Origin of the sequence: Halomonas sp. DP3Y7-2, assembly GCF_019800795.1 — a bacterium.
GTDB classification, from domain to species: Bacteria; Pseudomonadota; Gammaproteobacteria; order Pseudomonadales; family Halomonadaceae; genus Halomonas; species Halomonas litopenaei_A.
The window spans coordinates 1-57,671 of the sequence record NZ_JAHVKJ010000010.1; the positions used below are offsets into that span (position 1 = coordinate 1).

Genomic DNA, 57,671 nt, shown 5'->3' on the forward strand with positions numbered 1-57,671 from the left:
CGATGCGGTCAATGGCAGCCAGCTCTATGCCACCAATCAGGAGGTGGATGGGCTGGACGGTCGTATGGATACGGCGGAAGGCAATATCACGACCAACGCCGGTAATATCTCGACGAACGCGGGCAACATTACGACCAACACTACTGCTATCACCGATTTGCAGGGTGATGCCAAGTACTACCAGGCCAACTCCTCCGGGACGGCGGCGTCGGCCACCGGCACCGATAGCTTGGCTATGGGCCCAGAGGCCAAGGCCAGCGCCACCAACAGCGTGGCTATCGGCAACGGGGCCAACGCCTCGGTGGCAGACAGCGTGGCCTTGGGTAACGGTGCCATCACGGCTGCCATCGTGGATACCGCCAAGGGCACCGTGGCGGGCACCGAGCACACCTTTGCCGGTGGCGATGCCAAGGGCACTGTCAGCGTGGGGGCAGTGGGTAGCGAGCGCACCATCACCAACGTGGCGGCGGGACAACTATCCGCGACCAGTACCGATGCGGTGAACGGCAGCCAGCTGTATGCCACCAATCAGGAGGTGGATGGGCTGGACGGCCGTATGGATACGGCGGAAGGCAATATCACGACCAACGCCGGTAATATCTCGACGAACGCTGGCAACATTACGACCAACACCACTGCCATCACCGACTTGCAGGGTGATGCCAAGTATTACCAGGCCAACTCTACCGGCACGGCGGCGTCTGCCACCGGCACCGACAGTCTGGCCATGGGGCCAGCTGCTGTGGCGGACAAGGCCAACAGTGTGGCTGTTGGCAATGGCGCCAAGGCCACGGTGGCCGACAGCGTTGCCCTGGGTAGTGGTGCTACCACGGCTGCCATTGTGGATACCGCAAAAGGCACCGTGGCCGGTACCGAGCACACCTTCGCCGGTGGCGATGCCAAGGGCACCGTCAGCGTGGGCGCCGTCGGTAGCGAGCGCACCATCACCAATGTGGCGGCGGGACGCCTGTCTGCTACCAGTACCGACGCGGTCAATGGCAGCCAGCTCTACGCCACCAATCAGGAAGTGGATGGGCTGGATGGCCGTATGGACACGGCGGAAGGCAATATCACCTCCAATAAGGCATTGGCCGATGCCAATAAGGTTTCCATTGAGGAGAACACCACCGCCATTGGTGGAAATACCACGGCTATTACCGACTTGCAGGGTGATGCCAAGTACTACCAGGCCAACTCCACCGGCACGGCGGCGTCGGCCACTGGCACCGATAGCTTGGCTATGGGCCCAGAGGCCAAGGCCAGCGCCACCAACAGCGTGGCTATCGGCAACGGGGCCAACGCCTCGGTGGCTGACAGCGTGGCCCTGGGTAACGGGGCTACCACGGCCGCCATCGTCGATACCGCCAAGGGTACCGTGGCCGGTACCGAGCACACCTTCGCCGGTGGCGATGCCAAGGGCACCGTCAGCGTGGGCACCGTCGGTAGTGAGCGGACCATTACCAACGTTGCGGCGGGGCGTCTTTCAGCGACCAGTACCGATGCGGTGAACGGCAGCCAGCTATATGCCACCAATCAGGAGGTGGATGGGCTGGATGGCCGTATGGACACGGCGGAAGGCAATATCACGACCAACGCCGGTAATATTTCGACGAACGCGGGTAACATTACGCAGAACACCACCGCCATCACCGACTTGCAGGGTGATGCCAAGTACTACCAGGCCAACTCCACCGGCACGGCGGCGTCGGCCACCGGCGCCGATAGCCTGGCCATGGGACCAGCTGCGGTGGCGGACAAGGCCAATAGTGTGGCTATTGGCAATGGCGCCAAGGCCACGGTGGCCGACAGCGTGGCCCTGGGTAACGGAGCGACCACGGCCGCCATCGTGGATACCGCCAAGGGCACGGTAGCGGGCACCGAGCACACCTTTGCCGGTGGCGATGCCAGGGGCACCGTCAGCGTGGGGGCAGCGGGTAGCGAGCGCACCATCACCAACGTTGCGGCGGGCCAGCTATCCGCGACCAGTACCGATGCGGTCAATGGCAGCCAGCTCTACGCCACCAATCAGGAGGTGGATGGGCTGGACGGCCGTATGGACACAGCGGAAGGCAATATCACCGCCAACAAGACGTTGGCCGATGCCAATAAGACGTCCATTGAGGGTAATACCACCGCCATTGGGGGAAATACCTCCGCCATCACCGACCTGCAGGGTGATGCTAAGTACTACCAGGCCAACTCCACCCTGAATGGCGCCGATGCCAGCGGTACCGATAGCCTGGCCATGGGCCCGGTGGCCAAGGCCAGCGCCACTAACAGTGTGGCCATCGGTAATGGGGCCAATGCCTCGGTGGCAGACAGCGTGGCCCTAGGTAATGGTGCTACCACGGCCGCTATCGTAGATACCGCAAAAGGCACCGTAGCCGGTACCGAGCACACCTTCGCCGGTGGCGATGCCAAGGGCACCGTCAGCGTGGGGGCAGCGGGTAGCGAGCGCACCATCACCAACGTTGCGGCGGGCCAGCTATCCGCGAGCAGTACCGATACGGTCAATGGCAGCCAGCTCTACGCCACCAATCAGGAGGTGGATGGGCTGGATGGCCGTATGGACACGGCGGAAGGCAATATCACCGCCAATAAGACGTTGGCCGATGCCAATAAGGCGTCCATTGAGGGTAATACCACCGCCATTGGGGGAAATACCTCCGCCATCACCGACCTGCAGGGTGATGCTAAGTACTACCAGGCCAACTCCACCCTGAATGGCGCCGATGCCAGCGGTACCGACAGCCTGGCCATGGGCCCAGTGGCCAAAGCCAGTGCCAGCAACAGTGTGGCCATCGGTAATGGGGCCAACGCCAGCATTGCCAATAGCGTGGCGCTGGGTAATGGGGCCACCACGGAAACCGCGGTGGGCACGGCGGATGTGACGCTGGCGGGGACGACGTACGACCTTGCTGGCAAGGCCCCGACGGGCACTGTCAGCGTGGGCACCAGTGGTGCCGAGCGTACGATCACCCACGTCGCGGCAGGACGCCTGACCGCGGACAGCACCGATGCGGTGAACGGCAGCCAGCTGTACGCCACCAACCAGGCGGTGGGGGGGCTGGATACCCGCCTGAGCACGGTGGAAACCGATATCGGCACCAATGCGGATGCGATCCAAGATAACGCGGATGCCATCACTCTCAACACCGGCAATATCTCCACCAATACGGATGCCATCGCCAAGCTGGGCGACGGCGCGGTGCAGTACGATCGCGATACTGATGGGAAGGTCACGCCTGGCACCATCACCCTGATCGGTACCACAAATGGCGATGGCGACAATATCGGCACCAAGATCACCAACCTGGCCAACGGTGACGTGGCCGAAGGCAGTCGCGATGCGGTCAGCGGTGATCAGCTGTGGACGGTACAGAACCAGCTCGAGGGTGTGGCCGGTGACAGCAAGTATTACCAGGCCAACTCCACCCTGAATGGCGCCGATGCCAGCGGTACCGACAGCCTGGCCATGGGCCCGGTGGCCAAGGCCAGCGCCACTAACAGTGTGGCCATCGGTAATGGGGCCAACGCCAGCATTGCCAACAGCGTAGCGCTGGGCAACGGGGCTACCACGGAAACCGCGGTGGGCACGGCGGAGGTGACGCTGGCGGGGACGACATACGACCTTGCTGGCAAGGCCCCGACAGGCACCGTCAGCGTGGGCACTAGCGGTGCCGAGCGCACTCTCACCCATGTGGCGGCGGGACGCCTGTCTGCCACCAGCACCGATGCGGTGAATGGCAGCCAGCTCTATGCCACCAACCAGGCGGTGGGGGGACTGGATACCCGCCTGAGCACGGCGGAGACCGATATCGGCACCAATGCGGATGCGATCCAAGATAATGCGGATGCCATCACCCTCAACACCGGCAATATCTCTACCAATACGGATGCCATCGCTGAACTGGGCGACGGCGCGGTGCAGTATGACCGGGATACCGACGGTAATGTGACGCCTGGCACCATCACCCTGGCGGGCGGTAAGGACAGTGACGACAACAACATCGGCACCAAGATCACCAACCTGGCCAACGGCACTGTGGCCGATGGTAGCCGCGATGCGGTGAGCGGTGGTCAGCTGTGGACGGTACAGAACCAGCTCGAGGGTGTGGCCGGTGACAGCAAGTATTACCAGGCCAACTCCACCCTGAATGGCGCCGATGCCAGCGGTACCGACAGCCTGGCCATGGGCCCAGTGGCCAAGGCCAGTGCCAGCAACAGTGTGGCCATCGGTAATGGGGCCAACGCCAGCATTGCCAATAGCGTGGCGCTGGGTAATGGGGCCACCACGGAAACCGCCGTGGGCACGGCGGAGGTGACGCTGGCGGGGACGACGTACGACCTTGCTGGCAAGGCCCCGACGGGCACGGTCAGCGTGGGCACCAGCGGTGCCGAGCGTACGATCACCCACGTCGCGGCAGGACGCCTGACCGCGGACAGCACCGATGCGGTGAACGGCAGCCAGCTGTACGCCACCAACCAGGCGGTGGGGGGGCTGGATACCCGCCTGAGCACGGTGGAAACCGATATCGGCACCAATGCGGATGCGATCCAAGATAACGCGGATGCCATCACTCTCAACACCGGCAATATCTCCACCAATACGGATGCCATCGCCAAGCTGGGCGACGGCGCGGTGCAGTACGATCGCGATACTGATGGGAAGGTCACGCCTGGCACCATCACCCTGATCGGTACCACAAATGGCGATGGCGACAATATCGGCACCAAGATCACCAACCTGGCCAACGGCACGGTGGCCGATGGTAGCCGCGATGCGGTGAGTGGTGATCAGCTGTGGGAGGTGCAAAATCAGCTCGAGGGTGTGGCCGGTGACAGCAAGTATTACCAGGCCAACTCCACCCTGAATGGCGCCGATGCCAGCGGTACCGATAGTCTGGCCATGGGCCCAGTGGCGAAGGCCAGCGCCACCAATAGCGTGGCCATCGGTAATGGGGCCAACGCCAGCATTGCCAACAGCGTAGCGCTGGGCAACGGGGCTACCACGGAAACCGCGGTGGGCACGGCGGAGGTGACGCTGGCGGGGACGACGTACGACCTTGCTGGCAAGGCCCCGACAGGCACCGTCAGCGTGGGCACCAGCGGCGCCGAGCGCACCATTACCCACGTGGCGGCGGGACGCCTGTCTGCCATCAGCACCGATGCGGTGAACGGCAGCCAGCTGTACGCCACCAACCAGGCGGTGGGGGGATTGGATACCCGCCTGAGCACGGCGGAAACCGATATCGGTACCAATACGGATGCGATCCAAGATAACGCGGATGCCATCACCCTCAACACCGGCAATATCTCTACCAATACGGGGGATATCACCAGCAACACCAATGCCATCAGCGATAACCACGATGACATTCAGGACAATATCGATGCCATCGGAGGCATAGAGGCTAACGCGCGCTACTACAAGGCCAACTCCACTGGTGACGCGTCTGTCGCCACAGGTGTGGATAGCCTGGCAATGGGGCCCTCTGCCAGCGCCATGGGTGACAACAGCCTCGCCATTGGTAAGGGAGCCTCTGTTAGCGTCGCGTCCAGCGTCGCACTGGGCAGCGGGGCAAAGGCTGATCGCGCCACTGCGCCTGTTTCTGGGCAGTTTGCAGCAGGCTCCGGTGAGGTCGCCTACAACACCGATGACGGTACCTTGTTGGGTGAAGTCTCCGTTGGCCAGACTGGCGAGTACCGACAGGTCACTCATGTTGCCGATGGTGTCGAGGACCATGACGCGGTGACCTTGCGTCAGCTCAAGGGGGCCATCGGCTCGCTATCAGATACCAATGCGCTGTTCTTCCATGCCAACGGCATCGTCGACGAGGACTCCGTTGCGTCAGGTGACAATGCCATGGCGGCGGGCCCCGGTGCTGTGGTCAATGCCGACGACGCCATCGGTGTCGGTTACCAAGCCAAGGTGGAAGCATCCGCGGCCGGGGCAATTGCCATCGGCGACCAGGCTCATAGCTCCCTGGCCGATGCGGTGACAATCGGCTCGTCGGCACAGGGTGGCGGGGAACAGTCCGTGGCTCTCGGTGCCGGGGCCAAGGCCACTCAGGCGGGTGCTGTTGCCCTGGGCGCGCAGTCCGTGACCGAGGATGCCGTGGCAACGAATGCGATTACCCTGCTTGGTCAGTCTCGAACAGTGGCAGGCGGTTCCCCCCTGGCGACGGTCAGTGTTGGCACAGTGGGCAAGGAGCGCACGCTGACCCACTTGGCGGCGGGACGTGTGGCGGCGGATTCCACCGATGCCATCAATGGAAGTCAGCTCTTTGCGACCCATCAGGCGATGAACGAGCTGGTGGCCTACGACCGCATGGGCGATGGCAGCGTCAACTGGGGACGAGTGACCTTCGGCGCCAAGACAAGAGCGGCGGCCGGCACGGTGCTGGATGGCGTGGCTGACGGCAAGATTGCCAGTGATAGCAAGGAAGCGGTCAACGGCAGCCAGCTCAAGGACACGAATGACCGCGTGGCCCGGGTGGAAGGCGATGTGGATGGCATCGAGGACGTCATCGATGACATGAATGGCGATGTCGCAGCGCTGGCGAATAGCGCGGTGCAATATGATGCAGACGGTGACAAGGGTCAGATCACGCTAGGGGGCACTGGCGGTACGCTTATCACCAACGTAGCGGATGGCAGCATCAGCCAAGGCAGTAGCGAGGCCGTCAATGGCGGTCAGATCTGGGACCTGATGGAAGACGTTGGCGATCTGCAAGTGTCGGCGCAGGACAGCCAGTACTTCCAGGCCAACTCCAGCGCTCCTGCCGCCCAGGCCAAGGGCGATGACAGCATCGCCATTGGCGGCAAGGCTGTCGCTGAGTCCAAGGGTGGCGTGGCTCTGGGTAGCGGGGCAATTGCCGATCGCGAAGGCATGAATGGCAAGCAGGAGGCTTTTTCTGACGTTGCGGTGGCATCGTCCCAGGGCGCGCTGTCGGTCGGGAGCGAAGGCAGTGAGCGCCAGATCACCCACGTGGCCGGTGGTACCGAAGACACCGATGCCGTCAATGTGCGTCAGCTCAAGTCCGTGCAGGAGGGCGCTGTCAACTATGACCGCAAGGATGACGGCAGCGTCGACTATGGATCTGTCAGCCTCGGGAAGGAGGGGGAGCCTGTTCAGATCCACAATGTAGCGTCAGGGACGTCGACCTACGATGCGGTCAACCTTGGCCAGCTGAATGCACTGGATAGCAAGTTCAGCCACGCCTATGACCATCTCAGCGACAAGATCAATGAAGTCGAGCGTGATGCCAGTGGTGGCATCGCCGCCCTGGCCGCTATGGCGGATGCCCCTTATGTCGCGGGGAAGTTCACCTACCACATCGGTACTGGCTACCACAACGGCGAATCGGCCCTGGGTGTGAGCCTCCGGCGCACGGCAGATGACGGTCGCTGGAGTGTGGGGCTAGGGATCGGCGCATCCCATGGGGGGCCGACGGTGGGGCTAGGTGTCTCCGGGGTGATCGACTGAGAATGCATTCCCGCGTTGCATGGTGTGGGGTGTCGCATGGACATATGTTGGAAGAGGGTGTGAAGCAATGAAGCGATGGATAAGCGTAGTAGCGGGCTTGCTGCTGACGCCAGCAATGGCCCTGGCAAGCGTGCAAAGCGGCATCGATGCCTATGTCAGTGGCAACTACCCCGCCGCGTATGAACAGTGGCTGCCTCTGGCGCAACAGGGTGACAAGGACGCACTGCATAACCTCGGCATCCTGTTTCTCGAGGGGCGAGGCGTCGAGCAGAACATCGGACAAGCCGTGTCGCTGCTGGAGCGAGCGGCAGAGCTCGGTAGCGTCTCGTCAGCGCTTGAACTCGCCGGGCTCTATGAAGCGGGACGACTGGTCCCCCAGGATGCCGCCAAGGCGGCCGAGTGGTATCGCCAAGCCGCTGAGGCGGGCTCGCCGCTGGCCCAGAACAACCTTGGGCTGTTGTACCTCAAGGGAGCGGGAGTAGAGCGTGATATTGGCCAGGCCTTGAGTCGTTTCTCACTGGCGTCTTCAGCCGGGGTCGCCGTGGCCGCGGAAAACCTCGACGCCGTCCTGGCGGGGCTCGCGGTCAAGCAGATCAAGGTACGCGGAGCCAATGTGCGTGAAGGGGGCTCGACCGCCTTCCCCGTGATTGAGTGGGCCGGCCAAGGTGAGCAGGTCCACGTGATCGGGGAGGTCGATGGCTGGAGCCACGTCTACGTCGATGATGATCGTGCGGTAGGCTGGGTGGCCAGCCGCCTGTTGCAGGCGGCGGATCCCAGCTGAGGGAGGCGCTAGCCGATGTCGTAGGATTTATTGGGTAGCGCAGCTCTTTAGGCAAGGCCGCAGTCACCTGAAAGCTCTACGTTACTTATCGTCTCATCTGTTCCGCTCCAGGGCGTCCACGCAGAAGCGCAGGGCGCCTTTTTCATGCTCATGCTCGACATGGAAGCGCACGTTGACGTCGCGCAGGCTGACGCCGTACTGGCGTTGGTCGTCATCACCTCGATAGGCCGGTCGAGGATCTTGGCTCAGGACCTGAACAATCAAGCGCCTAAGCGATGCCCCGTGTGGGTGATCATCCAGTGCAGCCTGCGCTTCGGAAGAAAAGGACACGGCATGCTGGATGGGGGCGGTGGGGGCGAACCCCGCCCTGGCATCGGGCCGGCTTTCGGTCCAGGGCAGATACGGCTTGATATCGACCACCGGGGTGCCATCCACCAGGTCAGCGCCGGCTAACAGCAAACTGACGCCCGCGGTGGTGTCGATGTCGAGGAGCTCGACCAAAGATAGCCCGAGACGGTTGGGACGATGCGTGCTGCGGCTGGCGAATACGCCCATTCGGGCATTTCCGCCCAGGCGAGGCGGCCGAACCATCGGTTTCCAGCGTTGCGGACTAAGGTGAAAGATGAAGGTCAGCCACAGGTGGCTGAACTCATCGAGGCCTCTGACCGCCAAGGGGTCGGCAAACTCGCCCTCGAGTGTGAGCCAGGCTCTGGCGTCCTTGACCAGGCCTGGCTGCCTGGGGACACCAAACTTGTCGGGAAAGTCGCTGTGAATGGTGCCGATGGGGGTAAGCGTGAAGCTGGAGTCGGACATGCTCAGGCAGTGGCTCCGGCAAGGGGAACATGGTCGAGTGGCGTCGCAGGGAGGGCCGACGTACCGGTGATCAGCGGATGCAGGCATCGTGTCATGGCAAAGCAGTGGGGCATTATCTTCTCTCGGCTGGTATCAAGATGGAGCTGGCTATTGGACAGAGCTCGGCTTGTGGGTAGGCTTGGCGAACCTCGCCAGGAGAGGTTGATGGCTGCCAGTCCCCCAGGAGTGTCTTTCATGTCTGCCCCTCATCCAGCATCGCCCGCACAGGAAGTCCGGCTTCCGCGTATCCGCTATCGCGAAGCCCTGGCGGATGACGCCTCGGACCAGGCGGAAGTGTTCTATCACGCGGTCATGACCGGTGCCAGCCGTCATTACAGCATCGAGCAACGTCATGCCTGGGCCTCTGCATTGCCCCGCGAGGGCGCTGCCTGGCGGGCTCGTCAGGCACTGTTTACGACCCTGGTGGCGGACTGTGACGGCCGCTGTGTCGGCTTTGTCGAGTACGACATCGCCCGTGCCAGAATCGAGACGCTTTACGTCTGGCCATCCCTGGCTGGACAGGGGATCGGCGGGCGTCTGCTCGAGCTGGCGGAGGAACGACTCAAGCAGGCGGGGGCCAGACGAATGATCATCGAGGCCAGCCTGCTGTTGGCCGAACCCTTGCTCAGGGCTGGCTGGGTATCCCATGGCGAAGAGTGGGTCGAGCGTAACGGGGAACGGCTGCCTCGCCTGTGTCTGAGCAAGGCTCTCAAATGACGCTGACATGGCTCTGACGTGGGCTCTGACGTGGGCTCTGACATTTCGCTGAGACGATGACCCGGCCGCACGCCTGCCAGCGTGCGGGGGTACGCTCTATAAGCCCTCTGTCAGCGATAGGCCCTCTATCCAGTAACGAGTCCGCCGTAAGCCTCTGTCAGCTAGCTGGGCCGTCTTCCACCATCCGCATGGACAGGTCAATCGCCTTGATGTCCTTGGTCAAGGCGCCGCTGGAAATGCAGTCGACGCCGGTGTCAGCGATCGCTTTCAGGGTGGTCTCATCGACATTGCCGGAGGCCTCCAGCGTGGCGCGACCGGCGACCTGGCGCACGGCTTCGCGCATATCGTCCAGCGAGAAGTTGTCCAGCATGATGACATCTGCACCGGCTGCCAGCGCCTGGTTGAGCTCATCAAAGGTCTCGACTTCGACCTCCACGGTGAGATCCTTGGCGATGCCGCGTGCTTCCTTCACTGCTCCGGCGATACCGCCGCAGGCCCAGATGTGATTTTCCTTGATCAGGAAGGCATCGTAGAGCCCAATCCGGTGATTGGTGCCGCCCCCGCAGGCCACCGCATATTTCTGCGCGACGCGCATGCCGGGTAGCGTCTTGCGGGTGTCCAGCAGCTTGACCCCGGTCCCTTCCAGCAGGTCCACATAGTGGCGCGTGCGAGTGGCCGTGGCAGATAGCGTCTGCAGCAGGTTCAGGGCGGCCCGCTCGCCGGTGAGCAGGCTCCTGGCAGGGCCTGTCAGCTCAAGAAATGGCACGTCGGGCGTCAGTCGATCACCGTCGGCTGCATGCCAGGTCAAGGTGACGCGCGGGTCAAGGCGGCGGAACAGCTCATCGACCCAAGCCACGCCGCACAGGATGGCCGGTTCGCGGCTGATGACTCGGGCGTGGCCCTGGTGTTTTTCGGGAATCAGCTGAGCCGTAATGTCCACCGGGCCGACATCCTCTGCCAGCAGGCGAGCGGCGCTGTTGCGGATCTCTTCGGCAAGGGCGTCCTGGAAATGCATGGATATCTCTGTATTGCGGCGCGTGGAGCCGACATTATAGGGGGGATAAGCCTCGGCGTCAGTGCCTGGGCGACAGACTCCGATACCGGCAAGGAGAGGCCAGTGACCTGTGTGAACGGATGGTTGAACGGTGCTCGCCAGGTGCCTTCACCGAACATCAATGAGCGGCCAGACCAGGAAGTGTCTGCGGTGGTGCTGCATTCGATCAGCCTGCCGCCGGGCGAGTTTGGCGGTGATCATATCGAAGCGCTGTTCTGTAACCGGCTGGTGCCAGAGGCCCATCCTTACTTTGCCAAGATAGCGGGGCTCAAGGTGTCCGCGCATCTGCTGATTCGTCGAGATGGCGAGTGCGTGCAGTTTGCCCCCTTCGAGGCTCGCGCCTGGCACGCTGGGCGCTCGCGCTGGTTCGATGGGCATCGCATGCGTGACGAGCTGAATGACTTTTCCATTGGCATCGAACTCGAAGGTGATCCATCGACGCCATATCGAGACGCACAATACCGACGTCTGGCACAGGTGCTGCACGATCTGTTTGACGCCTATCCACTCATCACCCCCGAAAGGCTGACCAGTCATGCTCGAATCGCCCCACTACGCAAGGACGACCCGGGTCCGTCTTTTGACTGGGCTTACCTGCGCCGCTGTTTGCAGTGCCGCGAGTCGATGCCCTAGGCCAGCGTTCTTGCATAGTTTGGTCGCGAGCCGGGTGTCAAACGGTAGTTTGTTTACAAGTGGCTGACTTTCGTCACATAACTGGCAGAGGAGCGTGGCTAAGCCATTGTGTTGCAGTGCAATATAGCTGAATTGAAAAACATTTCCATAGCTGGTTCAATTGGCAGTGCAGGGCGATTGAGGTATCTTCTTGCCCAATCGTGCCCGGTTGGCACGGATAATCTCGTAATATTACTACATGCCTGACGCTGCGAGGCGGCCGGGGATTACTCCTCAATCCCGCTCGCTCATTGGCCTCGATCGCGGGGCAGTGGACCCCCATCGTCATTCGGAGAGACGTTCTATGAGTCTTGGTTCAAGAGAAGATCTCGATCCGGTCGAAACCCAGGAATGGTTGGATTCCCTGGAGTCAGTCCTGGATCGCGAGGGCGAGGATCGTGCCCGGTACCTGATGACACGGCTCGCCGACCGTTATCGCCAGGACGGCATGCAGGTGCCCTTCTCGGTCACCACCCCGCATCGCAACACCATTCCGGTGCACTGTGAAGCGCCGATGCCGGGCGACCTGTTCATGGAGCGTCGTATCCGCTCGGTGATCCGCTATAACGCCATTGCCCAGGTCATTCGTAATAACCGTGCCAAGCCAGGGCTTGGTGGCCACATCGCCAGTTTCATGTCCTCCGCGACGCTGTATGACGTGGGCTTCAACCACTTCTTCCGCGCCCCGAACGGAGACTTCGAAGGCGACCTGATCTATATCCAGGGCCACGTGGCGCCGGGTATCTATGCCCGTGCCTACCTTGAAGGTCGTCTGACCGAAGAGCAGATGGACAGCTACCGCCAGGAAGTGGACGGCAATGGCCTGTCCTCTTACCCGCACCCCTGGCTGATGCCGGATTTCTGGCAGTTCCCCACGGTGTCCATGGGTCTGGGCCCGATCCAGGCGATCTACCAGGCCCACGTCATGAAGTACCTGCACTCCCGCGAACTGCATGATATGCAGGACCGCAAGATCTGGTGCTTCATGGGTGACGGCGAGTGTGACGAGCCGGAATCCCTCGGTGCCATTCACCTGGCCAGCCGCGAAAAACTCGACAACCTCATCTTTGTCATCAACTGCAACCTGCAGCGTCTCGACGGCCCGGTGCGCGGTAACTCCCGCATCATCGACGAGCTCGAAGGTGTCTTCCGCGGCGCCGGCTGGAACGTGCTGAAGGTCGTCTGGGGACGCCACTGGGATCCGCTGTTCGAGAAAGACAAGAAGGGCATGCTGCAGAAGCGCATGGACGAGGCGGTCGACGGCGACTACCAGAATTACAAGGCCAACGGCGGCGCGTACACCCGGGAGCACTTCTTCGGCAAGTACCCGGAAACCGCCGACTTGGTCAAGGACATGTCCGACGAGGACATCTGGAAGCTCAACCGTGGTGGTCATGACCCGTTCAAGGTCTACGCGGCGTATCACGAGGCGACCACCAATGCCAACGGCCGTCCCACCGTGATCCTGGCGCATACCGTCAAGGGCTACGGCATGGGTGGCGGCGATGGTGAGGCGGCCAACGAAGCCCACCAGGTCAAGACCATGGAGTACGAAGCGCTCAAGCGGTTCCGTGATCGCTTCGGCATTCCCATCTCCGACGAGCAGCTCAAGGATGTGCCGTACTACAAGCCCGAAGATGACTCTCCGGAAATGAAGTACATGCACTACCGCCGCGAGCAGCTGGGTGGCTACCTGCCGAGTCGTCGTGCGGACTTTGAAGCGCTGGAAATTCCTGGTCTTGACGACAAGACCTTCGCGTCCCAGACCGCAGGGTCCAAGGGCCGCGAGGTGTCCACCACCATGGCCTTCGTGCGTGTCCTGAATGGCCTGGTCAAGGACAAGAAGATCGGTAAGCGCGTGGTGCCGATCATCCCCGACGAGGCCCGTACCTTCGGCATGGAAGGGATGTTCCGTCAGCTCGGGATCTACACCTCCGAAGGGCAGAAGTACGAGCCCGTCGACAAGGGACAGATCATGTTCTACCGCGAGGATCAGAAAGGTCAGATCCTCGAGGAAGGCATCACCGAGGCCGGCGCCATGTCGGCGTGGATTGCCGCCGCCACGTCCTACTCGAACAACAACACCACGTTGTTGCCGTTCTACATCTACTACTCGATGTTCGGCTTCCAGCGTATCGGTGATCTGGCCTGGGCCGCGGGTGACATGCAGGCGCGAGGCTTCCTGTGTGGCGGCACCGCCGGCCGTACCACGCTTAATGGCGAAGGTCTCCAGCACCAGGACGGGCACAGCCTGCTGCAGGCAGCGATGATCCCGAACTGCCGGACCTACGATCCCACTTACGCCCACGAAGTGGCCGTCATCGTGCAGGATGGTTTGAAGCGCATGTTCGCCGACAAGGAGAACTGCTTCTACTACCTGACCCTGATGAACGAAAACTACGAGCACCCGGAGCTTGCCGAGATTCCTGCCGAGGACATCATCAAGGGCATGTATCTGCTGCGCGAGACCGAAGGCAAGAAGGGACACGTCCAGCTGCTGGGGTCGGGTACCATCCTGCGCGAAGTCGAGGCTGCCGCTGAAATGCTTGCCGAAGAATGGGGTGTCGGCTCGGATATCTGGAGCGTGACCAGCTTCAACGAGCTGCGTCGTGAAGCGCTCGGTCTCGATCGTCAGGCCTTCATCAACCCCGAGGCCAAGCCCGAGAAGCCCCATGTCACCAAGTGCCTGGAAGGGCGCAAGGGTCCGGCTATCGCGTCCACCGACTACATGAAGCTGTACGCCGACCAGGTTCGCGCCTGGATGCCGACCGACTATCATGTACTGGGCACCGACGGCTACGGTCGCTCCGACACTCGCGAAGCGCTGCGTGCCTTCTTCGAGGTGGATCGTTACTACGTCACCGTGGCGGCGCTCAAGGCGCTGGCGGATCGCGACGAGATCGATCGCAAGGTCGTGGCCGAGGCACTCAAGAAGTACGACATCGACCCGAACAAGCCCAACCCCCTGGACGTCTGAGGCGACAAGGGAATGTTCGGTGGCATGGCGGGCCGGGAGGCCCGCCTCCGTCAAGAGTTTGAAGGAGCGCGACCTTGAGTAGCGAAATCATCAAAGTGCCCGATATCGGTGGGGACACCGATGTAGAAATCATCGAGATCGCCGTATCCGAGGGCGACGTGATCGAAGCGGAAGATACGCTGATCACCCTGGAGTCGGACAAGGCCAGCATGGATGTGCCCGCGCCCAAGGGCGGCAAGGTCATCAAGGTGCTGGTCAAGGAAGGGGATACCGTCTCCGAAGGTGACGACATCGTCGAGATCGAAGCCGAAGGCGGTGGCGATGCCGACGCAGGCAACGACGCGGCTGACGATGCCAAGGACGACGCCCCCAAGGCGGAGGCCGACAGCCAGCAGGAGGCGTCAGCGGCCAGCGACAGCAAGCCTGCTCCCAAGCAGAGCGGCGGCAGTCGTACCGTGGAGATCAAGGTTCCAGATCTCGGTGGCTCCAGCGATGTGGAGATCATCGAAGTGGCGGTGTCCGAAGGCGATGATGTCGCCGAAGAAGATACCCTGATCACCCTGGAGTCCGACAAGGCTTCCATGGATGTGCCCAGCCCCCACGCCGGCAAGTTGGTCAGCCTGAGCGTGAAGGAAGGCGACACGGTCTCCGAAGGCGATGTGATCGGCACCATGGAAGTGGCGGGTGAAGGCGGCGACGAGGATGCTGGCGCGCCGGATGACGCTGCGCCCGCCAGCGCGCCTGAGGCCAGCGAGCCTGCATCCGAGGATGACGGTGACGATGATGACGCCGCCGCAGAAGGCGGCCGTCAGGAAGTGCGCGTGCCGGATCTCTCCGGTTCCAGTGACGTGCCGATCATCGAGATGGCCGTCAGTGAGGGTGATGAGGTCGATGTCGAAGACGCCCTGATCACGCTGGAGTCCGACAAGGCCTCCATGGACGTGCCAAGCCCCTTCAAGGGCAAGGTGGTCGAACTGTCGGTCAAGGAAGGCGACACCGTTTCCGAGGGTGACTTGATCGGCTATATCGAAGTGGCCGGTGCAGCGCCCAAGAAGAAGGCAGCGCCCAAGCAGGAAGCGGCTAAGCAGGCGGCGCCCAAGCAGGAGGCGTCCAAGCAGCAGGCGTCTGGCGGCGGTTCTGCGGATAGCGCCAAGGGCTCTGCCGTGGCGGACAAGCCTCGCGATGCCAAGAACGTGCACGCGGGTCCGGCGGTGCGCATGCTGGCACGTGAGCTGGGTGTCGATCTTGGCCTGGTCAAGCCCTCCGGTCCCAAGGACCGAGTGCTCAAGGAAGACGTCCAAAACTACGTCAAGCAGGCCATGGCCAATCAAGGCAAGAGCCAGGGGGCATCCGCTCCGGCAGCTGCCGCGGGTGGTTCCGGTATTCCGCCGATTCCCGATCAGGACTTTAGCCAGTTCGGTGAGATCGAAGAGAAGCCGATGGGCCGCTTGATGAAGATGGGCGCCAACAACCTGCATCGCAGCTGGGTCAACATTCCCCACGTGACGCAGTTTGACGAGGCCGACATCACCGAGCTCGAGGCTTTCCGCAAGTCGATGAAGGCGGAAGCCGAGGCTCAGGGTGCGAAACTGACGCCGCTGCCGTTCATGATCAAGGCGTGTGCATACGCCCTGGCCAAGTACCCGCAGTTCAACGTCAGCCTCAAGGCCGACGGCGAGACCGTGGTGCACAAGAAGTATGTGCATATCGGCATCGCCGTGGATACGCCTGACGGCCTGATGGTGCCGGTGATTCGTGATGCCGACAAGAAGTCGCTGATCGACCTGGCCAAGGAGTCGGTGGAGCTGGCCAAGAAAGCCCAGTCCAAGAAACTCAAGCGCGAAGAGATGACCGGTGGCTGTTTCACCATCTCGAGCCTTGGGTCGATTGGCGGCACCGCCTTCACCCCCATTGTGAACCCGCCTGAAGTGGCGATTCTCGGGGTGTCCAAGGCGTCCATGAAGCCGGTATGGGATGGTGCGGCCTTCCAGCCACGCCTGATGATGCCGCTGTCGCTGTCCTATGATCACCGTGCGGTGAACGGGGCCGACGCGGCGCGCTTTACCGCGCTGCTGGGACAGCTGCTGACCGACGTCCGGCGTCTGCTGCTGTAAGCCTGCTCCACCTGGGAGCAACGAACGGCGCCGCAAGGCGCCGTTCGTCGTTGGCGGCCCGCTCATCAAGTGGCCCTTCACCTGGTCAGAGGTTTTGGTGCCATGCTGTGCTACGTCACGCGAATCATGAACCTTTGATGACGCCTGACGAAAGTGCAATCCAGTATTTAGTTATTTGATATTACAGTTGTTTATCCTCTTTTTCCGGTGCTGTGGCGGTTGTCTCAGGTTGTGTCGCCAGAGCTGCGCGGGTATTGTTCGCTAACCTTATTCTTCACCCCGAATTTTTCGCTTTTTCGAAGGAGTTCTACTGATGCGTTTGATCCTCTTGGGTGCACCGGGAGCCGGCAAGGGCACCCAGGCTCAATTCATCTGCGAGCGTTATGACATTCCGCAGATTTCCACTGGCGACATGCTGCGCGCAGCGGTCAAGGAAGGCAGTGAGCTGGGGCTCAAGGTGAAGGAAATCCTGAATACCGGCGGTCTGGTGTCCGATGACATCATCATCGCTCTGGTGAAGGAGCGCATCGCTCAGCCTGACTGTGCCAATGGCTTCCTGTTCGACGGCTTCCCCCGCACCATTCCCCAGGCCGACGCCATGAAGGACGGTGGTGTGAAGATTGACCACGTGCTGGAAATTGCCGTGGCCGATGAAGAGATCGTCAATCGCCTGGCCGGTCGTCGCGTCCACCCGGCATCCGGTCGCGTCTATCACGTCGTCTACAATCCGCCGAAGGAAGAAGGCAAGGATGACGTCACCGGCGAGGCGCTGATCCAGCGTGAAGACGACAGCGAGAGCACCGTGCGCAATCGCCTGTCCGTGTATCACGAACAGACCGAGCCGCTGGTGGGTTACTACCAGGAGTGGGCAGCCGAGGCGCCTGAGGCTGCACCTCGCTACCACCGTGTCGCAGGTGTCGGCAGCGTGGACGACATCACCCGTCAGGTGCTCGAGGCCCTGGAGGGCTAGTCAGGCTTCCCGCCCGTGCATCGCTGACCACGGCCCGCCATTGGCGGGCCGTGGTCGTTTATCGGGCATAGCCTGTCAAATCAGCCCGTCGAGTGAGCCCGCCAAATGTCCGACGAGCTCGGGTACCGGCTCCCCCCATTTTCCGGTCACTTGCTTTATAATGAGCCGGTTTTTCCCTTGCAGGATGAGTCCAACATGACCCTGATTGTGGCCCTCGACGCTTCTTCCAGCGCCTGTTCTGCGGCCTTGCTGCGCCGTATCGACGGCCAGCCGGATGAAGTGCTGGCACGTTTTGCGCACACCCCGCGAGAGCACACTCGGCGTTTGATGCCGATGGTGGATGAGGTATTGGCAGAGGCTGGTGTCTCGGCCAATGCGTTGGATGCCGTGGCTTACGGTCGTGGGCCAGGCTCGTTCACTGGACTGCGAATCGCCGCGGGAGTGGCTCAGGGGCTTGCCTATGGTCTGGGACGTCCGCTGATCGGCGTGTCGACGCTGCAAGCGCTGGCTCTGAGCGGTTATCGCAGCCACCGTTATCGTTACATGGTGACGGCTCTGGACGCTCGTATGGGTGAAGTCTATGCCGCTGCCTGGCGTATCGATGATGGCCTGCCTGTAGCGTTGGTGGACGAAGCGGTGTTGCCACCTGAGCGGCTGCTACTGCCTCGAGAGCATGAGGATCATGACTGGGTGGGGCTTGGGTCTGGCTGGGCCCTGTGGGATCAGATGCCGGCAGAGCTCCAGGCCAACCTGAACCTGACAGTGGTGGACATCGATCCGGCTGCCGAAGACATGGCGCGACTTGCCGTGGAGGTGTTCGACGCTGGCGGCGGTCAGCGGCCCCATGACGCTCAGCCTGTCTATCTTCGAGACCAGGTGGCCTGGAAGAAGACGGAAAGGAAGCGTGCTCAGTGAGCGTACGCTTGGCCCCAGGGCTCGCCTTGCCCTTCACGCTGGAGCATTGCCCCGAAGCCGGGCTTTTGCTTGAGCGAGATGAGCAGGGACGGCTAGTGCTGGCAGGAGATGAGGCACTCTACGGCAAGCCACTGTGGGTCGACTTCATCGGTGGTCGTGATGGTCATCGCCGACGCTTCGGCGGAGGACGCGGTCAGCTGGTGGCCAGGGCCTGTGGCCTGGCAAAGGGTATTACGCCCCAGGTGGTCGATGCCACCGCTGGGCTCGGGCGTGACGCCTTCGTACTGGCGAGCCTGGGTGCCGATGTGCTGCTGATCGAGCGGGTGGCCGCCATTGCCGCGCTGCTTGACGATGGCCTGCAACGGGCACGTGGCTGCGAGGAAACCCGTGACGCGGCGCAGCGCATGACCCTATGTCACGGCGACAGCAGCCGTGATCTCGCCGAGCTGGTGGCGGACCATCACAAGGCACCCGAAGTGATCCATCTCGATCCCATGTTTCCTCATCGGGACAAGTCCGCGCTGGTCAAGAAGGAGATGCGGGTTTTCCGGGAGTTGGCCGGTGATGATGCTGACGCGCCGCGCTTGCTGGAGGCGGCGCTTGATGTGGCGACTCACCGGGTGGTGGTCAAGCGCCCGCGCAAGGCTCCGCCGATCGATGGGCCCGAGCCAAGGCACCGGCTGGAAGAGAAAACCAGCCGCTACGATATCTACGTGCATCGCTCGCTCAAGGCTCAGGGTTGAGCGCGGACTGGCGGTCGCGCACGTCACTGTTTTCGCGGTAGCGGGTGATCAGCGCCAGGCGTCTGCGCAGTGATGCATCGAGCAAGCGAGAGGCACGCTGGGCGGCTTGTCTGAGACACTCATCGAAGTGGACCTGCTGCTGGTCAAGCCAGATCCAGCCTTCCTGCCCCAGGGTGTCGATCAATGTCTCGAACAGTTTGGGATCAAAGAATTCCGGTGCCTCGCGGCCGCTGAGCAGGCCTAGCCGTTCTGCCAGGTCGCGGGAGCGCTCGGTCAATTCCTGCCGGGTCAGGGTGCCGCTGCCCGCGTGCAGCAGAACTTCGATCAGCAGCGCGTTGCGTTCCAGCGACGGCTGAATCATGCGTCCGACCAGCTGCAGCCGCTCCCGCGCCGCCAGGCTGTCCTTCGGGGTGAAGCTCGCGCCGTAGCGTTCCAGCAGGTCGAGATCACACAGGCTGGTCAGGATGGCATCGATACGCTCTCCAAGATCGGCATCATCGCTGATGCAGAATTCATGTGCCAAGGGTGGCCATAGAGGACGCAGCAGGTCGTGCAGCTCTGCTGGGCTGCGCTGAGTTCGGCTACGGAAGGCAAAGGCCACCAGGGCCGGCAGAGCAAACAGGTGCAGCACATTGTTGCGATACCAGGCCAGTTGCGCGGCCTGTGCGGGGGTGGCACTGACGATATCACCCAGGCGGTGATGGTGGCGTTCGACCAGCTCCAGCGCGACGGCTTTGGTCACACAGTCCTCTGGCGATTCGGCCGGTAAACTGGGCGTCTGGGCGCAGGCCGGACTGCGGGCAAGCCGGCTCAGCAGCGCCAACTGGTCACACAGCGTCGCGTGTTCCAATGCGCGATAAGGTGACGCCAGCAGGGCAAGGCCGGTCAGGTTGGCAGCATTCAGCGCGGCGACCTCATTGATACGCTGCGTCAGCAGGTGTCCAAGACCCGTGACCGTGGGTTTCAACCAGGGGTGATCATCGGCCCCGCTAGTGCGCCACTCCGGGGCGGACCGGTCAAGGAAGTCGGCGATGGGCAGCGGTTCCCCGATATTGACGGCGACCCGGCCGTAAGGCTCTCGCAGCCGGCCAATGACCCGCAACAGACCCAGCGGTGATTCCTTGCGCTTCTTGCCGCCGCTCAGTTCGCGCTGATAGCTCGAGTTCTCGAGAATGCGCTCATAGCCAATGTAGACAGGCACGAACACCATCGGGCGGTCGTCGCCGCGTTGACAGCGCATGAATGAGGTCAGGGTCATGGCCAGCATGCCGGGACGCGGAGACAACATGCGGCCACTTCGCGAACGCCCGCCTTCGATGAAGTACTCCATCGGGTAGCCACCGGCCAGCAAGCGATGCAGGTACTCGTTGAAGACGGCGCCATAGAGCCGGTTGTCGCGGAAGCTGCGGCGCAGGAAGAAGGCCCCGCCGCGCCTCAACAGGGGGCCGATGATCGGCATGTTGAGGTTCTTGCCCGCCGCGATGTGCGGCGGCATCAGCCCCTCTCGGTAAAGCACGTAGGACAGCAGCAGGTAGTCGATATGACTGCGGTGGCAGGGCACGTAGATCAGGGTGTGATCGCCTGCCAGGGACTTGACCTTGTCCAGGCCGGTCACATCGACGCCATCGTACAGGCGATTCCACAACCGCCGCAGGGCACCGGCAAGGAAGCGCAACACCGGATAGGTCATGTTTGCCGCAATCTCATGTCCGTAACGGCGCGCACGTCGCTTTAGCCGCGAGGGCGACATCCCCTGGTCGACCTGCTGTCCGATGGCGTGGCGTACCGCATCGCTGGCCACGACGCCCTGGATCATGGTGCTGCGGTGAGACAGATCCGGGCCCAGCACCCGTGTGCGCACGCGGCGAAAATGCACGCGAAGCAGGCGAGCGGCCTTGCGGTTGGTGAGCGATGGGTCTCCATTGTGCAGCTCCTCGAGGTGCAGAGGCGCGCCGAACTGCAGCTCCACATCGCGGCCGTTGATCAAGACCGACAAGGCCCGTCGAACTCGCCCGGTTAGTTGCCAGCTATCTGCTGCCAGCAGGTGCCAGAAGCCGAAATTCTTGCCCGGGGCGCGACCCCAGAACACGCTGACCGGTACTAGCTGGACCTGGATACCGTTGGCGACAAGCTGGGTAAATGGAGCAACGCTGGTCGCGCGGCCGCGCCACAGGCGCGAGCCACGAGCCGGAAGCGCTACGCAGCGTGGCAGTGAAAGCTCCGCCAACTTGCCGTGGGCGGGAGGCAGTCCATGCTCCCGACAGTAGGCATCCAGCAGCAGCACATCGCTGAGTGCTGGCCTTGGCAGCACATACAACGTCGGCAGGTCGGGATTGAGCTGCAGCGGAGCCGGCTCGGCCAGGCGGACCTCTGTCCATAGTTTGATCAGTCGTCGCAGCGGCGCGTGAAACATAGCCATCCCGTTGTCCATGCCGCGAGCAGTCCGGGCTCGGCGGTCATCCATGTGTGCCGTCAGTATAACGATCGGACACGCAAACTTGGGATTAATTGCGAAGAAGGCTGGCGTCAGGCCACCTTCTCTCGCGACTTTTCTGTGCCCTTTGATTAGGGTATTGAAGAGTCACGATGGTGGCGGGTGTGACGCTGCCGTGGCCAGGCAACGACCCGCATGCAATGGCATGGAGGCCAGGCGAGATGAGTACCCAATGGCGTGAGCACAACGCGGTGGAACTGCTGCCAGAGGCAGATCGATTTCTGCCGGCCTTGTTCGAGGCGGTGGCTCAGGCACAGGAATCTGTGCTGGTAGAGCTGTATCTGATGGAATCGGGCGAGCTGGCCAACCGAGTCATCGAGGCGTTGGCCGATGCGGCCGCCAGGGGGGTGGCGGTCTATCTGCTGCTGGATGGATTTGGCGCGATGGGGCTGTCACGCGCTGATCGACAGCGGCTGACGGCAGGCGGAGTCTGGTTGCGTGATTTCAACCCGCTGGGCTGGCATTCGCTGGCCCGCAACGTCAGCCGCGATCACCGCAAGCTGGTGGTGGTCGACCAGCGGCTTGCCTTCACCGGCGGATTTGGGGCGGTGGATGACTTCCTGTCGGCCTGGTTCGAGGTGGCAGTGCGGGTGCGGGGGCCGGTCGTCAACGACTGGGTCGCGCTGTTTGCCCAGGTGTGGAATTCACCGCTGGCCAGAGGCGCCGACCAGGCGCCGGCGCTACCTCGCGTACCCGCTGCAGCCGCCACCGCTGACGCGGCGGATGGCAAGATGCGGGCCAGGGTCATGTGGGGGCGTGGCTATCGCTTTCAGGCGATCCGTCATTCATTGCAGCAGCGTATCGATACCAGTCAGGGTCGGTTGTGGCTATGTACGCCCTACTTCGTGCCGACATTGGGTACGCGACTGAGACTGCAGCGAGCGGCACGCAAAGGGGTGGATGTGCGCCTGTTGCTGCCAGGGCAGGACCATGACCATCCCGGTATTCGATATGCCGGACAGCGCTTCTACTCGCGCCTGCTCCGCGCTGGAGTGCGCATCTACGAATTCCAGCCGAGCTTTATCCATGCCAAATTCGTCATGGTGGACGACTGGGTCAGTCTAGGGTCGTGCAACTTTGATCACTGGAGCCTGCAATGGAACCTGGAGGCCAACCAGGAAGTGGAAGATGCTGGCTTGGCGCAGGAGGTGGCGACGCTGTTCCAGCGCAATTTTGCCGTCAGCAAGGAAATCTCGCATGAGCATTGGAGCCGCCGCTCACTGTGGGCAAAGTTGAGAACCTGGCTGTATGGCACTCTCGATGGCTGGATGACGCGCTTGCGCTGATGGACGGTGGATACCGCCTCATCTAGCGCGGGCTCGACGACGCCAGGCCTCGCCGAACCCGATGACAGTGCCGGTCGCAGCGCCGGTGGCAGCGCTAGTGGCAGTAAGGCTCAGCGCTTGCCCTTGCCTTTGGCGCCGCCCTTGCCGCCTGCTCCCTTCTTGGCGGAAGGTGGCGCGCCCTTGCCCCGTGCGGGGGACTTGCCTCTTGGCTTGGGCTTGGGGGTATCCGGCGGCACCCGGAAGTGCAGATACAGATCCAGCACCAGTTCAGGCAATTGGTTGACCAGCTCCTCCAGACGTTTTGCATCGCCGGCCAGGTCCGCCATGTCGGGTTCATCGGCAAACAGCCCCGACAGTGCCATGAAGGGCAGCAGCAAGGTGGCGACGCTTTCTTCGTCGCCCTCGAACCAGGGGGCCTCGTCCAGGAAGACGCCCTCCATGAAGCCGGCACACCAGTCCCCGATGGGGGTCTCTTCCGCTGCCATGCCATCCAGCGTCAGCTCGAAGGGCAGCTCTGGCAGCCCCCCACTTTCCAGCACATTGATGGCGTTGGACTTGAGCTGCTCGAACAGCCCCAGGATGATCTCACGCTCCTGCTCTGACTCGAACTCCGGTGAGCCGTGGAACAGCTCGGCCACCCAAGTGGCAGCATCGATTTCCCGTGGCGCTACTGCCAGGGCGACCAGAAAGCCGTGCGCGCCAATCAGGTCTAGCGCATCAGCGCCGGCCCGTTCCTCGAGAAAGTCATCGAGCAGGTCCAGGGCATCATCTTCGAGCAGCGGTTGCGGGAGCGGCGTTTCGGCGTCGGACATGGAGCGCTCACTTGGTCGGGGGTGGAATGGGGGCGGTCTTTACCGCCCTGGTTCGAGGCGGCATTCTAGCATTCCTTGAGGGAGACTGATGATTCAATGAGTGAGACGCGACGCAGACCGCATGCTGCTTTGGCAGGCACCGCCCCGGTACTTCCCGCGGTGGACGGAGAGTGGCTGGAAGCGCTCGGGGCCAAGGCACTGCATGCGGCGGTGAATGCCAGAGTGAAAGCGGCGGTGGCCCTGTGTCGCGACGTTCACCCGCATCTGCCGGAACCCGCCGTGTGGTGTGATCTGCGGGGGAAGGGCGCTGGTCAGGCGCATTTCGGCCGAGGAGGGCTGCGTTTCAATCCCAGGCTGCTGGAGGAGAACCGCCAGGCCTTCTTTGATGAGGTGATTCCCCATGAGGTAGCCCACTGGTTGGTCTGGCACCTTGAGGATGGTCCTTCCTTTCGTCCGCACGGGCGGGAGTGGCAGACCGTCATGGTGCGCCTGTTTGGCCTGTCACCCAGGGTGACTCATCGCTTTGACACCAGCCGGTCCAGTCCTGCACCGTTTCGCTATCGTTGCCACTGTCGTGACCACCATTTTTCTGCTCGCCGCCACGCCAACGCGAAGGCCGGTCAAGAGTATCGCTGTCGTCACTGTCGTGGGCGGCTTTGCTACATCGATCGGGCCGACTGAAAACATGGCATAACTCTTTGTTTGTAATAACAAAAATAGTCATACCAATGTCTAAGGGGAAAGCCTGGGCTGGCAACGTTATGCTGGCTAGCAGGTTATTCGCGCCGGACACGCCTCTGTTGGCGGCTGGCTCTCCACTTCAATGGGTATCCAAGGACAGAGCACCATGAGCGATCACAAGCACGTCTATCCGGTCTCCGATACGTTCGCCAAGACCGCCTGGGCCGACAAGGCCACCTATGACAAGCTCTATCGGCAGTCGGTGGAAGACCCTGAAGCTTTCTGGAAAGAGCAGGCCGCTCGCCTCGACTGGATCAAAGCCCCCAACACCATCAAGTCGGTCTCCTACGCCAGTGACAATGTGGATATCCGCTGGTTCGAGGACGGCACCCTGAATGTCGCCGCCAACTGCCTGGACCGTCACCTCGAGACCCGTGGCGACAAGCCGGCCATCATCTGGGAAGGTGACGATCCCGGCGAGTCGTCGGTCATCACCTACCGCGAGCTGTACGAGCGTACCTGTCAGTTGGCCAACGGATTGAAATCGCTTGGCGTTGGCAAGGGTGACACGGTGACGCTCTACATGCCGATGATTCCCGAGGCCGCCATGGCCATGCTGGCCTGTGCGCGTATTGGCGCGGTGCACTCGGTCGTGTTCGGCGGTTTCTCCCCTGATGCGCTGGCACAGCGGGTCAAGGACGCTGCTTCTCGCATCATCATCACGGCGGATGAGTCGGTTCGTGGTGGCAAGCACGTGCCGCTGAAGGACAACGTGGATGCGGCGCTGACTCGCGATGGCACCGATGTGGCGGAGAAGGTGCTGGTGGTCAAGCGCACCGGTGGGGATATCGAGTGGCACCAGGATCGTGATGTCTGGTACCACGACCTGGTGGCAGGACAGGACACTGACTGCCCCGCGGAAGAGATGGGCGCTGAAGACCCGCTGTTCATCCTGTATACCTCTGGCTCTACCGGGACCCCCAAGGGGCTCAAGCACACCACCGGTGGCTACCTGACCTACGCCAGCCTGACCCATCAGTACGTGTTCGATTATCACGAGGACGAGGTCTACTGGTGTACCGCGGACGTGGGCTGGGTCACCGGACACAGTTATATCGTCTACGGGCCCTTGGCCAATGGCGCCGTTACCCTGATGTTTGAAGGGGTGCCCAGCTACCCCACTCATGGCCGTATGGGCGAGATTGTCGACAAGCACCAGGTCAACATTCTCTATACCGCCCCCACGGCAGTGCGCGCCCTGATGGCCCATGGTGACCATGTCATGGACTCCAGCTCGCGCAGCAGCCTGCGTCTGCTGGGGTCTGTCGGGGAGCCGATAAATCCGGAAGCCTGGGAGTGGTTCCACCGAGTCATCGGCAACGGCCAGTGCCCAATCGTGGACACCTGGTGGCAGACCGAGACCGGCGGCATCATGATTACCCCGCTCCCCGGTGCCATCGCACAGAAGCCGGGTTCGGCGACATTGCCTTTCTTCGGGGTGCAGCCCGCACTGGTGGACAACGAAGGCAAGCGGCTTGACGGCGCTACCGAGGGCAACCTGGTCATCCTCGATTCCTGGCCGGGGCAGGCACGTTCCATCTGGAACAACCATGAGCGCTTCGTGCAGACCTATTTCTCGACCTATGAAGGAACCTACTTCACCGGCGATGGCTGTCGTCGCGACGAGGACGGCTATTACTGGATTACCGGCCGGGTAGATGATGTGCTCAACGTGTCGGGTCACCGCATGGGGACGGCTGAGATCGAGTCATCGCTGGTGGCTCACTCCGCCGTCGCGGAGGCCGCGGTGGTGGGCTTCCCGCACGATATCAAGGGGCAGGGCATCTATATCTACGTGACCCTTAACGATGAGGCGGAGCCCAGCGATGAACTGCGCAAGGAATTGACCCAGTGGGTGCGCAAGGACATCGGCCCCATCGCATCGCCTGACCATATCCAGTGGGCGCCGGGGCTTCCCAAGACGCGCTCTGGCAAGATCATGCGGCGTATCTTGCGCAAGATCGCGGCCAACGAATGCGATGGACTGGGTGATACCAGCACGCTGGCCGATCCCACGGTGGTGGAAGACCTGATCGAGCACCGCGCCATCAAGTAACAGCGGGTTGGCAGACGCTCGACATGGCATGAATCATGCCGAAACGCCGGTGGCGGCGATGCCCGCCACCGGCGTCTTTTCGTCTGGAGTGCACCGAATGGTGCGGACTTGATGGGCATCTTGTGGCTGACGTTGATGAAGGGAGTGCAAGGGTGCTTGGGAAAGCCGGTGGCCATGGGGTAACATGCTGGTCAAACAAGCGTCTTGCGTTGTGGCGTCAGGGCCTGACACGCCGCAGCGGAATCCGGAGGAGAATCCATGGCCTTTGCCCAGAAATTCATCGTTGCCGATGATCATCCGCTGTTCCGTGCTGCCTTGACGCAGGCGCTGCGCCAATTGGCACCTCAGGCCGAGATCATTGAAGCGGATACCATGGAAGCCACTTCCGACGTAGTGATCCGGCATCCTGATGCCGATCTGATTCTGCTCGACCTGCACATGCCTGGCGCTCACGGCTTCTCTGGGCTGATCCAGTTGCGTGGACAGACCCCGGACGTGCCGGTGGCGGTAGTGTCCGGCAGTGATGAGCTGCACGTGGTTCGTCGAGCCATAGACTACGGTGCGTCCGGCTTCATTCCCAAGTCTTCTTCGCTGGCGTTGATTGCTGAAGCCGTGGGGGAGATTCTCGATGGTGAGGTGTGGCTGCCGGAAGACATGGCGGACGCCCTCGGTGAAGCCGATGAAGAAGAAGCCCGTTTCGCTGAGGCGATCGCCTCGCTGACCCCCCAGCAGTTTCGCGTGCTGAACATGCTGACGGAAGGGCTTCTCAACAAGCAGATTGCCTACGAGTTGAATGTGTCTGAGGCGACCATCAAAGCCCACGTCACGGCGATTCTGCGCAAGCTTGGGGTGCATTCACGCACCCAGGCGGTGATCGCCGCGCAGAAGCTTGAGGTCGAGCCGCCCAAGGTCGAGTCCTGAACGGACCTGGTCCAGCGCTGCAGAGCAACACAGCAACACCCCGCCATCCGGCGGGGTGTTGTGTTTTGGGGCGCCCGGCGAGGGGCGCCCGACGAGGAGTGCTTAGCGAGGGGGCTCGGCAGGGGGCATCAGGGCGAGGCCTGGTCGCTGCCGGGGTCGTCGTCCGGCATGACCAGCTGCGCCTGCCTTCCCATCAGGAAGTCCTGGTTGAGCGCGAGAGCCTCCCGCAGGTAGTCCCACAGCAAGCGGATGCGCGTCAGCTGCCGCTGTTCCTGCCGCGCGGTGACCCAGAACTGCCTGTCGATCGATACGTCGTGGTCGAGCACTGTCCTCAGCTCGGCGCGCCCGGCAGCCATGAAGCATGGCAGCACGCCAAGACCGGCACCGCTTTCGGTTGCCATCATCTGCGTCGTGACACTGGTGCTGCGTAGTGAAAAGTGGGCCTTGGTGTCCTCGCGACGGTGTGCCAGCAGAGGGTCCAGATAATTGAGCTGCTCACTGAACAGCAAGTCATCCACATAACCGATCAGCGGGTGCTGGCTGAGTTCCGTGCGGTGCAGCGGTGCACCGTGCTGTCGCAGGTAGCGATCCGCGGCGTAAAGCTTCAAGCGGTAATCGCACAGCCGGGATGTGACCAGGCCCTGATTGGCCGGCCGTTCGATGGTGATCGCCAGGTCGGCCTCATGACGGCTCAAGTTGACGACTCTAGGGAGTGCCAGCAGGTCTAGAGTGAGGCCTGGATGTCGGCGACAGAAAGCGCTGAGCAGGGGCGCTATCACCCAGGTGCCAAAGCCCTCGGTGACACCCAGTCGAATCTGTCCTTCCAGCCTCAGGTTGTGGTCGACCAGACCGTCAGTGGCGTCGTCTGCATGGCGTGCCATGAGCTCTGCGTGCACCTTCAATCGCTCGCCGGCTGGTGTAAGACGATAGCCATGAGTACTGCGTTCAAACAGCTGAGTGTTGAGGCGCTGTTCAAACCGGCGCGTTCGACGAGATAGGGTGGAATGATCGACCCCCAGGCGCCGCGCGGCATCGGCCAGGCGAGGGTGTCTGGCCACTTCAAGAAAGACCTGCAGATCCTGCCAGTCGAGCACGTTTGCCTCCCGTCGTCCGCCGACATCGCTTTTGCAAAATTGCACAAGCAATGTGCCCCGCTGAACATTGTTTGGCTATCCGACCTGTGGCTAGACTGACCCTCTTTGCTTGCGTGTGTAGCCTCACGCTGGGCGTTGGTGGATCGTCCTGCACCACGCGAGCCGCTGGTGTTGACAGCGACACGATACGGCAACAACGCGATACGACAACGACAAGAGTAGGAGCACGCCATGACAGTCCGCGATATTCCGATGATCATCGATGGCCAGGCCGTCCCCTCGCAGTCCAGTGAATGGCGCGACGTGACCAACCCGGCCACCCAGGAGGTGGTAGCCAGGGTCCCCTTCTGTACCCTCGAAGAGGTCGACAAGGCGGTCGCCAACGCCCACCAGGCCTTCTCCAGCTGGCGCAAGGTGCCGCTCGGCAAGCGCATGAGGATCATGTTGAAGCTGCAGGCGCTGATCCGCGAACACACCCCTGAGCTTGCGGCCTTGATCAGCGAGGAGCATGGCAAGACGTTGCCCGATGCAGAAGGAGAGGTGGGGCGTGGGCTCGAGGTAGTGGAGCATGCCTGCTCGATTACCTCGTTGCAGCTCGGCGAGGTGGCGGAAAACGCGGCCAGTGAGGTGGATGTCTATACCCTCAACCAGCCCCTTGGCGTGGGCGCCGGGATCACCGCTTTCAACTTCCCCATCATGTTGCCATGCTTCATGTTTCCGCTGGCGATCGCCACGGGCAATACCTTCGTCCTCAAGCCCTCCGAGCAGGATCCCAGCTCGACCATGCGGCTGGTCGAACTGGCCCTTGAAGCCGGTGTCCCGCCTGGCGTGCTGAATGTCGTGCACGGTGGCCCAGATGTGGCCAACCGTCTGTGCGAGCACCCGGATATCAAGGCCATGTCCTTTATCGGCTCGACCCATGTCGGTACCCAGCTCTACCGCCGGGCCAGCGAGTCCGGCAAGCGTGCCCAGGCCATGATGGGGGCCAAGAATCACTGTGTGGTCATGCCCGATGCCAATCGCAGCCAGGCCATCAACAATCTGCTGGGTTCCGCCTTTGGCGCTGCGGGGCAGCGCTGCATGGCGAATTCCGTTGTGGTGCTGGTCGGCCAGGCGCGGGAATGGCTGGACGATATCGTGGAAGGCGCACGCAACATGAGAGTGGGGCCAGGCACCGACCGTCAGGCGGATCTCGGCCCACTGGTGTCTCCGGCGGCCAAGGACCGGGTAGAACGCCTGATTGCCCAGGGTGAGCAGGAAGGCGCCAGGCTGCTGGTCGATGGGCGTGGCTGTCAGGTGGAAGGTTATCCCCAGGGCAACTTTGTGGGGCCTACACTGTTTGCGGGTGTTACCGCCGAGATGGACATCTACCGGGAAGAGATTTTCGGCCCAGTGCTGTGCGTGGTGGAAGTGGACACGCTGGATGAGGCAATCGCCTTCATCAATGCCAATCCTAACGGTAACGGCACCTCGATCTTTACCAACTCGGGATGGGTGGCGCGGCGCTTCGAGACAGATATCGATGTGGGGCAGGTAGGCATCAATGTGCCGATCCCGGTACCGGTCGCCTATTTCAGCTTCACCGGCTCACGGGCATCCAAGCTGGGCGACCTGGGCCCCAACGGCAAGCAGGCGATCAGTTTCTGGACCCAGACCAAGACGGTGACTGCGCGCTGGTTTGAGCCTGAAAATGTCTCCTCTGGCATTAATAGCACGATCTCGCTGAGCTGAGCTGAGCTGAGCTGAACCGAACTGAAGGAAGCCAGAACCCCCGACAATGCCCCGGCCACGGGGTATTGTCGTGTGTAGACAGGTGGGGCGTGTTCGATCAAAGGACAAGAGTGAGAGCGCTTGCTTTACGTTAACGTAAAGTCAGTTTTTTGAGAGCCACCTCACTCAATGCTGGAGTCCGCCCATGTCGTCTCGCTCGTCATCCGTTTCTCCTCCTCTCTCGTCTTCGTTATCTTCTGCCTCATCTTCTTCCTTGTCATCGCCGGTACCGTCGTCCGGTGATCCGTCCCTGAGTCGCTTTCCCATTCCAGCATCTCTTGACGAGCTGCCCGACGATATTCGTGACAGCATTCTTGCCGTTCAAGACAAGGCGGGTTTTATCCCCAATGTGTTCTTGATGTTGGCCCATCGGCCCGCTGAGTTTCGTGCCTTCTTTGCCTATCACGATGCCCTGATGGAGCGGGAGTCAGATACCCTGACCAAGGCCGAAAAGGAGATGATCGTGGTCGCCACCAGCGCGCGTAACCGCTGCCTGTACTGTGTGGTGGCCCATGGCGCCTTGGTAAGGCTCTACAGCAAGGATCCATTGTTGGCAGATCGCGTGGCGATCAATCACCGTAGCGCGGACCTAAGCGAGCGGCATCGTGTGATGCTGGACGCCGCCATTCACTGCGGCATCGACGTAGGAGAGTTGACCGAAGAGTGGATGACGCGACTGGAGGCAGTGGGCTTTACCCAAGACGACATTTGGGACATTGGCGCCATCTGTGCCTTCTTTGGCCTGTCCAATCGACTGGTCACCTTGACCGGCACGCCACCGAATCCAGAGTTCTACCTGATGGGGCGGGTGCCCCGCGAGTCCAACCCTTAGGTTCGCCAGGCAAGCGAGCTCGAGGAAACACGTCATGCCTGCCTGCGCGGACGAGTTGCTGCGTCGCGGGCGTCTGGTGTCGCTTGGCTGGTGACCTCAGCTCAGCAGGGAGAGCAGCGGCTTTTCGGCCAGCTCGATCAGCCATCGTGCAAGCAGCTGGCGCTGGGAACCATGTGCAACCAGGCCCACGGTATCGTCGCTGCCGTTCTCGGCATCGGCGTGTGGCAGGCTGATGGCAAAATCACCCTCCTGCAGGTGGAACTCGTGGATTTCCCGCAAGCCGGCAGGTGTCTCGCAACGTATCGAACGATAGCTGTCGTCTTCTCCATAGATCAGACGATGGCACACCTTGTAGCGCGTATAGAGCGAGAGCCCACCCGCAAAAGCAGGCCATCTGGCGGGGGTGTGGCGAATATCATCGGGAAGGGCAACATCGTCTTCCAGGGCCTGGGAAAGAGACTCTTCCAGGGTGGTGGAAAGCAGCGGGCGCCATGGCATCGCGGGGGAGGCCGTGGCCAAGTCCTCGGGCCGACGGATATCGATATCCTGATAGACCAGCGTATGAGGCTGGCAGTCGCCATTCTGCCAGCCATCGAGCAGTCTCAAGGTCAGTCTGCCCTGCTCAAGAGGGCCGAACAGCAGCGTCTGCAATGCCAGTAACAAGTGCAGCTGGCGCTCGTTGGCCTGATTGTCGAATGCAGTATAGGGCGAGGTGAACAGGCGATGCAGACGGCAGGGCGCGTGTTCCTTGGCTTCGCTGTATGGCATGGCGACATGTCCTCGAGAGCCGGGCGAATAGTGTCATTTGCTTAGCTTAATAAGTTAATCCTGTTTCTTTAAGCATGGCAACGGCTGTCTTGCTGGACGGTCTTGTTGACTGTCTGAGTTACGGCCTTATCTATGGTTGCGCAGACATCTTCGTGGGGTTCCCGGTGCCAGGAAAACATTGCATCAATATCTGCGCCGACGATTCACCGCGTTGCGCTCTCTCGAGTTCAACAGCGATACCGCATAGGCTCCGAACGCTGTGTTTCGGTTGCCTGGCATCGCGTTGTGCTCGGCTGATGTGTTCAGCGCTTGACTAGGGCGTTAGGCCAGATGATCGATCAGCTGCTCGGTGCCTAGCGTTCATCGTTGTGGGCCGTGGTGGGCTGAGCAGCCTGCTTGTCCGTTACTTGCGCGTCGTCAGTGGGGGAGGGCTTGGCGGCCTTATTGCTGCGGCCTCGCTTTCTGGCTTCCTTGTTGCGATACATCATGGCATCTGCCGCACGCAGCAATTCCTCCTCGCGCAGGTACTCGCGGTCGCCAGTCTCGGCCACCCCCAGGCTAATGGAGAAGTCCGGGTACTTGTCCTGAAAGGCCAGTTCGATCTTGCTGCCAATGGTACCCGCACTCTTGACGTCGCAGTCAGGCAGGATGCAGCAGAACTCGTCGCCGCCAAGGCGACAGCAGATGTCGCTGGACCTCACGGTCTCACGCATGATCTGGCCAAAGGTGATCAGTATCTCGTCACCCTTGTGATGGCCATAGGTATCGTTGATCTGCTTGAAGTCATCGATGTCGCAGTAGATCAGGCTGACCAGCGAGTGCCGCCTTTCTGCCATGCGGATTTCGCGACTCAAGGCCTCGCTCATGCCGCGTTGATTGAACAGTCCCGTAAGCGCGTCCTTCTCGGCGTAGGTGGCAAGCTCCTTCGTCTTTTCCTCGAGATTGCGGGCATAGATTTCCATTCGCCGCTTGGCGCTGTGCACTTCATTAAGCAGGGTGTCGATATAGGTATCGAAGACCAGCGTGATATCGAAGTACATCAACTTGTCGAGGTTATCCTTGGCCGAGGTAAGACTGTGTTGGTCTGTCAGGTTCTCGTCGATCACCCGAAACAGGATTTCCTTGAGGGTTCTCATGGCGGCCAGGAACAGCTTGGGTTCCACCCCGATACGCTTGTGTACCAGTCCGATACGCAGCCGGCTGTTGACGTACTCCGCATCGTAGTAACCGGTGAACAGATCAAGCACGTACTGGCGTTGAGCGGAACGCAGCCGCTGAAGGGTTTCCGAGTCGCCGATCAGCAGGCTGATTTCATCGATTTCGGTCTGACGTTCGTAGAACTCTTCGACAATGATTTCGATATGTTCATTAATGATGGGCTTTAGCGCAGCCAGATCAGCCAGACCTGCCTCATCAAGATTCAGGAACTCCTTGCGGCGCTGAATCTCTACCTCGCTGATGTGCATCTGCTCGAGCAGGGATTTGTCGATCGGCCTCATGGCGACTCTCACCGGATTGATGCGCCGCTCGCGGATTGACGAAAATCCCCGGCGCCGACATTAAGAAGACGTGTGTCCTCAACATATATCGCGTTACGGCCGGGCTTGCACCGCATTTTGGCGATTGTGCACGCCATTGACACACGAGGATTCCACGCAGTGCGCAAATGAGTACATGTTGGCTGGCGAGAAGGTCGTCAGCACCAGTGTACAAGGGGGGAAGGGCGTGGCGCCGAGAGGCAGGGGGAGAGATTGGAGGGTGACGCGAAATAGCGGGTGCTACGCGCCCGCGCCGTCATGCCAGGATGACGGCGCAGCCGTATGAGTCGACGTCTTTACTGGATCACTGAGCGGAGCAGGTCGGAGACGTTGCCACCTTGCGCGGGAAGGGCTAAAGCGGCGGCATCAGGGGGAGTGGAGGTCAGTTGGGAGACCTGGAACTTGTCACCGAAACGCAGGATTCCAAGTCCACGCTGTTCCAGTTGGGCGGCCACTGGATCCGGTTGTCCCGTCATGATGCGCTGATAGCGGTCGACCACCTGCAGTAATTCTCGGACCTCGCCGCGCTGGCTGAGTACCAGTGAGTCCTGGCGACGATCGCCGTCACGATTGATCCAGTCGAGGCGGTATACGTCTCCTTCGATACCCGCAACGCTCTCCGTTGAGCCAGTGGGCTCTAGGGCCAGCACCTGCTGAGCCTGATAGCTGCCCAGTTGGGACATGTCCTGTCCGCCGAGCTGCCCGGCAATCGACTGCAGGTCACGGATACCCAGAACCACCGGCTGTCCGCCGAAGTTGGTCACCGCATACCCCTTGCCATCGCGAAGTAGCAAGTAGCCCTTGGCGGCGTGACGAGGGAAGTCCAGGCGAAGCTGGTCTCCTATCCAACGTGCCGTCACTGCGCTATCGGGATCGCCACTGCCGTCTACCAGGGTGGCCTGGCCGTCGGCCAGCACCATGGGGGACATGCACAGAAGGCAGGCTGCCAGAAGGGAACGGCGCATGGGGATTTCCTCTACATAGGGGTAAAGAAGGGGGAAAGAAGCACAAAGGGTGAAGACGCGTGATGCAGAGATACGTGGAAAGTGAGAGTTCGGCAGTCAGCGAAGGTTCCATGGCATCGCCAGAACGGCCTAGCGGCCACGTCAGTGTAGCCCCCGGGCGGTGCCTGCGACGACTGACGCAGCCAAGGGCACAGCGCCTCCTGCTTGGCAACACTGAGCCAGGCGCGATCGGGATACACGGAAGCTGACGTCATCGCCTGCGGGCGACGTCGTCAGCGTGAGCTATTCAGTGATTCGGCTCAGAGGTTCTGTTCCGAGGTTCAGTTCAGTGATTCAGTGATAGGTGGCCATCGTCGATGATTCGGCGGATGGCCTGCAATTCATCGCAGGTGAAGTGCTCCAGCCTTCCAGACAATAGATCACTGATCTTTTGCATGGGTAGGCCTGCGCGGCGGGCGATCTCACGGCTTCCGAGATCGGATACGGCAATCAGCCGTGTGACGATGCGCATCAGTCGTGTGCGCTGTTCCAGGTCCCTGACGTCGAGGTCAGGGCATCGTCGAGGAGGCGGTTCTGAGGCGTCTGCTCGAGACAAGGAATCTGCGGTGCTCATGGTGCTCCAATGGGCGTTTGCGACCCCTACAGCATGCAACCTTTTTTGCTCCCTTGCCAGTCCAAAATCGGCAAACGGCTAGTGTCATTGACGGGGCCGTCAGGGGAAAGCGCAGGGAGGCCCGCTACGCCCGGGTGCACGGGCGAATGGAGGTATGTTGCGCCGATGTAAACTTAGACGAAAGAGGTATCAACCAGTGCTGCTGACGGCAGAGTAGCGCGTGATAGTTTTCTCGCTCGAGGGATACCTTCAACAAGAAAGGCTCTGACATGAGAGCTTTCCCCCCGCCTGACCTGTTCTGACCTGTTGTCCCTTCGCGGGTAGCCAGGGCGGGGGAGTCACAACGAGCGATAGATTATGCAAGCGAACAGCAGTGAAGGAGCACAGCTAAGTCGAGTGCTCGCGCGCAAGGATGTTCTGGCCCTGGCGTTTGGTGCCATGGTGGGCTGGGGCTGGATTGTCCTCACCGGAGGCTTTATCACCTCAGCCGGGAGCCTTGGTGCCATTCTGGCCTTTCTGCTCGGTGGAGCGGTCATCGTGCTAGTGGGCCTGACCTACGCCGAGCTGGCGTCGGCGATGCCACAGGTGGGCGGGGAGCACGTCTACAGCTATCGCGCCATGGGGCACTTCGCCTCATTTTTGTGTACATGGGCCATCGTGCTGGGCTATCTGAGCGTGGTGGCGTTCGAGGCGGTGGCGCTGCCCACCGTCGTCGAACACCTGTTCCCTTCCTATGCGGTCGGGCATCTTTGGACGCTGGCCGGCTGGGACGTCAAGGCGACCTGGGTCGCCGTGGGCATGGCCGGTTCGATCGTCATGATGATCATTAACTACGTCGGCGTGCGCACCGCTGCGCTGGTGCAGAAGCTGGTGACCTTGCTGATCCTGGCGGTGGGCGTGATGTTCATTACTGGCGCCTTGTTCGAGGGCGGCAGCGCCAATCTGACACCGCTGTTCAACACCGAGAGCGGGGTGCTTGGGGGAATCACCATGGTGCTGATCATGGTGCCGTTCCTGTTCGTCGGCTTTGATGTCATCCCCCAGGCTGCGGAGGAGATCGACCTGCCGTTTCGCGATATCGGACGCGTGTTGATGCTGTCCGTGGTGCTGGCCGTGTTCTGGTACGCCTTCATCGTGCTGGGGACCGCGCTGATGCTGTCTCCCGCTGAACTCGAGAACAGCTCCCTCGCGGTACCGGATGCGATGCGGGCGGTGTTCAACACTCCCTGGGCCGCCAATCTGATGGTGCTGGCAGGTATCGCGGGCATCCTGACCAGTTGGAATGCCTTCTATGTGGGAGGCTCCCGGGCCATCTATGCCCTGGCGCATTGCGGCATGTTGCCGGCCTTCCTGGCCAAGCTGCATCCCCGTCATCGGACGCCGGTCAACGCCATTCTGCTGATGGGACTTGTGTCCAGTCTGGCTCCGCTGCTGGGTCGCCAGGCTATGGTCTGGCTGGTCGTGGCGGGCGGACTGGGCATCGTCATTGCCTACCTGTTTGTGTCCATTTCCTTCCTGATACTGCGGCGTAAGGAGCCGGAGCTCGAACGTCCTTTCCGGGTCAAGCATGCCAGGCTGGTGGGCTGGCTGGCGGTCGTGATGTCGCTGGGCCTGATTGCGCTGTACCTGCCCGGCAGTCCTTCGGCGCTGTCTGCGATCGAGTGGGGACTGTTCGCCGGCTGGATGGGACTTGGACTGGGGCTGTATGTGTGGTCCCGCCAGCGCTACGGCACCGACTACAGCGAGCGCCAGATGAAGCGTGAGCTGGCGGTGGCTGGGCAGGACGTCTGAGTCCGCCGCGTCGCCGGCCGATCCATCATGAACCGTTATTCAACGCTAGCGGGTGAGCGGGCGCAGAGCCTCGCGCCCGCAGTCAGGCCGCGGCAGCGGCCTCGTGGGTAGCGTTGACGTCATGAATCAGCAGCGATGCATCTAAGACCTTGTGAGAATTGCAGACAAAGACAAAAAACGTCGAAATGTTGGCATTGGCGAAGTCGCTAGGCACTTGCTAGTTTGCTTAGCGCATCTCGAATCGATCAACAACAACGTCACGATGGTTCCCACGAGGAACGGAGGAAGATCATGCGAGCACTGACATTCGCCCTGACGGCGTCCCTGCTGGTTGCCAGCCACACCGCGGTGGCCCAGAGCCAGCTGTCGATTGCCACTGGCGGCACCGGCGGCACCTATTACCCCTATGGCGGGGGCCTGGCAGAGCTGATCAAGAAGCATGTTGATGGCTATGATGCCGTGGCAGAGGTCACCGGTGCCTCGGTAGAGAATATGGGGCTGGTGTGGCGAGGCGACTCGGACCTTGCCCTGGCGCTGGCGGATACGGTGTACCAGGGTGCGACCGGCACCGGCGATTTCGAGGGGCGCAAGCTCGAGAACATTCGTGCTATCGCGTCGATCTACCCCAACGCGGTGCAGATCGTCACCATGGCGGACTCCGGTATCGACTCGCTGGATGACCTGGAAGGTAAGGTGGTATCGGTGGGCGCCCCGGGTAGCGGTACCGAACTTAACGCTCGTGCCATCCTTGAGGCCAACGGCCTCAGCTATGACGATTTCGACGCACGGCGCCTCAACTTCAACGAAACCGCTGATGCCTTGCGTGACGGCGATATCGATGTCGGCTTCTGGAGTGTCGGTCCGCCCACCAGCTCGATTCTGAATCTGGCGACCACCAGCGACGTGCGCCTGATCGGTCTCAGCGACGAGGAAGTCGCCAACGCCCAGGAAGACGAGCCTGTGTTCGCCGCCTACGAGCTCAAGCAAGGCCTTTATGAAGGCATGGATGCCGCGGTGCAGACCCTGGGCGTACCCAATGTGCTGATTGCCAGCAGCGAGATGGATGACGAGCTGGCCTACCAGATCACCAAGACGTTGTTCGAGCAGACCGATGAACTGATCGCCATTCATCCTGCCGCCAATGACACCACGGTTGAGTTCTCGGTGGAGTCCACGCCCATTGCCTTCCATCCGGGTGCCCTGCGTTACTACGAGGAAGTCGGTGCTGAGGTGCAGGACAAGCAGCGTCCCTGATGGTGATGGGGACACGCTTCACAAGGCGAGCCATGGGGCTCGCCTTGTGCGTGCTATGGCTGGGTGTGGCGCCGATGAACGCAGTGGCTGCGGAGCTGACGTCGAGCTGTGACGATCAACTGACGGTTCGCGATAGTGAGGGCAGGCTGCTGGTGGCAATCCCGATGCCGCCTGGCGCAGGGTGGTGCATGGCCTGGAACCATTCCGTGGAAGGGTTCGAGGTGCTCGACTGCTACCGTCACGTAGAAGGTCAAATGGTGCTGGAGCGCAGCCACCTGCCCGACTTTGCCGCCGGCCTTGACCATGTGCCGGGCCGCGGGCGGCAGGTCAGTGATGGGCAGGGAGGCTACTGGATCAACGATATCGACGAGGCGGTACCGGGTAATCACTACCGGCTGCGGGTCGGCGCCAAGCGCGTTGATCACCGCCTGGTCAGCCGTGGAAAGCCCACGCTGGAAAGGTTGGTCTCGGCGGGACGGTCGTGTGCAGCCGCCTGGGCGGAAGCGTTGCCCGCGCAGGCTACCCCGATCAGCTTAAGCGATATCGCGGCCGGGCGTTTGGTCAGCGTTGGCCTGGAGGGGCGCGGCGTGGATGACCATGGTCCAGGCTAGGCTTGAGCATCCATAAGGCTGGCATGACCAGCCATTGTCTAACGTACATGCAAGGCGAAATTCGCCGATAAGGCAGGGAGCGACCGTCGCTGTTGCGCCATTTGATGGCGCATGGATGACACCAGCATGCCCCTGACTGACACTCCCAGGAAGATAACGATGAGCGAATCGCCAGCTTCTCCCGTGGTGCCTGGCAGCCAGGCCAACCACTCGAAAATCGTACTGTGGCTGATCTCTCTGGTAGCGATCGGCCTGTCACTGTTTCAGCTCTATTCGGCTGGCATCCAGCCGCTCGGCTTGTTCTATCAGCGCAGCATCCACCTGGCGCTGGTCATGATGCTGGCGTTTTTGATGTTCCCCGTGTTTGGCCCGTCCCGAGAGCGAGGCCCGGTGGGAGCGCTCATCGACCTGGTGTTCTTCTGTGGCGCCGTGGTCACCGGCGGTTATATGGCGCTGTATCTTGACGAGATCATCAATCGCGCAGGATTCTGGAGCCAGACCGATATCTGGGTGGGCATCATCGCCACCGTGACCGTGCTGGAGGCCAGTCGGCGAGCGGTGGGGCTTGGCATGACCATCATCGGCATGATCGCCATCCTCTACGCTTTTGCCGGCCCCCGGGGCGAGTTGCCCTGGCTCGGGCAGTTCCTGCCGGGCATCCTGGAACACCGCGGCTACAATCTGGATCGCCTGGTGGGCCAGCTGTACCTAGGTCAGGAAGGCATTTTTGGTCTGCCCATGGGGGTAGCCGCCACCTACATCTTCATCTTTGTTCTGTTTGGTGCCTTTCTCGAGATCACTGGCGCAGGCAAGTTCTTCATCGATCTGGCGTATGCCGCCACCGGGCGCCAGCGCGGTGGGCCCGCCAAGGCTGCAGTGATTGCCTCTGCCGGGATGGGGTCGATCTCAGGGAGTGCCATCGCCAACGTGGTGACCACCGGCGCCTTTACCATTCCTCTGATGAAGCGCCTTGGCTACAAGCCGCATCAGGCGGGGGGTATCGAGGCGGCGGCCTCTACCGGGGGGCAGATCATGCCGCCATTGATGGGGGCTGGGGCATTTCTGATTGCGGAATACACCCGGCTGCCCTACCTCGAGGTGGTCAAGGTCAGCATTCTTCCGGCCTTCATGTACTTTGGCACGGTCTATCTTTTCGTCCACATCATCGCTCTGAAAGAGGGCATGCAAGGCATGGCCAAGGAAGAGCTGCCGCAGATGAGCGACGTGCTCAAGCATGGCTGGCACTTCCTGCTGCCGCTGGCGGTGCTGGTGTGGCTGCTGGTGATGAACATGTCGCCGATGCGGGTCGGCTATTACGCCATCGTCTGCATGCTGGTGGTGGCCGTTTTGCGCTTCGCCGTCTGGTTCTTGTTCGTTGCGCCAAAGGAGGGGCAGCCGGTCAATGCCCAGCGCCTGGCCCTGGCCTGTCGCAATGGCCTGATGAAGCTGCTTGAGGGGCTGGAGCTTGGGGCACGCAACGCGGTGGCGGTGACCATGGCCTGTGCGGTGGCCGGTATCATCGTTGGCGTGGTTGGTTTGACCGGCCTCGGCCTCAAGTTCTCGGCCATGATGCTGGCCTTCTCCAACGGCCACTTGCTGCTGGCGCTGATCATGGTGCTGCTGGCCAGTCTGGTCCTGGGCATGGGCCTGCCGGTAACGGCGAGCTATATCGTGCTGATCGTGCTGGTCGGTCCGGCACTCTCCAATGAGTTTGGCGTACCGCTGCTGATCGCTCACCTGGTGGTGTTCTGGTACTCCCAGGATTCCAACGTGACGCCACCTATTGCACTGGCAGGCTTTGCAGGTGCTGCCATTGCGGGTGCCAAGCCGATGGAGACCAGCTTCCAGTCCTGGAAGTTCGCCAAGGGCCTGTATCTGGTGCCGCTGTTCATGGTCTACAACCCTGAAGTCATTATCGGTGGGCCGGTCTGGCTGTTGATCTGGAAGGGCGTGACGGGCCTGCTGGCGTTGGGTGCCTTTGCGGCGACGCTGGAGGGCTACCTGTTCACCCGGATCCCGCTGTGGCAGCGGCTGCTGCTGTTGCCGGCAATCGTGGGCGTGTTCCTGCCGTCAATGATGTTCGACGTTGCTGGGGCCGCGGTGATGGCGGCGATCATTGGTTTCAACTATTGGGAGTCACGCAGGGTGGCAACGCCCGCCTAGTTGGTCGAGTGACAGGTTTTCCCAGCGTGACGACAGCGCCGTGCCTCAGGGCACGGCGCTGTCGTTGTGTCGTGGCACACGTTGTGTCGTGGCACACGCTGTGTTGTGGAACCGCTAGGCCAGATCCGTACGGGGGCCCGCGTTACTGGGCTTGAGCGCTGTCGCTGCCTTCAGTAGGGGCTGTAGCATCAGGGGCTGTCGCATTGCCGCCGCCGGCGGTCGCTGCCCCCTGGCTGGGTTCCTGCATGCCAGCCGCTTGCTCGGCCACCGCGTCGGCCTGCTCAGCGGCCTGCTTCTCTGCGGCGGTGGGCTCATCACCGCTCGACAGCAAGGCCTCCTGGGCCTGCTGCATGCTTTCACTCTGGGCGTTGCCATCGGCTCCCACCGGGTGGAGCACGATGGACACCGGAGGCTGGTCGGCGTCTGGGCCGACCTCGACCGGGTTGGCTTGGGTGCTGGTCCAGATCAGCTGGCCGTCGTCGCCCCGGATTTCCCCTCGCAGGCTGTGGGTGTGACGTTCGCTGACATCGTCGGCGTCATAGCTCAAAGAGAAATCAGTGGGCGCCTGACGGTCGATCGAGACCGTGGTCTCGGCAATGGTCTTGGCCGGTGCATCGGCCAGGGCCACATCGTTAAGAAGGACCTTCACGTCAGCGCCCTGTGGCAGTGTCTGCCCAGTTTCGGCAAAGCTGACGGTACCCTTGAGGGTCATCTGTGTGGCCTGCTCGGCGCTGGCCTGCTGGCTGGTCTCGGCACTGCCCTGGGAGCTGCTGGCGTTGCTCTGGCTATCGTCGCAACCGGCCAGCGCCAGGCCAGATGTTAAGGCGGCGATAAGCAGCAGGGTCGGTTTCATGGCTCTCTCCTTGGTGAGCGTGTCGTCCTAATAGACGCTGTGACATTGGCGATGACAGAAAAAAGTAGCAGACCAATGCGCAGTCAGAATGAATGTTGCTGTCGCTGGCTGACGACGTCTGTATCGGGAGAGGTATCGCTCCCTCGGCTCTGCTAGACTATGGCGCTTCCCGATTGTTCCCTAGTCGCGGCGATTTCTTTGCTGCGGCACCGTCGTTTCTTCGAGGAGTTGCCGATGTCATCCACCTCCCCAGCGCCCCGGGTCGGCGTGATCATGGGTTCCAAGTCTGACTGGCCTGTCATGGAGCACGCCGTCACCATGCTGGAGCGCTTGGGCGTGAGCTATGAAACCCAGGTCGTCTCCGCTCATCGGACGCCGGACCTGTTGTTCGACTACGCCAAGAGTGCTGCCGAGCGTGGCATCCAGGTCATCATCGCTGGTGCAGGAGGCGCGGCCCACCTGCCGGGCATGGTGGCGTCGCAGACGGCATTGCCGGTGCTGGGTGTTCCGGTTGAATCCAAGGCGTTGAAAGGGCTGGACTCGTTGCTGTCGATCGCCCAGATGCCAGGTGGCGTAGCGGTGGGTACGCTGGCGATCGGCAAGGCTGGCGCGACCAACGCGGGGCTGCTGGCAGCTCAGATCGTCGGGCTTGCCGATAGCGCGGTGCGTGATGCGGTAGAAGCCTTCCGCGCCGAGCAGACGCAGACGGTGCTGGATAACCCTGATCCCCGTCCCCCGGAAGCTCGCCAGGGCTGAGCGTGGTTGGCGCCCCAACCCTTGCACGACCGTCGTAAGAGCATAGGAGCAAGTCATGAAGATTGGTGTTCTCGGGGCCGGACAGCTTGGCCGCATGCTGGCGCTCGCCGGCTACCCGTTGGCCAACCGGTTCCGCTTTCTCGATACCACCGGGAATCCCAGTGCCGGCATCGGTGAGGTGATGATCGACACCGACCAGAAACATATTCAGAGCTTTCTCGAAGATGTCGACCTGGTCACCTATGAGTTCGAGCATCTGCCAGTCTCGCTGGTTCAGGCGATCGAGGCGGAGCGGCCGGTCTATCCGGGCAGCGAAGCGATTCGCGTGTGCCAGAACCGGGCCGAGGAAAAGGCACTGTTTGATCGCCTGGGCATTCCCACTCCCGCCTATCGGTTGGTAGACAGCGCAGAGGCGCTGGAGGCCGCCGCCAAGGAACTGGGGACTCCGGTGGTGGCCAAGTCCATCACCGAGGGCTACGACGGCAAGGGGCAGGCGGTGCTCAAGCAGCCAAGCGACGCTGCAGACGCCTGGTCGCGCATCAGCCACCCGCGGCTGATCGTCGAGTCCTTTGTCGACTTTGTTCGCGAGGTATCGATCATTGCCGTGCGCGGCCGTGATGGACAGGTCGTGTTCTATCCCATGGCCGAGAACGTGCACGTCGACGGCATCCTGCGTTACTCGCTGGCGCCCATGCCCAACCTGGATGACAGTGTTCAGCATACTGCCGATGAGTACATTCGTGCGCTGCTGGACGAGCTGGACTATGTCGGCGTGCTGACGCTGGAGCTGTTTCAGTGTGCCGACGGTAGCCTGTTGGCCAACGAGATGGCGCCACGGGTCCATAACTCCGGTCATTGGACCATGGACGGTGCGGTCACCAGCCAGTTCGAGAACCATTTGCGCGCCATCCAGGGCTTGCCGCTGGGCGATACCAGCGCGCGTGCTCCCACCTGCATGGTCAACGTGATCGGTCGTGAGCCGGACCCGAGCCAGGTGCTGGCCATGCCCGATGCCCATCTGCATCGCTACGACAAGAGCGAACGAGCAGGCCGCAAGCTGGGCCACATCAATCTGGTGGCCGCCGATCATGCGACCTTGCTGGATCGTGTTCGCCAGTGCGCAGCGCTGGTACCCGATGCCCCTGAGGTGCGCTTCAGCTTCGAAGATTGAGCGTAGGTTGCGTGGCAACAAGCACAGCGGGCCCCTTCTGGGGGCCCGCTGTCGTTTGTGCTGCTTGTACTGTTGGTACTTAGCCGCTGGCGGTCAGACGCTTGGCCGCTATCCAGGATGATGGGGCCGCTCACCCCATCAACACGGCGCTGGCCAGGCCACCGCCGACCACCAGCAGCACGAACAGGATCAATGCCAGCAGGAAGGGCTTGATGCCCAGCGCCTTGAGGCGTGATATCCGGGTATTGATGCCCAGCGCCGCCATGGCCATGGTCAGCGCGATCTGACCGCCAAGCACCAGCGCAGCATGGAGCGGAGCCGGTAGGCTGATGACACTGTTGACCCCGACCATGACGATAAAGCCCAGAGCAAACCACGGAATGACCAGCTTGGCTTTCTCGACCTGACCGCCGGCCTGTCCATCCAGCGTGGCGGCGTCTGCTTCGCGGGGCTGGCGTAGCCACCACTGGCCGACGATCAGCAGGAAGGGGACCAGCAGCATGACCCTGACCAGCTTGACAATGACCGCATTGGCCAGCGCGTCCGGGCCGACCGCATCGCCCGCGGCGACGACCTGAGCGACTTCATGAATGGTGGCGCCGATATAGACGCCGAACAACCCTTCCTCCATGCCCAGCCACGGGTACAGCAGGGGATAGGTCAGCATCGCCAGAGAACCGAACAGGACCACGGTGGCCACCGCCATCGACGCAGCGGCGGGCCTGGAGCGGATGGTAGACTCGGTGGCGAGAACTGCCGCCGCCCCGCAGATGGCACTGCCTGCGCTGGTCAGCAGGGTAGTTTCTCGGTCCATGCCGAGGACCCGGGTGCCGATCTGATAGCCGCTCACCAGTACGGCAGTAATCACCAGTGCATCGAGTAACAACACCTTGGGACCGAGTCCTACCACCTGGGCAAAGGTCAACGATAGCCCGAACAGCACGATGCCACCGCGCAGCAGCCAGCGGGTAGCAAAGGCCAGTCCCTTTTGGGAAGACTCCAGGGTACGCCCCAACGGCAGGTTGCCCACGATGATACCCAGCAGCAGGGCGAACACCAGCGGACTGATCCCCGTCTCACTGATGCCTGGCAGGCGGCTGATCACCTGGCCGGCCAGTGTGAGTAGGGCGCACAGTACCAATCCTTGCCACATGATCCTGACCTCCTTTCATTATTGTGCTGGCATCGATACTCCCGCGAGCGGCACAGGAAGGCGTGCCTCATCTGGCTACCGACGTCAGCTTTGCTCTGATGGGGCCATTCTAGGCTTGGATATATCTTTTGATTATCGTGTAATAACGAAACCGGTTATAAGTAAAACCGATATAAGAGCAGGCGGCGTTTGCGAGGCTCCTGATCACGCAGCGAGAGGTCATCATGTCCCACCCTACCCATCAGCGATCACGCTCGCGCATCACCTTGCGTCAGCTGGAAGTCTTTGTAGCCGTCGCCAGACTGGGGACTGTCAGCGCCGCTGCTCGACAGCTAAGCCTTTCTCAATCGGCCACGAGCCAGGCGCTGGCAGACCTGGAGCGGCAGCTTGGCGTGGTGGTATTCGAGCGTCCCGGGCGTAGACTCAGCCTCAACGATATGGGGCATCGTCTGTTGCCCAGAGCCGAGCAGTTGCTGGATGAGCTTGATGACCTGGTCGCCGCAGCGGTAGAGCCAGGGGATGTGCTGCACGGTAGCCTGGCGATCTCTGCCAGTGCCACCATCGGGACCTACCTGCTGCCGCCCCTGGCCGGTGAGTTCGGTGAATGGCATCCCGGTGTCGATCTGCGACTGCGCCTGCGCAATACCGGCGAGGTCATTGCCGAGGTACAGCGTTTCGATGCGGACCTGGGATTGATCGAGGGGCGCTGCCATGAACCGGGCCTGGCCAGTGAGGTGTGGTGCGAAGATCACATGGTGGTGGTCTGCGCGCCTGGGCATCCACTGGTGGAAAAGGGCCGCATCTCGGACGTGGATCTGGCCGAGCAGCCCTGGATACTGCGTGAACTGGGCTCTGGCTCCCGGGAGGTGCTCGAGGCTGCGGTGCTTCCTCGAGTGGCCAGGCTGAAAGTGCGGATGGAGCTGGGGCAGCACGAAGCCATCAAGCAGGCCGTCGCGGCCGGCTTGGGCCTTGGCTGTCTATCACGCTTGAGCGTGCGTGGGGAGCTGGAGCGGGGCGACCTGGTCGAGCTGGCCCATGACCTGCCATTGACGCGCCACTTCTCGCTGGTGTGGCATCCGGACCGCTACCGTAGCCCGGCATGGCAGGCCTTCAAGGTGTTTCTGGTGGAGCACAAGGATCGCGTCATTCACCGTCGCTGATTCAGCCTCGTCACGCAACTTGCGATGACGGGGCAATTGAAGCGAGCAGACTAGCCACCCCATGGCGGTCTACAGGATCTGCGCGTTGCCATTCCACAGCAGGATGGCGGCGATCACCGCGAAGTGAGCGGGATACCACGCCAGCCACATCTTTCTCGGCATGGTCACAGCGGGGGCTCGGACCAGGCGGCTGGCACCGGCAGCCAGCAGCAGGACCAGCAGCACGGTGGCTACCGTTACCGACTTCGCCATGTCAGAGGAATTCATCAGGCCGGCCACTGCCAGCAGCGGCAGGCAGCCTGCCACGGCCAGCAGCCGCGATGGGATATCGTCGTCGGCGCGATGCAACTGACCGATCGCCAGCATGAAGAAGGGAACCAGCAACAGCCCCTGGTGGCCGTACTCCACCCAGAAGCCGGCGAAGTACCATGCCAGCGCGATGCCCAGGGTCTCCAGGGCGAGACGTGGATAGCCCAGTTCGCCGCCGTCCTGGCGCCGGGTCAGTTGCTCGAGCCAGTGACCCGCCATCAGGCCAAGGGCCAGGGTAAAGCAGATGTTGAGCTGGAAGATCGCTTCACGTGGCATCAGCTGGTAGGGAAGCTGGGCGAGCAGACCGATGACCATGACTCTGCGGGCGTAGCGCAGGGGATCTCGGGTGTTGAACAGGCCATGCCAGGCCACCATGCCGGCGAACAAGGGAAAGGCGATGCGACCGACACTCGAATCGATCCAGCCCATATGCCAGGCATCTGTGGCCAGGTAGCGGGCGACATGATCCAGGGTCATGGTGATCAGTGCAATCCACTGTCCCCAACCGGTCCAGGCGGAAGACGGGCGCGCCGCGTAGCCGGCGTTGGTGGCGAGGTTCATCGGACATCCCTGTTGTTCGCAATGTCAGGATAGACTGATGGACGTCCCACAAGTTCCAATACGGCACATTTTAGCCGTTGGGAGCTGCACGGGTCAGGCATCCGAGCGGCGCGCCTCGCAGCGGCTCGTCGGGGCAGGCCCTCATGCTGTGGCACCTTTGGACGTCACCGCCGGTGAAGAGCAGGATAAGATGGGGTGCGTGACGGCAGGCGCTGCGTCACAGGGACAATAACAAGACAACCCTTCAGGAGTTGCCATGAAGAATGGCTTCGGTTTCGATCTGCGCAGTATGGAAATCTTCGTCGAGACGCTGGAACGGGGCAGCCAGAGTGCCGCCGCGGAAGCGCTGGGGTTGACCCAATCCTCGGTATCCCACTGTCTGGCGACCCTGGAAGAGAGCCTTGGACTGACGCTGTTCGAGCGTCGCTCACGTCCTTTGGAGCCGACCAGCGCTGGGCGGTTTTTCTATGACCGGGCGAGACGGCTGCTGAGTGAAGCCAGGGATACGCGCCGCGAGCTGATTTCCGGCGCCTTTGGCCAACTTCATCAAATGCGGCTGGCACTGGTCGACTCGTTGGCCACCGCCGTGGGCAAGCCCTTGATCGACCTTATCCGGCGACACACCCGGGACTATACCCTGACCACGGGGCTCTCCCACATGCACGGTCACTCACTGCTGACCCGACATGTGGACGTGATCATTTCGGATGATCGCCTCGAGAATTATGACGGCCTGGAGCGCCACAGCGTGCTGGTGGAGCCTTTCGTGCTGGTCCTTCCGGCCGACTGGTCTGGCCCTGCTGACAATTTGCGCTGGCTATCGCGTCAACTCGATCTGGTGCGCTATGTCCCGCAGTCATTGATCGGGCAGAGCATCGAGCGTCATCTGCGGCTGTCTGGCGTCGAGCTGCCGGCGCGTCTTCATCTGGACAATACCTGTGCCTTGCTCAAGGCGGTCAGCGATGGTGTCGGCTTTACCGTGACGACGCCGTTGTGCCTGTACCAGGCGGGTCTTGACCAGCTCAGGGTGCGGATCGAGCCGCTGCCCCTATCGCCGCTTAGCCGCACGCTGACGCTGGTCGCGCGACGGGATGAGCTGGGAGGGCTGCCTGGGCAGCTGGCCCGTGACGCACGGCGTTTACTGGACGCTGGCTTTCGCCGCACCCTGGCAGCCGAGCTGCCCTGGGTAGACGCACAGATCACGACGACGTCGTGACGTTCCCCGCGGGGTGAACCGTCCTGGTGCGTCGAGGTCCTCACGATGCGCCAAGCGGTGGCAATATCGAAAGCTTCGATAGTGCGGGTGTCGTTGAAGTCGATGCAACTGGCGAGGTTGGTCTGGCTGAACCAAGACTCATGAGATTCCTCTTGAGTCCGGGAGACCCCATGCCGGCAGCCATTCGTCTCTACGTTCGTTACGTCGACCGCTTCAACCGGCGCATCGGTCGTATCGTCATGTACCTGATCTTCGTGATGATAGGTGTACTGCTGTATGCCTCGCTCTCGCGCACGCTGTTTGACCGGCCGCTGCTGTGGGGCGTCGAGGTCTCGCAGTTTCTGATGGTGGCCTACTTTCTGCTGGGTGGCGCCTATTCCATGCAGCTCGATGACCACGTGCGCATGGATCTGTTCTATACCCGGCTGTCCCCTCGTGCCAAGGCCATGAGCGACGTGCTGACGATGCTGTTGCTGCTGGTGTTCCTGGGCACACTACTGGCTGGCGGCATCTCCAGTACCAGCTATGCGATCAAGTACGGCGAGACCAATTACAGCTCCTGGGCGCCGCCACTGGCACCCATCAAGACCATCATGACCGTCGGCGTGGCCTTGATGCTGGCCCAGTGTCTTTCCACCCTGTTCAAGGATGTCGCCGTGCTGCTCGGGCGACCGCTGGAGGAGAGCGAAGGGGAGAAGGATGCCAGGGAAGGCAAGAACCGCAAGGACGGGGAGGGCGACCGATGAGCTACGAAATGATCGCCCTGACCATGTTCTCTTCCATGATGCTGCTGCTGCTGACAGGACAGCGGGTGTTCGGCGTGATTGGCTTTGTCGGCGCGGCAGCCGCCTTGGTGCTGTGGGGCGACGGCGGCATGGAGATGCCCTTCAGTGCCGCCATTCAGCTGATGAACTGGTACCCGCTGTTGACCTTGCCGCTGTTCATCTTCATGGGATACATGCTGTCGGAGTCCGGTATCGCCTCCGAGCTCTACGAGATGTTCCACGTGTGGATGGGGGGGCTGAGAGGGGGCCTGGCGGTGGGCACCATCGGTCTGATGGTGGTGGTCTCGGCGATGAATGGGCTGAGTGTGGCCGGTATGGCCATCGGCGCCACCATTGCCTTGCCGGAACTGCTGCGACGGGGCTACGACAAGGTCATGGTCACCGGCGTGATCCAGGCTGGCAGCTCGCTGGGCATATTGGTACCGCCCAGCGTGGTGCTGGTGCTCTACGGCATGATTGCGCGCCAGCCGGTCAGCCAGCTATGGCTGGCCGGGGCGATACCCGGCTTGATCCTGGCGGCCATGTTCGTGGCCTATATCGTCATCCGCTGTCGCTTGCAGCCGAGCCTTGGGCCGACCCTGCCGCCGGAAGAACGCAACCTCTCCACCGCTGACAAGTTGAAGCTGTTGCGCGCCGGCATCATGCCATTGGCCATCTTCTTTTTCATGACCGGCCTGTTCGTGATGGGAGTGACCAGCCTGGTGGAAAGCGCTGCGGTAGGGGCGCTGTCGGCCACTCTGGCTGCCCTGATCAAGGGACGCTTGAATCGCGCCGTCATCGAGACCACGGTGCGCCGTTCGCTGGGCATCACCTGCATGTTCATGTGGATCATCCTGGCGGCCTTGTGTTTTGGCGCGGTGTTCGATGGTCTCGGCGCGGTGCGTGCCATCGAGTCTGTATTCCTCGAGGCCTTTGGCCTGACCCCCTGGCAGATCCTGGTGATGATGCAGCTGTCCTACATCCTGCTTGGCATGTTTCTCGATGACACCGCCATGCTGGTCATCGTGGCGCCGCTTTACGTGCCGCTGGTCATCAGTCTTGGCTTCGACCCGATCTGGTATGGCGTGCTCTACACGATCACGGTGCAGATCGCCTATATGACCCCGCCCTTCGGCTACAACCTGTTCCTGATGCGGGCCATGGCGCCGCCGGAGATCAGCCTGGGGGATATCTACAAGAGCGTGTGGCCGTTTGTCGCCATCATGTTGGCGGGCCTGGCGCTGATTACCGCCTTTCCCCAGCTCGCACTGTGGCTCCCCGAGCTGTTCCGGGATTACTGAGCCTGTGCTCAAGCAGCGACATGACCGGCTGTTGCCAGGGAGTATCGCGCACCGGCCAGCGGCGACGAAGGTGCGCCACAAGGCATGTTAGGCCGGATGCCGGAGCGAGCGATAGATAGCGCAACATCGACAACAAACAGGAAACGAAAAACGGCAGGAGGCCGGCAACACACCGACAGGTGCAATGAGTCACAGCAGTACCCGATGGCATCACCCCTGACCACAACAATCGACAGAGTAGGGAGAGATCCAATGACCAACCGTCGCGACTTCTTGAAAAAGGCCGGTGTCGCTACCGCCGCTACCGTGGGCGCAGGCACTCTTGCCGCGCCCTATGTGCATGCCCAGTCGAAGACGCCGATACGCTGGCGTCTGCAGACCTATGCGGGGCCAGCGCTGGCGGAGCATGTCATCAAGCCTTCCATTGATGCCTTCAACAAGGCCGCCAATGGCGAGATGGAAATCGAACTGTATTTTTCCGATCAGTTGGTCCCCACCGGGGAGCTGTTCCGGGCCATGCAGAGAGGCACCATCGACGCCGTGCAGAGCGATGATGACTCGATCAATGCACCGGTGGACGTGTCGGTGTTCGGCGGCTATTTCCCGTTTGCCTCGCGTTACAGCCTGGATGTACCGACCCTGTTCAACCACTACGGTCTGAAGGAAATCTGGGAAGAGGCCTACGGCGAGATCGAGGGCGTGACCTGGCTCGGCTCGGGCAGCTGGGATCCCTGCAACTTCGTCACCCGAGAGCCCATTCGCAGCATCAAGGACCTCGAGGGCAAGCGGGTGTTTACCTTCCCCACTGCCGGGCGCTTCCTGACTCGCTTCGGGGTGGTGCCGGTGACCCTGCCCTGGGAAGACATCGAGGTCGCCATGCAGACCCGCGAGCTTGATGGCATCGCCTGGGCGGGCATCACCGAGGCTTACACCGTGGGCTGGGCGGATGTCTCTAGCTACTACCTGACCAATAACATCTCGGGCGCCTGGGCGGGGTCCTACTTTGCCAACAGCGAACGCTGGAACGAGCTCCCGGATCACCTGAAGACGCTGTTCAGGATGTGCATGGACAGCTCTCATTACTATCGTCAGCACTGGTACTGGTGGGGTGAAGCGCACTATCGCACCAAGGGTGGCAAGCTCGAACTGACCTCCATCCCGGAAGAAGAGTGGCAGACCATCGAGGATGAAGCGCTGGGGTTCTGGGATGAGATTGCGGCCCAGAGCGAGCGCAATGCCAAGGTGGTGCAGATCCTCAAGGACTACCGCCAGACCATGCAGCAGGCGGGCCCTCCTTATCGCTACAGCTGATACGAGGCAGTGCAGGCCGGCCTGCGGGCCGGCCCTTCATTCCTTCGCCCATGAGGAGGGTGATCGATGTCAGGACTCAACCCGAGGGACGTGCGCACGGCAGAGGATGCTCGGCGCGTGGTCGAAGCGCGCAACCTCAGCCACGTCAAAGTCGGCTTTCTCGACCTGGACGGGGTCATGGTCGGCAAGTACATGCAGCGTGACAAGTTCTTCGCCGCGCTGGAGGGGGGCTTTGCCTTCTGTGATGTCGTGCTGGGCTGGGACAGCAAGGACGAGCTGTACGACAACACGCGCTTTACCGGCTGGCATACCGGTTACCCCGACGCCCAGTTGAGGCTATTGCCGGAGACCTGCCGCGAGGTGCCCTTCGAGGGCGACATGCTGCTGTTCATGGCGGAATTCACCGAGCGGGCCGAGGCGATCTGTCCCCGCGGGCTGCTGCGTCGAGTGCTGGCCCGGGCCGCCGACATGGGATTCAAGGTGCATGGATCGCTCGAATATGAGTTTTTCATGTTTCAGGAGACGCCTGAGTCGGTGCGCGAGAAGGGCTTTCGTCAGCTGCGTCCCCTGACGCCCGACATGATGGGCTACTCGATGCTCAGAAGTTCGGTCCACGCCGAGCTGTATCACGAGTTATTGGGCCTGTCGGAACGCATGGACTTCCCCATCGAGGGGCTGCACACCGAGACCGGGCCAGGAGTGCTGGAGGCGGCCATTGGCGTCGACGAAGCCCTGGCTGCCGGTGACAAGGCGGCGTTGTTCAAGACCTTCACCAAGGTCTGGGCTCAGCGGCGTGGCCTGATGGCCACCTTCATGGCCAAGTGGTCGCCGGACTATCCCGGGCAGAGTGGGCACATCCACCTGTCGATGACCCACCTGAATGACGGCCAGTCGGCCTTCTACGATGGCGAGGCCGAGTACGGCATGAGTGCCATCCAGCGTCATTTCGTCGCCGGACAGCAGCGCCTGATGCCAGAGTTCCTGGCCATGTTCGCGCCCACCGTCAACAGCTACACCCGCCTGATACCGGGTTTCTGGGCGCCGACTGACGCCACCTGGGGAGTGGAAAACCGCACGACGGCGCTGAGGGTCATTCCCGGCAGCGCCAAGTCTCAGCGGGTCGAGTATCGCCTGGGTAGCGCTGATGCCAATCCCTATCTGGCGCTTGCCGCGGCAATCGGCGCCGGCCTCTATGGGATCGAGCAGCAGCTTGAACCCGACACGGCGGTCACTGGCAACGCCTACACACTGGATCACCCGGAGCATCAGGCGCTGCCTCGAACACTGTGGGACGCAGCGCAGCGGCTCAAGGGATCTGCCCCGGCGCGGGCGCTGTTCGGTGACGACTTCGTCGAGCATTTCGCGGCCACCCGAGAATGGGAAGAGCGCGAGTTCCGACGTCACATCACCGATTGGGAGCTGGATCGCTATTTCGAAATCATTTGACGCGGATGCCCGGCATCCCGCCCATCGACTGACGAGAGAACCGCATGGCCATTCAACAGACCCTATCGCCGGTGGACGGCTCGGTGTACGTAGAACGAGAACAGGCCGATGCCGAGCAGATCGAGCGTACCCTTGCCCTAGCGACCGATGCCCAGAAGCGCTGGCGTGACGTCAGTGTGGAACAACGCTGCCGTCTGGCCAGCGCCATGGTGGATGCCTTTATCTCCCGGCGCGATCAACACGTGGAAGAGCTTTGCTGGCAGATGGGGCGGCCCATCGCTCAAGCGGGAGGCGAAATCGGCGGTTTCGAGGAACGTGCCAGGGCCATGATCGAGATGGCGCCTGGGGCGCTGTCTCCACTCAGGCTAGGCGACAAACCGGGGTTTACTCGCTACATCCGCCGCGAACCTCTCGGCGTGTCACTGATCGTGGCGCCCTGGAACTTTCCCTACATGACGGCCGTGAATGCGGTGATCCCGGCGCTGCTTGCCGGAAACGCGGTGATCCTCAAGCACTCGGCCCAGACCCCGCTGTGCGCAGAGCGCATGGTGGAGGCCGCCCGGGAGGCGGGTATCGAGGAGGGCGTCTTTCAGTTCCTGCACGTGAGTCACGCCGACGCCGAGCAAGTGATGGGCGATCCACGCATTGCCCACGTCTCGTTTACCGGGTCGGTCGCTGGTGGGCGCACCGTGGAGCAGGCAACGGCGGGGCGTTTTATTGCGACAGCGCTGGAACTGGGGGGTAAGGATGCGGCTTACGTGCGTGGCGATGTCGATCTGGACAGCGCAGTGGATGGTGTCATGGATGGCGCCTTCTTCAACTCAGGCCAGAGCTGCTGTGGCATTGAACGCATCTATGTCGAGCGAGCCATCTTCGATGATTTCGTCGCGCGCGCCGTGGCCTGGCTGAAGCAGCTCAAGCTCGGTAATCCCACCGACCCCGCCACGACCCTGGGGCCTGTGGTCAAACCTGCTGCCGCGGATTTTGTACGTGGCCAGGTAGAAGCGGCGGTCGCTGCCGGCGCACGTGCCTGGATCGATCCCGGCGACTACCCGCTGTCCCGGCCAGGTAGTGCCTATCTGGCGCCGCAGCTGCTGACGGACGTCGATCACTCCATGGCGGTGATGCAGGAGGAGAGTTTTGGCCCGGTGGTCGCCGTCATGCCCGTCGATAGCGACGACGAGGCCATTGCTCTGATGAACGACTCCGCCTTTGGCCTGACCGGCGCGATCTTTACCCGCGACCTGGAGGCCGGTGAGGCACTGGCGGCCCGCCTCGACGTCGGCACAGCCTTCGTCAACCGCTGCGACTATCTGGATCCCGAGCTCGCCTGGACGGGGGTCAAGCTATCAGGACGCGGTTGCTCGCTATCGCGCTTGGGCTTTGACAGCCTGACCCGGCCCAAATCCTTCCATCTCAAGCATCCCTGAGGTCACCATGAGCGATATCAGCCGCTTTACCACCAGCTGGAATTATCCGTCCTCGATCCTGACCGGCGCAGGGCGTATTCGAGACCTGCCGCAACAGTGCCATGAGCTTGGCATGCATGCGCCGCTGCTGGTGACCGACCCTGGACTGGCGGCGCTGCCGATGGTGGCGGATGCCCTTGAACACTGTCGATCGGAAGGACTCCGGGTCGGGCTATTCAGCGAGATCAAGGGCAATCCGACCGGTGCCAATGTCATCGCTGGCGTGGATGCCTTTCGCGAGGGGGAGCATGACGGCGTGATCGCCTTCGGCGGCGGTTCCGGGCTTGATGCCGCCAAGGCGGTGGCCCTGATGGCCAATCAACGTGACGGCCTGTCGCTGTGGTCGCTGGAGGACATCGGCGACAACTGGAAGAATGCCGATGCCAAGGCCATCGTGCCGGTGGTAGCGGTTCCTACCACCGCGGGCACCGGGTCCGAAGTGGGACGTGCCTCCGTGATTACCGACGAGGCAGAGCACGTCAAACGCATCATTTTCCACCCTGGCATGGTACCGGCGCGGGTGATTCTTGATCCGACCCTGACCGTCGGACTGCCTCCTGCGGTGACCGCAGCGACCGGTATGGATGCCCTGTCCCACTGCCTGGAAGCATGGTGCGCGCCAGGCTACCACCCCATGGCGGAAGGCATCGCGGTGGAAGGCATGCGGCGGGTACGAGACTTCTTGCCGAGGGCCTATGCCCATGGCGATGACCTGGAGGCCCGCCTTAACATGCTGGTGGCCTCCAGCATGGGGGCGACGGCCTTTCAACGAGGGCTGGGGGCAATGCACGCCCTGGCGCATCCTCTGGGAGCCCTCTATGACGCCCATCACGGCACCCTTAATGCCATCCTGATGCCCTATGTGCTCAAGGCCAACGAGCGCGCCATCGGCGAGCCCATGGTCCGCCTGTGTCGCTATCTGGATCTGCGCCAGCCCAGCACCGCCAGCGCCATCGATTGGGTGCTGGAACTGCGCGAACGACTGGCGATTCCTCATGATCTGGCGGCTATCGGTATCGACGATTCACAGGCCGACAAGGTCGCCGAAATGGCGGTGGTGGACCCGTCTGCGGGATCCAACCCCATCGCCTTCACGGCCGAGGACTACCGTCGGGTCTTTCTGGCGGCCCTTGAGGGCAGACTCTAGCGGCCGGCCTCGCCCGATGACATAGCCCTGGCGGCTCTCTGGCAAGGTGGCCGGCCAGCGTCAAGGGAGTACTGGTGATGGAGAACATCATGCGAATCGGTCTACTGCAGTGCGATGACGTGGCACCTGAACTGATTGCCGCCCATGGCAACTATCCCGCCATGTTCGAGGCGTTGCTGGCGCCGGCGGCATACGATCTTGGCGTGACGCTAGAGTGGCAGGTCTATCGCTGCCTGGATGGCGAGATTCCAACGGATATCGAAGCGGTGGACGCCTGGCTGACCACCGGTTCCAAGTTTGGGGTCAACGACAGCCATGACTGGATCGATCGTCTTGAGGGATTCGTACGCGATCTCTATCGTGCCGAGAAGCCGCTGGTGGGCATCTGCTTTGGCCACCAGTTGATCGTCAAGGCGCTAGGCGGCGAGGTCATCAAGAGCCCCAAGGGGTGGGGGGTTGGCCTGTCCAACAATCGGGTAGTCGAACGCGAACCCTGGATGACGCCATGGCAGGAAGCGCTTGACCTGCTGGTCAGTCACCAGGATCAGGTGGAGGTGCTGCCCGAGGGCGCCTGTACGCTTGGGGGGAGTGGCTTCTGTCCCCACTACCTGATCCGGGTGGGCCGCTGCTTCCTAGGGGTTCAGGGGCACCCGGAATTTCGCCCGGACTACTCCCGTGACTTGATGAACCTGCGCCAGGGCCTGGTGGGAGACGCCCGGGTGCGCCAGGGACAGGCATCGTTGTCCGGGCGAATCGACGACGCCGTGATGGCCGAGTGGATACTGCGCTTTATGCGCGAGGCGATCGCGGTCAGGTAGGAGGGCAGAGCAAGGCGAAGCGATGCGCTAGCGGGGTATAGGTACAGCGGGGTAGAGATAGATTCGCGGCACCAGGGCTTGTCTGAAAAGTGCCTGCGCTCGGTAATACGGCGTTAAAAATCGGATCAGGCGGCTCGCTTCCACCCTGTAGACTGCGTTTCCTCACCGATTTTTGCCTTGGCTAGCCATCACTTGCCGATTTTTCGGACTTCTTTGGACAAAGCCTAGCGGGACGTGACTGAATGCGAAGTGAGGGTGCGAATCGATCAACGTCTACGATACTGTTGGGGGCCGCCGATGACGCCGGTAATGCGCGATGCTCAGACGCTCTGGGCGTTTCTTCAAGGCCAGCCGGCTTGTCTGGTGCCTTCGGATATCATCATTGTCTGTGGTTCCTATGATCTGCGCGTGTGCGATCATGCCAGTGCATTGATGAGAGCGGGTACCGCTCCTCGTATGTTGATAACCGGGGCTACTGGCAACTGGACACGTCATTTGTGGGAGCGAAGCGAGGCCGATGTGTTCCTTGATCGAGCACGCTCGCTGGGGGTTGACGCGGGGCAGATCACGCTGGAAAGACGTGCAACCAATTTCGCGGAGAATATCCGCTTTTCCCGTGATCTCCTCCCCGGGGTGCGTCGTGCAACGTTTGTGACCAAGCGGAATTCTGTTTTACGCGTGAAGCATACCCTCGCTGTGCAGTGGCCAGAGTTGACAGCTGCCATCGATGCCCCTGCTACGGCCTTTCCCGATGACGTATCCAACCAGATCGGGGTGCTTGGGCTGATCGATGAGATGGTGGGTGACCTCCAGCGGATGCTGCACTATCCCGAACTCGGATATCAGTCACCGGTCTCCATTCCTGGCGATGTACTGTGCGCCTGGCGCATGCTTGTCGAGTCGGGGTTCGATCGTCATCTTCTCGATGCCCCGCTCGCCTAGGGAAACGCTGCTCAATTGCTGCACTCGACCCCGGATCACGTCGGGTGTTGATGACACCAATCCTGATACACAAGGCCTTCGACGCGGCCAAATTCTCGAACGTTATTGGTCACCAAAATGGCGCCGGATGCTATGGCGTGCCCTGCGATCCCCGTATCGTTATACCCGATGGGGGTGCCCGCGCTCCTTAGAGTGCTCATGATTGTCAGCGCAGCGTCTACCGCGAGTTGATCCCACGGCAATATGTCATCGAGTCGTTTGACGAACTCGTCCACCAAGGTCTTGTGTTTGGCCAACGCCT

The 57,671-nt window shown here is 61.9% G+C and carries 44 protein-coding genes and 1 pseudogene (1 of these 45 running past the window's edge); 32 read left to right on the forward strand and 13 right to left on the reverse strand.

What is annotated here, in order from left to right; all coding sequences use genetic code 11:
- From KUV45_RS20470 to KUV45_RS12415, 3 genes and pseudogenes are all read left to right on the forward strand, one after another.
- A pseudogene (locus KUV45_RS20470) lies at nucleotides 1–58 on the forward strand (hypothetical protein); the annotation flags it as partial.
- Between the two features lie 6 nt (nucleotides 59–64).
- Nucleotides 65–7,489, forward strand: a complete 7,425-nt coding sequence (locus KUV45_RS12410; RefSeq protein ID WP_374107038.1) for a hypothetical protein — start codon at nucleotides 65–67, stop codon at nucleotides 7,487–7,489.
- Nucleotides 7,490–7,556: 67 nt separating this feature from the next.
- On the forward strand, nucleotides 7,557–8,270 hold the full coding sequence (locus tag KUV45_RS12415) for an SH3 domain-containing protein (protein ID WP_222161666.1): 714 nt from the start codon (nucleotides 7,557–7,559) through the stop codon (nucleotides 8,268–8,270).
- Between the two features lie 93 nt (nucleotides 8,271–8,363).
- On the opposite strand, the gene tsaA is transcribed toward KUV45_RS12415, so the two are convergent.
- On the reverse strand, nucleotides 8,364–9,083 hold the full coding sequence (gene tsaA / locus KUV45_RS12420; protein WP_222161667.1) for a tRNA (N6-threonylcarbamoyladenosine(37)-N6)-methyltransferase TrmO: 720 nt from the start codon (nucleotides 9,081–9,083) through the stop codon (nucleotides 8,364–8,366).
- 234 nt (nucleotides 9,084–9,317) lie between these two features.
- On the opposite strand from tsaA, the gene KUV45_RS12425 reads away from it, so the two are divergent.
- Nucleotides 9,318–9,839: a GNAT family N-acetyltransferase gene (locus tag KUV45_RS12425; RefSeq protein WP_222161668.1), complete on the forward strand. Its 522-nt coding sequence runs from the start codon at nucleotides 9,318–9,320 to the stop codon at nucleotides 9,837–9,839.
- A 157-nt stretch (nucleotides 9,840–9,996) separates the two neighbouring features.
- Here the strand turns inward: KUV45_RS12425 and nadC are convergent, their stop codons facing one another.
- Nucleotides 9,997–10,854: a carboxylating nicotinate-nucleotide diphosphorylase gene (gene nadC / locus KUV45_RS12430; protein WP_206940016.1), complete on the reverse strand. Its 858-nt coding sequence runs from the start codon at nucleotides 10,852–10,854 to the stop codon at nucleotides 9,997–9,999.
- A 102-nt stretch (nucleotides 10,855–10,956) separates the two neighbouring features.
- Here nadC and ampD point away from each other — a divergent pair, with 102 nt between their 5' ends.
- The 6 genes from ampD (at nucleotide 10,957) to KUV45_RS12460 (ending at nucleotide 19,284) form a co-directional block, all read left to right on the forward strand.
- Nucleotides 10,957–11,526 (forward strand): 1,6-anhydro-N-acetylmuramyl-L-alanine amidase AmpD, encoded by a 570-nt coding sequence (gene ampD / locus KUV45_RS12435; protein WP_224851832.1) that lies wholly within the window; start codon nucleotides 10,957–10,959, stop codon nucleotides 11,524–11,526.
- A gap of 343 nt (nucleotides 11,527–11,869) precedes the next feature.
- The gene (gene aceE, locus KUV45_RS12440; protein WP_222161670.1) at nucleotides 11,870–14,542 is read left to right on the forward strand and encodes a pyruvate dehydrogenase (acetyl-transferring), homodimeric type; all 2,673 of its coding nucleotides are present in this window, start codon (nucleotides 11,870–11,872) and stop codon (nucleotides 14,540–14,542) included.
- Between the two features lie 74 nt (nucleotides 14,543–14,616).
- On the forward strand, nucleotides 14,617–16,656 hold the full coding sequence (aceF, locus tag KUV45_RS12445; protein ID WP_222161671.1) for a pyruvate dehydrogenase complex dihydrolipoyllysine-residue acetyltransferase: 2,040 nt from the start codon (nucleotides 14,617–14,619) through the stop codon (nucleotides 16,654–16,656).
- Nucleotides 16,657–16,969: 313 nt separating this feature from the next.
- Entirely contained in the window at nucleotides 16,970–17,626 is a 657-nt protein-coding gene (gene adk / locus KUV45_RS12450; RefSeq protein ID WP_222161672.1) for an adenylate kinase, read from the forward strand.
- Between the two features lie 195 nt (nucleotides 17,627–17,821).
- Entirely contained in the window at nucleotides 17,822–18,541 is a 720-nt protein-coding gene (gene tsaB / locus KUV45_RS12455; protein ID WP_222161673.1) for a tRNA (adenosine(37)-N6)-threonylcarbamoyltransferase complex dimerization subunit type 1 TsaB, read from the forward strand.
- A complete protein-coding gene (locus KUV45_RS12460; protein ID WP_374107033.1) occupies nucleotides 18,538–19,284 on the forward strand; it encodes a class I SAM-dependent methyltransferase in 747 nt (248 codons plus the stop codon). The genes tsaB and KUV45_RS12460 overlap by 4 nt, the downstream gene beginning before the upstream one ends.
- On the opposite strand, the gene plsB is transcribed toward KUV45_RS12460, so the two are convergent.
- A complete protein-coding gene (gene plsB, locus KUV45_RS12465; RefSeq protein ID WP_224851831.1) occupies nucleotides 19,268–21,703 on the reverse strand; it encodes a glycerol-3-phosphate 1-O-acyltransferase PlsB in 2,436 nt (811 codons plus the stop codon). The genes KUV45_RS12460 and plsB overlap by 17 nt on opposite strands.
- 236 nt (nucleotides 21,704–21,939) lie before the next feature.
- Here plsB and KUV45_RS12470 point away from each other — a divergent pair, with 236 nt between their 5' ends.
- Nucleotides 21,940–23,064: a phosphatidylserine/phosphatidylglycerophosphate/cardiolipin synthase family protein gene (locus KUV45_RS12470; protein WP_222161674.1), complete on the forward strand. Its 1,125-nt coding sequence runs from the start codon at nucleotides 21,940–21,942 to the stop codon at nucleotides 23,062–23,064.
- Nucleotides 23,065–23,174: 110 nt separating this feature from the next.
- On the opposite strand, the gene KUV45_RS12475 is transcribed toward KUV45_RS12470, so the two are convergent.
- Entirely contained in the window at nucleotides 23,175–23,876 is a 702-nt protein-coding gene (locus KUV45_RS12475) for a YecA family protein (protein ID WP_206940002.1), read from the reverse strand.
- A gap of 96 nt (nucleotides 23,877–23,972) precedes the next feature.
- Between KUV45_RS12475 and KUV45_RS12480 the strand changes: the two genes are divergently transcribed.
- The 3 genes from KUV45_RS12480 (at nucleotide 23,973) to KUV45_RS12490 (ending at nucleotide 27,594) form a co-directional block, all read left to right on the forward strand.
- The gene (locus tag KUV45_RS12480; RefSeq protein ID WP_206940000.1) at nucleotides 23,973–24,557 is read left to right on the forward strand and encodes a SprT-like domain-containing protein; all 585 of its coding nucleotides are present in this window, start codon (nucleotides 23,973–23,975) and stop codon (nucleotides 24,555–24,557) included.
- 166 nt (nucleotides 24,558–24,723) lie between these two features.
- On the forward strand, nucleotides 24,724–26,673 hold the full coding sequence (gene acs / locus KUV45_RS12485) for an acetate--CoA ligase (RefSeq protein ID WP_222161675.1): 1,950 nt from the start codon (nucleotides 24,724–24,726) through the stop codon (nucleotides 26,671–26,673).
- Nucleotides 26,674–26,931: 258 nt separating this feature from the next.
- Nucleotides 26,932–27,594: a response regulator transcription factor gene (locus KUV45_RS12490; protein ID WP_206939996.1), complete on the forward strand. Its 663-nt coding sequence runs from the start codon at nucleotides 26,932–26,934 to the stop codon at nucleotides 27,592–27,594.
- Between the two features lie 128 nt (nucleotides 27,595–27,722).
- On the opposite strand, the gene KUV45_RS12495 is transcribed toward KUV45_RS12490, so the two are convergent.
- Complete coding sequence (locus KUV45_RS12495) at nucleotides 27,723–28,688, reverse strand: LysR family transcriptional regulator (RefSeq protein WP_206939994.1); 966 nt, start codon at nucleotides 28,686–28,688, stop codon at nucleotides 27,723–27,725.
- 231 nt (nucleotides 28,689–28,919) lie between these two features.
- Between KUV45_RS12495 and KUV45_RS12500 the strand changes: the two genes are divergently transcribed.
- On the forward strand, nucleotides 28,920–30,419 hold the full coding sequence (locus KUV45_RS12500; protein ID WP_222161676.1) for a CoA-acylating methylmalonate-semialdehyde dehydrogenase: 1,500 nt from the start codon (nucleotides 28,920–28,922) through the stop codon (nucleotides 30,417–30,419).
- 184 nt (nucleotides 30,420–30,603) lie between these two features.
- Nucleotides 30,604–31,290, forward strand: a complete 687-nt coding sequence (locus KUV45_RS12505; protein ID WP_222161677.1) for a peroxidase-related enzyme — start codon at nucleotides 30,604–30,606, stop codon at nucleotides 31,288–31,290.
- A 96-nt stretch (nucleotides 31,291–31,386) separates the two neighbouring features.
- Here the strand turns inward: KUV45_RS12505 and KUV45_RS12510 are convergent, their stop codons facing one another.
- The 4 genes from KUV45_RS12510 to KUV45_RS12525 form a co-directional block, all read right to left on the reverse strand.
- Nucleotides 31,387–32,058 (reverse strand): hypothetical protein, encoded by a 672-nt coding sequence (locus tag KUV45_RS12510; RefSeq protein ID WP_222161678.1) that lies wholly within the window; start codon nucleotides 32,056–32,058, stop codon nucleotides 31,387–31,389.
- A gap of 353 nt (nucleotides 32,059–32,411) precedes the next feature.
- Nucleotides 32,412–33,557 (reverse strand): GGDEF domain-containing protein, encoded by a 1,146-nt coding sequence (locus KUV45_RS12515; RefSeq protein ID WP_222161679.1) that lies wholly within the window; start codon nucleotides 33,555–33,557, stop codon nucleotides 32,412–32,414.
- Between the two features lie 335 nt (nucleotides 33,558–33,892).
- On the reverse strand, nucleotides 33,893–34,561 hold the full coding sequence (locus KUV45_RS12520) for a hypothetical protein (protein WP_206939982.1): 669 nt from the start codon (nucleotides 34,559–34,561) through the stop codon (nucleotides 33,893–33,895).
- A 325-nt stretch (nucleotides 34,562–34,886) separates the two neighbouring features.
- Entirely contained in the window at nucleotides 34,887–35,174 is a 288-nt protein-coding gene (locus KUV45_RS12525) for an XRE family transcriptional regulator (protein ID WP_206939980.1), read from the reverse strand.
- Nucleotides 35,175–35,531: 357 nt separating this feature from the next.
- Between KUV45_RS12525 and KUV45_RS12530 the strand changes: the two genes are divergently transcribed.
- From KUV45_RS12530 to KUV45_RS12545, 4 genes are all read left to right on the forward strand, one after another.
- Complete coding sequence (locus KUV45_RS12530; protein WP_222161680.1) at nucleotides 35,532–36,965, forward strand: APC family permease; 1,434 nt, start codon at nucleotides 35,532–35,534, stop codon at nucleotides 36,963–36,965.
- A gap of 291 nt (nucleotides 36,966–37,256) precedes the next feature.
- Nucleotides 37,257–38,219 carry a TAXI family TRAP transporter solute-binding subunit gene (locus KUV45_RS12535; RefSeq protein ID WP_206939977.1) on the forward strand — a complete coding sequence of 321 codons (963 nt, stop codon included), beginning with the start codon at nucleotides 37,257–37,259 and terminating at the stop codon, nucleotides 38,217–38,219.
- Nucleotides 38,220–38,251: 32 nt separating this feature from the next.
- The gene (locus KUV45_RS12540) at nucleotides 38,252–38,830 is read left to right on the forward strand and encodes a DUF1850 domain-containing protein (RefSeq protein ID WP_222161681.1); all 579 of its coding nucleotides are present in this window, start codon (nucleotides 38,252–38,254) and stop codon (nucleotides 38,828–38,830) included.
- A 159-nt stretch (nucleotides 38,831–38,989) separates the two neighbouring features.
- Nucleotides 38,990–40,993, forward strand: a complete 2,004-nt coding sequence (locus tag KUV45_RS12545) for a TRAP transporter permease (protein ID WP_222161682.1) — start codon at nucleotides 38,990–38,992, stop codon at nucleotides 40,991–40,993.
- 142 nt (nucleotides 40,994–41,135) lie between these two features.
- Here the strand turns inward: KUV45_RS12545 and KUV45_RS12550 are convergent, their stop codons facing one another.
- Entirely contained in the window at nucleotides 41,136–41,846 is a 711-nt protein-coding gene (locus KUV45_RS12550) for a YbaY family lipoprotein (RefSeq protein WP_222161683.1), read from the reverse strand.
- Between the two features lie 234 nt (nucleotides 41,847–42,080).
- On the opposite strand from KUV45_RS12550, the gene purE reads away from it, so the two are divergent.
- Nucleotides 42,081–42,602 carry a 5-(carboxyamino)imidazole ribonucleotide mutase gene (gene purE, locus KUV45_RS12555; protein ID WP_206939969.1) on the forward strand — a complete coding sequence of 174 codons (522 nt, stop codon included), beginning with the start codon at nucleotides 42,081–42,083 and terminating at the stop codon, nucleotides 42,600–42,602.
- 55 nt (nucleotides 42,603–42,657) lie between these two features.
- Nucleotides 42,658–43,773 (forward strand): 5-(carboxyamino)imidazole ribonucleotide synthase, encoded by a 1,116-nt coding sequence (locus tag KUV45_RS12560; RefSeq protein WP_222161684.1) that lies wholly within the window; start codon nucleotides 42,658–42,660, stop codon nucleotides 43,771–43,773.
- A gap of 130 nt (nucleotides 43,774–43,903) precedes the next feature.
- Here the strand turns inward: KUV45_RS12560 and KUV45_RS12565 are convergent, their stop codons facing one another.
- A complete protein-coding gene (locus tag KUV45_RS12565) occupies nucleotides 43,904–44,926 on the reverse strand; it encodes a YeiH family protein (protein WP_222161685.1) in 1,023 nt (340 codons plus the stop codon).
- Nucleotides 44,927–45,150: 224 nt separating this feature from the next.
- Between KUV45_RS12565 and KUV45_RS12570 the strand changes: the two genes are divergently transcribed.
- Nucleotides 45,151–46,086 carry a LysR substrate-binding domain-containing protein gene (locus KUV45_RS12570; protein ID WP_222161686.1) on the forward strand — a complete coding sequence of 312 codons (936 nt, stop codon included), beginning with the start codon at nucleotides 45,151–45,153 and terminating at the stop codon, nucleotides 46,084–46,086.
- Between the two features lie 69 nt (nucleotides 46,087–46,155).
- On the opposite strand, the gene KUV45_RS12575 is transcribed toward KUV45_RS12570, so the two are convergent.
- Nucleotides 46,156–46,956, reverse strand: coding sequence for a TraX family protein (locus tag KUV45_RS12575; RefSeq protein WP_222161687.1), 801 nt, complete (start codon nucleotides 46,954–46,956; stop codon nucleotides 46,156–46,158).
- Nucleotides 46,957–47,212: 256 nt separating this feature from the next.
- Between KUV45_RS12575 and KUV45_RS12580 the strand changes: the two genes are divergently transcribed.
- The 9 genes from KUV45_RS12580 (at nucleotide 47,213) to KUV45_RS12620 (ending at nucleotide 57,370) form a co-directional block, all read left to right on the forward strand.
- The gene (locus tag KUV45_RS12580) at nucleotides 47,213–48,172 is read left to right on the forward strand and encodes a LysR family transcriptional regulator (protein ID WP_222161688.1); all 960 of its coding nucleotides are present in this window, start codon (nucleotides 47,213–47,215) and stop codon (nucleotides 48,170–48,172) included.
- A 170-nt stretch (nucleotides 48,173–48,342) separates the two neighbouring features.
- On the forward strand, nucleotides 48,343–48,918 hold the full coding sequence (locus KUV45_RS12585; RefSeq protein WP_206939957.1) for a TRAP transporter small permease subunit: 576 nt from the start codon (nucleotides 48,343–48,345) through the stop codon (nucleotides 48,916–48,918).
- Entirely contained in the window at nucleotides 48,915–50,237 is a 1,323-nt protein-coding gene (locus KUV45_RS12590; RefSeq protein WP_206939955.1) for a TRAP transporter large permease subunit, read from the forward strand. The genes KUV45_RS12585 and KUV45_RS12590 overlap by 4 nt, the downstream gene beginning before the upstream one ends.
- Nucleotides 50,238–50,489: 252 nt before the next feature.
- Nucleotides 50,490–51,548, forward strand: a complete 1,059-nt coding sequence (locus KUV45_RS12595; RefSeq protein WP_206939953.1) for a twin-arginine translocation signal domain-containing protein — start codon at nucleotides 50,490–50,492, stop codon at nucleotides 51,546–51,548.
- 66 nt (nucleotides 51,549–51,614) lie between these two features.
- Entirely contained in the window at nucleotides 51,615–52,994 is a 1,380-nt protein-coding gene (locus KUV45_RS12600; protein WP_222161689.1) for a glutamine synthetase family protein, read from the forward strand.
- A gap of 44 nt (nucleotides 52,995–53,038) precedes the next feature.
- Nucleotides 53,039–54,424, forward strand: a complete 1,386-nt coding sequence (locus KUV45_RS12605; RefSeq protein WP_222161690.1) for an aldehyde dehydrogenase family protein — start codon at nucleotides 53,039–53,041, stop codon at nucleotides 54,422–54,424.
- Nucleotides 54,425–54,431: 7 nt separating this feature from the next.
- The gene (locus KUV45_RS12610; RefSeq protein WP_206939947.1) at nucleotides 54,432–55,610 is read left to right on the forward strand and encodes an iron-containing alcohol dehydrogenase; all 1,179 of its coding nucleotides are present in this window, start codon (nucleotides 54,432–54,434) and stop codon (nucleotides 55,608–55,610) included.
- 89 nt (nucleotides 55,611–55,699) lie between these two features.
- Nucleotides 55,700–56,428 carry a GMP synthase gene (locus tag KUV45_RS12615; protein WP_222161691.1) on the forward strand — a complete coding sequence of 243 codons (729 nt, stop codon included), beginning with the start codon at nucleotides 55,700–55,702 and terminating at the stop codon, nucleotides 56,426–56,428.
- A 309-nt stretch (nucleotides 56,429–56,737) separates the two neighbouring features.
- Nucleotides 56,738–57,370, forward strand: coding sequence for a YdcF family protein (locus tag KUV45_RS12620; protein WP_222161692.1), 633 nt, complete (start codon nucleotides 56,738–56,740; stop codon nucleotides 57,368–57,370).
- 35 nt (nucleotides 57,371–57,405) lie between these two features.
- Here the strand turns inward: KUV45_RS12620 and KUV45_RS12625 are convergent, their stop codons facing one another.
- Nucleotides 57,406–57,671, reverse strand: partial view of a type II toxin-antitoxin system VapC family toxin gene (locus tag KUV45_RS12625; protein WP_224851830.1) — the 3' portion only. It continues 157 nt past the right edge of the window; the window shows 266 of its 423 coding nt (coding positions 158–423); the start codon falls outside the window, past its right edge; it ends in the stop codon at nucleotides 57,406–57,408.

Excerpts from the sequence above, each read along its gene's own strand:
- aceE (WP_222161670.1), top strand. The coding sequence starts at position 11,870 with ATGAGTCTTGGTTCAAGAGAAGATCTCGATCCGGTCGAAACCCAGGAA.
- tsaA (WP_222161667.1), bottom strand. The coding sequence starts at position 9,083 with ATGTCCGACTCCAGCTTCACGCTTACCCCCATCGGCACCATTCACAGC.
- KUV45_RS12540 (WP_222161681.1), top strand. The coding sequence starts at position 38,252 with ATGGGGCTCGCCTTGTGCGTGCTATGGCTGGGTGTGGCGCCGATGAAC.
- KUV45_RS12590 (WP_206939955.1), top strand. The coding sequence starts at position 48,915 with ATGAGCTACGAAATGATCGCCCTGACCATGTTCTCTTCCATGATGCTG.
- KUV45_RS12550 (WP_222161683.1), bottom strand. The coding sequence starts at position 41,846 with ATGAAACCGACCCTGCTGCTTATCGCCGCCTTAACATCTGGCCTGGCG.
- nadC (WP_206940016.1), bottom strand. The coding sequence starts at position 10,854 with ATGCATTTCCAGGACGCCCTTGCCGAAGAGATCCGCAACAGCGCCGCT.
- KUV45_RS12560 (WP_222161684.1), top strand. The coding sequence starts at position 42,658 with ATGAAGATTGGTGTTCTCGGGGCCGGACAGCTTGGCCGCATGCTGGCG.
- KUV45_RS12490 (WP_206939996.1), top strand. The coding sequence starts at position 26,932 with ATGGCCTTTGCCCAGAAATTCATCGTTGCCGATGATCATCCGCTGTTC.
- adk (WP_222161672.1), top strand. The coding sequence starts at position 16,970 with ATGCGTTTGATCCTCTTGGGTGCACCGGGAGCCGGCAAGGGCACCCAG.
- KUV45_RS12475 (WP_206940002.1), bottom strand. The coding sequence starts at position 23,876 with ATGTCCGACGCCGAAACGCCGCTCCCGCAACCGCTGCTCGAAGATGAT.
- KUV45_RS12570 (WP_222161686.1), top strand. The coding sequence starts at position 45,151 with ATGTCCCACCCTACCCATCAGCGATCACGCTCGCGCATCACCTTGCGT.
- purE (WP_206939969.1), top strand. The coding sequence starts at position 42,081 with ATGTCATCCACCTCCCCAGCGCCCCGGGTCGGCGTGATCATGGGTTCC.
- KUV45_RS12585 (WP_206939957.1), top strand. The coding sequence starts at position 48,343 with ATGCCGGCAGCCATTCGTCTCTACGTTCGTTACGTCGACCGCTTCAAC.
- KUV45_RS12580 (WP_222161688.1), top strand. The coding sequence starts at position 47,213 with ATGAAGAATGGCTTCGGTTTCGATCTGCGCAGTATGGAAATCTTCGTC.
- KUV45_RS12595 (WP_206939953.1), top strand. The coding sequence starts at position 50,490 with ATGACCAACCGTCGCGACTTCTTGAAAAAGGCCGGTGTCGCTACCGCC.
- KUV45_RS12520 (WP_206939982.1), bottom strand. The coding sequence starts at position 34,561 with ATGCGCCGTTCCCTTCTGGCAGCCTGCCTTCTGTGCATGTCCCCCATG.
- KUV45_RS12615 (WP_222161691.1), top strand. The coding sequence starts at position 55,700 with ATGCGAATCGGTCTACTGCAGTGCGATGACGTGGCACCTGAACTGATT.
- KUV45_RS12425 (WP_222161668.1), top strand. The coding sequence starts at position 9,318 with ATGTCTGCCCCTCATCCAGCATCGCCCGCACAGGAAGTCCGGCTTCCG.
- plsB (WP_224851831.1), bottom strand. The coding sequence starts at position 21,703 with ATGGCTATGTTTCACGCGCCGCTGCGACGACTGATCAAACTATGGACA.
- KUV45_RS12410 (WP_374107038.1), top strand. The coding sequence starts at position 65 with ATGGATACGGCGGAAGGCAATATCACGACCAACGCCGGTAATATCTCG.
- KUV45_RS12605 (WP_222161690.1), top strand. The coding sequence starts at position 53,039 with ATGGCCATTCAACAGACCCTATCGCCGGTGGACGGCTCGGTGTACGTA.
- KUV45_RS12620 (WP_222161692.1), top strand. The coding sequence starts at position 56,738 with ATGCGCGATGCTCAGACGCTCTGGGCGTTTCTTCAAGGCCAGCCGGCT.
- KUV45_RS12505 (WP_222161677.1), top strand. The coding sequence starts at position 30,604 with ATGTCGTCTCGCTCGTCATCCGTTTCTCCTCCTCTCTCGTCTTCGTTA.
- KUV45_RS12545 (WP_222161682.1), top strand. The coding sequence starts at position 38,990 with ATGAGCGAATCGCCAGCTTCTCCCGTGGTGCCTGGCAGCCAGGCCAAC.
- KUV45_RS12610 (WP_206939947.1), top strand. The coding sequence starts at position 54,432 with ATGAGCGATATCAGCCGCTTTACCACCAGCTGGAATTATCCGTCCTCG.
- KUV45_RS12525 (WP_206939980.1), bottom strand. The coding sequence starts at position 35,174 with ATGAGCACCGCAGATTCCTTGTCTCGAGCAGACGCCTCAGAACCGCCT.
- KUV45_RS12575 (WP_222161687.1), bottom strand. The coding sequence starts at position 46,956 with ATGAACCTCGCCACCAACGCCGGCTACGCGGCGCGCCCGTCTTCCGCC.
- KUV45_RS12515 (WP_222161679.1), bottom strand. The coding sequence starts at position 33,557 with ATGAGGCCGATCGACAAATCCCTGCTCGAGCAGATGCACATCAGCGAG.
- KUV45_RS12470 (WP_222161674.1), top strand. The coding sequence starts at position 21,940 with ATGAGTACCCAATGGCGTGAGCACAACGCGGTGGAACTGCTGCCAGAG.
- tsaB (WP_222161673.1), top strand. The coding sequence starts at position 17,822 with ATGACCCTGATTGTGGCCCTCGACGCTTCTTCCAGCGCCTGTTCTGCG.
- KUV45_RS12500 (WP_222161676.1), top strand. The coding sequence starts at position 28,920 with ATGACAGTCCGCGATATTCCGATGATCATCGATGGCCAGGCCGTCCCC.
- KUV45_RS12600 (WP_222161689.1), top strand. The coding sequence starts at position 51,615 with ATGTCAGGACTCAACCCGAGGGACGTGCGCACGGCAGAGGATGCTCGG.
- KUV45_RS12510 (WP_222161678.1), bottom strand. The coding sequence starts at position 32,058 with ATGCCATACAGCGAAGCCAAGGAACACGCGCCCTGCCGTCTGCATCGC.
- KUV45_RS12415 (WP_222161666.1), top strand. The coding sequence starts at position 7,557 with ATGAAGCGATGGATAAGCGTAGTAGCGGGCTTGCTGCTGACGCCAGCA.
- KUV45_RS12480 (WP_206940000.1), top strand. The coding sequence starts at position 23,973 with ATGAGTGAGACGCGACGCAGACCGCATGCTGCTTTGGCAGGCACCGCC.
- acs (WP_222161675.1), top strand. The coding sequence starts at position 24,724 with ATGAGCGATCACAAGCACGTCTATCCGGTCTCCGATACGTTCGCCAAG.
- KUV45_RS12565 (WP_222161685.1), bottom strand. The coding sequence starts at position 44,926 with ATGTGGCAAGGATTGGTACTGTGCGCCCTACTCACACTGGCCGGCCAG.
- KUV45_RS12530 (WP_222161680.1), top strand. The coding sequence starts at position 35,532 with ATGCAAGCGAACAGCAGTGAAGGAGCACAGCTAAGTCGAGTGCTCGCG.
- KUV45_RS12535 (WP_206939977.1), top strand. The coding sequence starts at position 37,257 with ATGCGAGCACTGACATTCGCCCTGACGGCGTCCCTGCTGGTTGCCAGC.